Source organism: Dermacoccus nishinomiyaensis (assembly GCF_900447535.1).
Taxonomy (GTDB): Bacteria; Actinomycetota; Actinomycetes; order Actinomycetales; family Dermatophilaceae; genus Dermacoccus; species Dermacoccus nishinomiyaensis.
In genome coordinates, this window is record NZ_UFXX01000001.1 from 2445828 (window position 1) to 2503498 (window position 57671).

Genomic DNA, 57671 nt, shown 5'->3' on the forward strand with positions numbered 1-57671 from the left:
CGGGTCGCAGGGGCCACCCTGCGCGTCATCCACACCCCGGGGCATGCGCCGGGCGCGTGTTGTCTGTACCTCGAGGCGCTCGACGTCGTGTTCACGGGCGACACGTTGTTCCAGGGCGGCCCCGGTGCGACCGGTCGGTCGTACTCGGACGAGGACACGCTGCTCGCCTCGATCCGCGCGTCGTTGTTCACGCTGCCGGGCCACACCACCGTCCTGACGGGCCACGGTGAAGCGACGAGCATCGCGGCCGAGGGCGCCACGATCGGAGCTGGGTCCGAGCAGTGAGCATCCGAGGGTGACCCGCGTGTTCCTGCGCGGTGGTTCGACGGACGTGGCGCAGACTGGGAGGATGCGTCGCCCATCGAGCCTGCCCCTCGCCCACACCCGCCCCGATCGTCGCCTCGTGCACACCGGGGCGATCCTGGTCGGCGTCATCACGCTGGGGGCCGTCGGCGCCGGATGCTCCTCGGACGCGAATCACTCGGCGCCCGCGGCGAACGTGTCGTCGGGCGCTGGGGGTTCGGCGTCGGGAACGCACTCGGGCGCTGAATCGCCCGGGTCGTCGACGAGTTCGTCGAGTGCCGCGCCTGCGGCGACCATCACCATCGCCTCGAACGTCGCCCAGGGCTCGCCCCTGGGGTTGTCGCAGCCGGTGACGGTGAGTGCGAAGGGCGCCGATTCGAGCCCGGCACAGGTCACGGACGTCACCGTCACCGACGCGGCGGGCAAGAGCGTCGAGGGCAACTACGACGCGAGCGCGGGCACCTGGACGCCGGCCGGCCTGTTGACCAAGAGCGGCTCGTACACCGTAACGGCCACGGCCGAGACCTCGGACGGGCAGAGCGCGACGAACTCGCGGACCCTCCTCGCCGCCGCAAACGGTGCGAGCACGACCGGCCTCTACGCCGTCACGCCGTTCAAGCGCTCGAACGTCGGCAACGCTCAGCCGGTCGTGCTGACGTTCAGCCAGGCCGTGCCGCAGGCGCAGCGCGCCGAGGTCGCCAAGCGGTTCACCGTGAAGGACACGGCGAATGTGGAGGGCGCGTGGCGTTGGGTCAGCCCGACGCGCCTCGACTACCGCCCGAAGAACAAGTGGCCGGTCGGCGACAGCGTCACTGTCACCGGCTCGATCCAGGGCATGCCGATCGGCCAGACCTGGGGCGCGGGCACGCTCGGTGACGTCGGCTTCGACGTCACCTCCGACCTCGAGGCGGTGTACGACCCCGCGACGCACGAGGTCACCGTCAGCGAGGGTGGCAAGGTCACCCGCGTCATGAAGTCGGGTGGTGGCAAGAAGGGCTTCGAGAGCCTCAACGGCAAGATGGTCGTGACGGGCAAGGAGCGGACGGTACGCATGACGTCGTGCAGCGTCGGCATCTCCTGCACGCCCGGCGAGGCGAACTACTACGACGAGCAGATCAACAACGCCGTTCAGGTCTCCGAATCGGGCACCTACCTGCACGCCGCACCCTGGGACGACCTCATCGGCAAGGCGGACACATCGCACGGATGCTTCCACCTGTCGGCCGCCGACGCGAAGTGGTTCTACGACAAGGTGCTGCCCGGCAACCTGTTCGTCTCCAAGGGCACGAACAACCCCGTCTCCGTGACGAACGGCGAGGGCGACTGGAACCTCACCTGGCAGCAGTGGATCTCCTGAGCCACTGATCGACGCTGCGCCGCTCGATGGTGGGCAGGCGCTCGGGCGGGGCGTCAGGGCTGCGCGTCGCCGATAGACTGTGCGGCGTGAGCCTGCAGATCTTCGACACCGCCACGCGCGAACTGCGCGACTTCGAACCAGTTGAGCCCGGCAAGGTCGGCATCTACATCTGTGGGCTGACGACGCAGGGTTCGCCGCACATCGGTCACCTGCGCTTCGCCGTCGCGTTCGACGTGCTGCGCAACTGGCTGACGCGCGGTCACGGCTACGACGTCACGCTCGTGCGCAACGTCACCGACATCGACGACAAGATCCTGCGCAAGTCCGCGGAGGCGGGGGAGCCCTGGTTCGCGTGGAGCTACCTTCACGAACGTGAGACGAGCGACGCGCTCGACATCCTCGGCGTTCAGCGACCGACGTACGAGCCGCGCGCGACAGGGCACGTCACCGACATGGTCGAACTCATGGAACTGCTCATCGAACGCGGCCATGCCTACCCGGCAGCCGACGATTCGGGCGACGTCTACTTCGACGTCAAGAGCTTCGACGAGTACGGCGCGCTGACGCGGCAGAAGCTCGACGACATGGAAGACGCCGCTGACGCCGACCCGCGTGCGAAGCGCGACCCCCGCGACTTCGCGCTGTGGAAGGGCCGCAAGGCCGACGAGCCGGCGTCCGCGAACTGGCCGACGCCGTGGGGTGAGGGGCGCCCCGGCTGGCACCTCGAGTGCTCCGCGATGGCGCGTCGTTGGCTCGGTGACACGTTCGACATCCACGGCGGCGGCATCGACCTGCGCTTCCCGCACCACGAGAACGAGCAGGCGCAGTCACGCGCCGCAGGTCTCGGTTTCGCGCGCTACTGGATGCACAACGGCTGGGTGACGCTGAGCGGCGAGAAGATGAGCAAATCGCTCGGCAACACGCTGTCCGTCACGGAGCTGACGAAGACGGTGCGTCCGCTCGTGCTGCGCTACTACCTCGGCTCGGTGCACTACCGTTCGACGATCGAGTACACGTCCGATTCGCTGGCGGAAGCGAATGCCGCCGTCGAGCGCATCGAGGGCTTCCTGCGTCGCGCCCTCGGCGAGGACGCCGTCCTGACGAGCGCCGACCTCGCCGACGTCGAACTGCCCGAGGCGTTCGTCGCGACGATGGACGACGACCTCAACGTCTCCGGCGCGCTCGCAGCGTGCTTCGACGCCATCCGCGAGGGCAACACCGCCATCGACGAGGCCGATGTGCGGCGCGTCGAAGAGCTCGCGCTGCAGGTCGCCGCGATGACCGACGTCCTCGGCGTCAACCCGCTCGACCCGAAGTGGTCGGGCAACGGATCGGCCGGCGGTGACGAGACGAAGCGTGCGCTCGGCGCGCTCGTCGACGCTCTCGTCGAGCAACGCAAGACCGCACGTGCGGCGAAGGACTTCGCGACAGCAGACATCATCCGCGACCAGCTGGCCGACGCCGGCGTCGTGGTCGAAGACACCCCCGACGGCGCCCGCTGGAGCGTGGCGCGTACGGGTCGAAAGGACAACTACTGATGCCAGGCAACTCATCGCGCCGCGGTGCGATCCGCAAGGGAGCGTCGAAGAAGGGCGCGACGACCGGCAGCGGCGGTCAGCGCCGACGCGGGCTCGAGGGCAAGGGCCCGACGCCGCGCGCGGAGGAGCGCCCGAACCACAAGGCGTACAAGTCGGCGCAGCGCTCCGGCGCCGCCAAGAACGCGCCCAACGCGCGACGTTCGAGCGGTGCGCGCCGCGACCGGACGTCGAGCGAGATCATCGCCGGGCGCAACTCGGTGCTCGAGGCGTTGCGTGTCGGCGTGCCTGCCGCGACGCTGTACGTCGCGAGCCGCATCGACTCCGATGACCGCGTGCGCGAGACGCTCAAGATCGCGCAGGAGCAGGGCGTCGCGATGCTCGAGACGCCGCGCGGTGAACTTGATCGGCTCACGGACGGCGCGGTGCACCAGGGCCTCGCGCTGCAGGTGCCGCCGTACGAGTACGCGCATCCGAGCGACCTCATCGACCCCGAACTGCCCGGCACGCCGCTCGTCGTCGCGCTCGACGGCATCACCGATCCCCGCAACCTCGGCGCCATCGTGCGTTCGACGGCGGCGTTCGGCGGCCACGGCGTCGTCATCCCGCAGCGTCGCAGCGCGGGCATGACCGCGTCGGCGTGGAAGACATCGGCGGGCGCCGCGGCACGCATCCCCGTCGCGCAGGCGAGCAACCTGACGGCCGCGCTCAAGGAGTTCAAGAAGGCGGGCTTCTTCGTCATCGGCCTCGACATGGACGGTGACGTTGACCTGCCCGGCCTCGAGCTCGCCGACCGGCCGCTCGTCGTCGTCGTCGGCTCCGAGGGCAAGGGCCTGTCGCGTCTCGTCAGCGAGACGTGCGACCAGATCGTCTCTGTGCCGATGAGCTCCGCGGTCGAGTCGCTCAACGCCGGCATCGCGACGTCCGTGACGCTGTATCAGGTGGCCGTCAACCGCGGGCTGGGCTCGACGCGCTGAGCCCCGGAGGTCGGATGCGGGAGGCTCCCAGCCCCGTATCGTGGTACGTCCAGGCACCATGATGAACGAGAGGGAGACCTTCACGATGTCGAACCACGACTCCTACGACGGATACCAGCCCGGCGACGGCCAGAACCCCGGTCACTACGGTCAGCCGCACCAGTACGACCAGACCGGTGACCAGGGGCAGTACGGGCAGTACGGTCAGCCGCACCAGAGCCAGTCGAACCAGTACGGCGCCCACACGTCCTACGACCAGACGCAGGCCAACCCCACGGCCGGCGCCCAGGCGTACGGGCAGCAGGTGCCCGCTGATCAGTCCTTGTCGGGCGCCGGGTTCTTCAAGGCGCTGTTTGACTTCTCGTTCTCGACGTTCATCACGCCGAAGATCGTCAAGTTCGCCTACGCCATCTCCGTCGGCGCTCTGGGGCTGTTGTGGGTCTTCATGGTGATCGGCGGCTTCGCGGACAACGCGGCGTCGGGTTTGCTCGCTCTCATCATCGGCCCCGTCCTCATCTTGCTGTACCTCGTCTTCATCCGGATGACGCTCGAGTTCTACGTCGCGATCGTTCGCATGAGCGAGGACATCCACCAGCGTCTGCGCTGACGCGTTCCCTGACGCGAAACGGCCCGGTTCCCTCGGAGAGGGGAACCGGGCCGTTTCACGTCGGGCGAGCTCGAGGCTCGCTCGCGGTGGGCGGGCGTCAGTCGCCGCGCACCACGATCGTGTGGACAATCTTGTCGTGCAGCGTCTGCTTGGTGTCATCCCACAGCGGCCACAGCAGGTCGACGATGAGCAGGAGTCCGCCGCTGATACCGCCGGCGACGGCTTCGAGCAGGTAACGCCCGAAGCCGACACCGGCGCCCGTCGGCTGACCCGTGCGCTCGTCGACGACCTTGAGGTGCAGCATCTTCTTGCCGAGGCTCTGGCCAGTCCTGCCCTGACGGATGGCGCGGTTCCAGAGGTTGAACAGCAACGCGACGAGCGGACCGAGCAGCGCCAACGCGACACCGCCGCCGGAGACGTTGTGCAGCGTCGAGTTGCCGTTGATGTCTTCCACCGAGTAGCTGTCCTTGAACGCCAGCCACAATCCGAGACCGGAGATGACGATCATCGGGACGGCCGACAGCAGGCTGTCGATGAGGTAGGCGCCCACGCGCGACCCCCATGAACCGTAGGGCGCGGACCCCGCCCGTCGAGCGGGCGCACCGTACTGCTGCCCCTGATATGGCTGGTTCTGGTACGGCTGGCCGGGCTGCGGCGCACCCTGGTAGCCCTGCGGTTGGTACGGCTGGCCCTGGTACTGCTGGTACTGGGGGCCCGGCTGCGACTGCGCGCCGCTGCCGTACCCCTGGGCGCCACCGTGCTCGGGCGGCGGAACGTAGGGGTCGTATCCGTTGCTCATGTCCGTTCCTTCTCGTCAGGCGTCGTTGGCGGGTGGGCCGCTCAGGCCGTGCGGACGACGAGCGAGTGGACGGCCTTGTCGTGCCACGTCTGGTTCTTGTCGTCCCACAGCGGCCACAGGTAGTTGAGCAGGGGGATGAAGAACAGCAGCGGGATCAGCTGCGACGGCAGCGAGATCAGGATGTCGACGGCGAGGCGGCCGAGACCACGGCCGACACCCAGGTACTGGCCGGTCCGCTCGTTGATGACGCCGATCTTGAGCACCTTCTTGCCAATGCTCTGGCCTCGCTTGCCCTGCAGGTATCCCTCGTTCCAGAGACGGAACAGCAGACCGAGCAGCGTGCCCGCGCCCATGAACGCCCAGGCCCGGTCCGTGAAGGGATCGGTGGGGTCGGCGCCCGGCGCGTCCCAGCCGTCCTTGAGGAAATCTCCGGTGCCGAGCGCGATGCCGACGCAGATGATGGTCGGCAGGATCGTGATGAACCAGTCCAGCAACGCCGCACCGACACGCGAACCCCAGCTCGCGAGGATCGGCATGTTCGGTGCGCCCTGACCGTACTGCTGGGCGTAGCCCGGTGCGCCGTAGGCGTCCGGCCGGCCGTAGCCGCCGCCGTACTGCTGGCCCGCGTCACCGTACTGCTGGGCAGGCTGGCCGTAGCTCTGTTCCTGGTATTCCTGCTGGCCGTAACCCTGCTGGTCATGGCTCGGCTGTCCGTAAGCAGGCTGGCCCTGCGGCGCGCCGCCGTACTGGCCCGGCTGCGCGGCGGGGTCGTGCGGATTCTGACCGTACGGCTGGCTGCCGTATCCATTCGTGTTGTTGCTCATGATGATTCCCTCCTGTGCTCCTTCGCACACGAGGTTACCGGGGCGCCGCGCTCAGCGCGCGGTCATCTGCAGGGGCGTTGCGTCGGGGGCGATGACGTTCTGCTCGTCCGGTTTCGTTGGCAGGATGTTCTCGACGTAGTCGGCGACGGCTTCCTCGATCGTCACGCCACGCTGCAGACGCTCCGACATGTACCAGCGGTGCTCGAGCACCTCGTGGAACATCTCGGCTGGTTCGAGCTTCTGACGCAACTGCGGCGGTACCGTGCGGGTGATCGGTTCGTAGATCGTCGCGAGCCAGTCATGCGCGACGGCGCGTTCGTCGTCGCTCTGGCGGTTCTTGCTCGCCGTGAAGCTGACGAGGTCGTTGAGCAGTCGTCGCGCCTGGTTCTCGCCGACCTCGAGACCGGTGAGGTGACGCAGGCGGCGCGTGTGGTAGCCGGCCTCGACGATCTGGGGCTTGATCGACATCGTCGTGCCGTCGATGTCGGTCGTGATGTCGAGCTCGCCGACGTCGAATCCGAGGTCGTTCAGCGAGCGGATGCGCTGTTCGACGCGCCACGCGTCCGAGGCGTCGAAACGCTCGGCCTGCGTGAGTGCCTCCCACAGCTCGTGATAGCGCTCGACGATCGTGTTGCTCACCTCGATGGGGTCCATGTCGTCGGGCACCATGCCGCCAGCCTGCAGATCCATCAGCTCCCCGGCGATGTTGACCTGCGCGATGTCGAGGTCGTGCTCGCGCTGGCCCTTCGACAGCTTCTCGCGCAGCTCACCGGTCTCCGCGTCGACGAGGTAGGCGGCGAACTCGCCCGCGTCACGACGGAACAGGGCGTTCGACAGTGACACATCACCCCACCAGAAACCGACGAGGTGCACCTTGACGAGCAGGACCGCGAGGGCGTCGATGAGGCGGGTCGCCGCGTCCGGGCGCAGCGTCTGGCTGATCATCGCGCGGTACGGCAGCGAGAACTGCAGGTGCCGCGTCAGCAGGCACGCGTCGAGCGGTTCGCCGTGCACGTCGGTGCGTCCGGTGACGACGGCGATCGCCTCGACGCACGGTAGGTGCAGGCGCCGCAGCTGCTTGAGCATCGCGTACTCGCGCAGCGCGATGTCGGCCTTGATCTCCTTGACGGCGAGGATGCGGCCGTCGACCTTCGCGAAGCGGACGATGTGACGCGAGATGCCGCGCGGCAGTGCCGCGAGTTGATCCTCTGGCCACTGCTCGAGGGGCACGCTCCACGGCAGTGCGAACAGCGCGGGGTAGGGGCGTGCTGCCTTGATGTCGAGTGCCACCTCGTCATCCTCCCACCGCGCGGGGGCGGCTGCCTGCATCCGCGTGACGGTGTGTTTCACCCGAAACGGTGCGTCGGCCACCCGTCGATACGTCGAGCGGACGATGGCCGCTCGCCATCGTCCGCTCGATCGTCATGTCAGCCCCTCGCGGGTGCGCGTTCAGTCGTTGATGCGCTCGCCGGTCTCGACGTCGAAGAGGTGGATGTGATCGGTCTTCGGCGCGAAGTACAGCGTGTCGCCCTTCATCGGGGGGCGGCGGCCGTCGACGCGGGCCATGACCTGCTGGTCCTCGCCCTCAACGGTCGTCTTGCCGTAGACGTACGCGTCGGCGCCGAGCTCCTCGACCATGACGACGTCGACCTCGAGACCCGCGTCGGACGGCGCGAGGTCCTCCGGGCGGATGCCGAGCGTGACACGGTTCGAACCGGGGCGGGCGTCCGCGGGCAGCGGAATCGACGCGGTACCGAGCAGCACCTTGTTGTCCTTGACCGGCACCTCGAACAGGTTCATCGCGGGGCTGCCGATGAAGCCCGCGACGAAGACGTTCTTCGGGTGGTCGTACATGTTGCGCGGCGTGTCGCACTGCTGCAGCAGACCGTCCTTGAGGACAGCGACGCGGTCACCCATCGTCATGGCCTCGACCTGATCGTGGGTGACGTAGACGGTCGTCACGCCGAGACGACGCTGCAGGTCGGCGATCTGCGTGCGCGTCTGCACGCGCAGCTTGGCGTCGAGGTTCGACAGTGGCTCGTCCATGAGGAACACCTGCGGCTGACGCACGATTGCGCGACCCATCGCGACGCGCTGACGCTGGCCACCCGACAGGTCCTTCGGCTTGCGCTCGAGGTACTGCGTGAGGTCGAGGATCTGCGCGGCCTCCTCGACGCGCTTGCGGATCTCGCCCTTGTCGACGCCGGCGATCTTGAGCGCGAAGCCCATGTTGTCAGCGACGCTCATGTGCGGGTAGAGCGCGTAGTTCTGGAACACCATCGCGACGTCGCGATCCTTCGGCGACAGCGCCGTGACGTCGCGTCCGTCGATGAGGATGCGGCCGCTCGTCACCTCTTCCAGGCCGGCGAGCATGCGCAGCGAGGTCGACTTGCCGCAGCCCGACGGGCCGACGAGGACGAGGAACTCGCCGTCGGCGATCTCGATGTTGAGGTCGCTGACGCTGGGACGATCGGCCCCGGGGTAGGTGAGGGTGACGTTGTCGTACGTGACGGTTGCCATGGGGTTTTCCTTAGCGCTCACCGGCAGGAACGTGCCGGACGATCCGTTGTGAACGGGCGGCGCACGGATGTGACGCCGCACACAGCATGCCTGATGGGAGTGGCTCTTGACCAGCCCTTCTGCACATTTGTTTCCGTAGCGCTCATCTGAGCGCCCCGTCTCGAGGGGTAGGTGGGTCGATCTGCATGCTCGCTCGGCCCTGCCTATCACCCGGTCAACGCTCCTTGATCAAATCGTGACCGTGGAAAACTTTGCAGACCCTGAGTACACGCTGCATGCTGTGAAGCAGGCCACACTCGAGGTGTGGCCCTGAACAATCGGAGCACTCATGACCAAGCGCAGTGTGGCTGTCGCATTCGCGGGCGTCCTCGCCCTCTCCGTCTCCGCGTGCGGCGGCGGCTCGTCCTCGTCCGACTCGTCGAAGAGCGACACCTCTGCGGCTTCGTCGAAGTCCGGCGACGCGAAGGCGTCGGGCAGTGCTGCCGCCGGCAGTGACGTCAACGCCAAGGACCCGAAGCGTGACGCCAACGCCGACCTCGTCATCTGGGCTGACGGCACCGCGGCCCCCGTCGTCTCCAAGCTCGCGAAGCAGTTCGCGGACGAGAACGACGTCAAGGTTTCCGTCCAGGTCTCGACGGACGTGCGCGGCAACTACGGCACGGCCTTCAAGGCGGGCCAGGCCCCCGACGTCATCGTCGGCGCTCACGACTGGATGGGTGAGCTCGTCTCCAACGGCTCCGTCGCGCCCGTGCAGATCCCCGCCAACGTCGCTTCCGGCTTCAACAAGGAGGCCATCGCCGCGACGAAGTACAACAACCAGTCCTACGGCGTGCCCTACGCCGTCGAGAACATGGCGCTCGTGCGCAACACCGACATGGTCAAGGACGCGCCGAAGACGATCGATGAGCTCGTCTCCACCGGTCAGAAGGTCGTCGACGAGAAGAAGGCGACGAACGTCCTCTCCCTCGAAATGGGCAAGCAGGGCGACGCCTACCACGGCATCCCGTTCCTCACCGGCTTCGGCGGCGGCATCTTCGGCACGAAGGCCAACGGCGACTACGACGCGAGCAAACTGCTCGTCAACTCGCCCGAGAGCCTCAAGGGCGCCAACCTGCTCGCCGAGCTCGGCAAGAAGAAGGTGCTGTCGACCAACGTCGACAAGACCAACGCTGATGCCCTGTTCGCCGACAAGAAGGCGCCGTACATCGTCACCGGCCCGTGGTCGCTGCCGACGTTCGACAAGGCCGGCATCAAGTACGAGGTCTCCTCGCTGCCCACCGTCGCCGGTGGCGGAAAGATGACGCCGTTCCTCGGCGTGCAGATGTTCTACGTCAGCTCGAAGGCGAAGAATGCGACCGTCGCTCAGACGTTCACCGCGTCCTTCCTCACCACCGCGGCCGCGCAGAAGGCGCTGTTCGAGGTCGGCAAGCGTCCGCCGGCACTGACGGCGGCGTACGACGAGGTCATCAAGTCCAACCCCGACGTCGCGAAGTGGGCCGAGGCCGGCAAGGGCGCGAAGCTCATGCCGAACATCCCCGCGATGAATGCCGTCTGGGGCCCGATGGGTCAGGCGATGGCCGACGTCATCTCCGGCAAGGCAGCCCCCGACGCCCGCTTCAATGCGGCGCAGAAGGAGATCGAGGCCGCCATCAAGGCCGGCAGCTGACGATCCACCCACGTCGCACCCGTGAGCCGGTGACCACGTCGGTCGCCGGCTCACGGCGCGTCGAGCGTCGACGACGACGCCCATCACGACAGGCCTGACGGCGCCCGCGAGGCGCCTCACGCCCCAGGCTGGTGCGGTGAGCACCGGTGAACGAATTCCCCGAGCGATGGAGAAGGACATGGCGACCCTCGCCGCCCCCGAGCAGACGTCGGGTCTGCCGCCAGCCAAGAGCCCCGTGTGGGCGCCGATCCTCAAGTGGGCGCTCGTCGCGGCCGCCGTCATCCTCTGCATCTATCTCGCGACGCAGCTGGCCGACAAGGGGTACGGCCTCGCCGTCGTCGGTGTCGCGTTCGTCGCGATGGCCGTGCTCGTCGTGTACGGCACGCGCCGCAACGTGCCCGCGAAGTATCTGTTCCCGGGCCTGATCCTGCTGCTCGGGCTGCAGGTGTGGCCCATCGTGTACACGGCCGCGACGTCGTTCACGAACTACGGCCAGGGCCACCTCGTCTCCAAGGAGGAGGCGACGAAGCAGGACATCGCCTACTCCGTCCAGCAGGTCGCGGGGTCGCCGACGTACGGGCTGTCGATCGCCGTCAAGGACGGCCAGGATGTGACGTCCGCGCCGTTGCACTTCCTGCTGACCGACGAGAAGGGCAAGCACTTCGTCGGTGACGCCAAGGGGTTGCAGCCGCTCACGGGCAAGACGGAGATGGGCATCGGCCACCTCAAGTCGGCCGAGGGCTATCGCGTCCTCAAGCTCGGCGAGGCGAACAAGCGCAAGGACCTCGCCAACTTCGCGGTGCCGACGAGTGACGGCCACGGCATCAAGGCCAGTGGCGTCTCGCAGGCGTTCGAGGGCGCGCCGACGCTGAAGTGGGACAAGACGAAGAACACCCTCACCGACTCCGCCACGGGCACGGTATATGTCGAGAAGGATGCACGCTGGGTGCCGCAGTCCGGCTCCGCGAGCCCGCTGCCGGTCGGGTGGAAGCAGGGCGTCGGGTTCAAGAACTACACCGACCTCGTGACGAACGACACGATTCGCAAGGGGTTCTTCGGCATCTTCGCGTGGAACATGGCGTTCGCCATCCTGTCGGTGCTGTCGACCTTCGTGCTCGGCATGCTGCTCGCGCTGCTGCTCAACGACCCGCGCATCAAGGGCCGCGCCATCTACCGCAGCCTGCTCATCCTGCCGTACGCCGTGCCCGTGTTCGTCTCCGCGCTCGTGTGGGCGTCGATGTTCAACCAGGACTACGGCCTCATCAACAACCTGACCGGCCTCGACATCGACTGGTTCGGCGACCCGTGGGCCGCGCGCGCCGCCATCCTGCTGACCAACCTGTGGCTGGGCTTCCCCTACATGTTCGTCGTGTGCACAGGCGCGCTGCAGTCGATCCCGGGTGACGTCATGGAGGCCGCACGCATCGACGGTGCCGGCCCGATCCGGACGCTGCGCTCCATCACGATGCCGCTGCTGCTCGTCGCGGTGGGCCCCCTGCTCATCGCGTCGTTCGCGTTCAACTTCAACAACTTCGGCCTCATCTACCTGCTGACCAAGGGCGGGCCGTTCGTCGGCGACGGCGCCCAGATCGGTTCGACCGACCTGCTCATCACCTACGCGTACCGTCTCGCGATCGACGGGACGAACCCGAACTTCGGTCTCGCATCCGCGGTCGCCGTCGTCATCTTCATCATCGTCGCGCTCCTGAGCTTCCCCGGCTTCCTGCGCAGCAAGGCCCTCGAGGAGGTCAACTGATGTCTGCCATGAACACCCCTGCGGCCGGCCTGCCCGAACCGGGAGCCGTGACCGGCGTGCCCGAAGCTGCTCCCGGTGGCACGCATGCTCGTGCGCCGCGCCTCGGTGGCGGCGTGTGGTGGCGCCACCTGCTCGCGCTGTGCGCGCTCGCCTTCGCGCTGTTCCCGATCCTGTTCCTGCTCTCGGCGGCACTCAACAAGGCGGGGACGCTGAGTTCTTCGACGCTGCTGCCTACGAGCTTCTCGCTCAACAACTTCTCCGACCTGTTCAGCAACGAGGCGCGACCGTTCGTCACCTGGTACAAGAACGCGCTGCTCATCGCGCTCGTCGGTTCGGTGTTCAGCGTCTTCATCGGCGCGTGCTCCGCGTTCGCGTTCTCGCGCCTGCGCTTCCGAGGCCGCCGGGCGATGCTGCTCGCGCTGCTGCTGCTGCAGATGTTTCCGGCGCTGCTCGCGTTCGTCGGCCTCTACATCACCTTCTCGAAGATCGGTGAGGTGATGCCCGCGTTCGGCCTCAACACCACGTGGGGGCTCATCCTCGTCTATCTGGGCGGCGCGATGGGATCGAACGTGTGGCTTCTCAAGGGTTACTTCGACACCGTTCCGAAGGAACTCGACGAGGCCGCGTTCGTCGACGGCGCCTCGCATGCCCGCGTGTTCTTCAGCCTGACGCTGCCGCTCGTGCGCCCGATCCTCGTCACGGTGTTCATGGTGTCGTTCGTCAGCCTGTTCGGCGAGTTCATGCTCGCGAGCATCTTCCTCACCGACGTCGACAAGCAGACCCTCGGCGTCGGCCTCTACGGCATGACGGTCGGCAACGACCGCAACGCCCTGTTCGGCCAGTTCTCGGCTGGTGCGCTGCTCAGCTCGATCCCGATCATGGCGCTGTACCTGGCCTTCCAGAAGCAGCTCATCGGTGGTCTCACCACCGGCTCGGTGAAGTGAACTCCTACCGTCGCGGCGCGACGGGAGCGGGCGCGTGAGCGCCACCGAGGACGCGGCGCTCAGGCGCGGCGGCGACGAATCGCCGCCGCGCCTGCAGCAGATCGCTGCTGCTGCGGGGGTCTCGCAGGCGACCGTCTCGCGCGTGCTCAACAACAAGGCCGGCGTCGCCGAGGCCACGCGCCGCAGCGTCCTCACCGCCGTCGACGTCCTCGGCTACGAACGCCCCGCGAGTCTGCGCCGCGCGGGGGCTGGCGCCATCGGCCTCGTCGTGCCCGAACTCGACAACCCGATCTTCCCCGCGCTCGCACAGGCCGTCACGACGCGGCTCGCGGCAGCGGGGTACACCGCCGTCCTGTGCCCGACGAGCGCCGGTGGGGTGCAGGAGGATGAGTACTTGTCGATGTTGCTGGAACGCGGCATCGCCGGGCTCATCCACGTCTCGGGGCGCCACGCCGACACGACGGCGTCGATCGCGCGCCATCAGGAACTCGTCGCGCAGGGCCTGCCCGTCGTCCTCGTCAACGGCCACCGCGACGACCTCGCCGTCACGTCGTTGTCGACGGACGACCACGTCGCGGTGCGCCTCGCCGTCAGCCACCTGCTGAGTCTGGGGCACCGCCGGCTCGGTCTGGCCGTCGGGCCGGCACGCTACACCCCGTCGATCCGCAAGCTGACGGCGTTCCGCGACGCCGCGGCCGAGTTCGGGTTCGAGGCGCTCGTCGAACACACGTGGTTCAGCGTCGAGGGCGGCGAACTCGCGGGAACGCAGCTCACCGCGCGGGGCGCGAGCGGCATCATCTGCGGCTCGGACCTCATGGCGCTCGGCGTCATCCGCGGAGCGCGTCACGCGGGCTTGGACGTGCCGAGGGAGCTCTCCGTCGTCGGTTTCGACGGCTCGGCGATGACGGAGCACACCTCGCCGCCGCTGACGACGGTGCGCCAGAACGTCCCCGCGCTCGCCGACGGCGCCGTCGACACGCTGCTCGACCAGATCCGTGGGCTCGCAGCGGCCGCGCCGTGCGCCCGTGAGCTGGTGCTCGCGCCCGACCTCGTCGTGCGCGCCTCTACCGGCCCGCCTCCGGTGCGCTGACGGCGCCCTTACCGGCGTCGGCGTCGTCTCGGACGTCGGCGTCGTCTCGTGGCGCGTCGCGCCGCGCCTTCGTCAGCGCGCCGAGCAGAGCGTCGAGCAGCGGCGGGACGTCGGTGCAGCCGGGGACGCGGTGCGCTGCGGCGGTGTCGCCGTCGCCGACCTTGACGCCGATGTCGCTTCCCGCGCGCAGCGTCGTGAACACCGTCTCGTCGGTGACGTCGTCGCCCAGGTAGAACGTCGCACGCAGGTTGCGCTCGGCGGCGAGGGCCGCGAGTGCCGCGCCCTTCGACACGTCGAGCACCGACAGTTCGACGACGGCCTTGCCGCGCATCGCGTGGACGCCCGGGACATCCTGCGGGACGGCGAGCGCCGCGCAGGTCGCGCGCTCGGCCTCGTCCTCGTCCATGCCGCGGGTGTGCAGGACGACGCCGGCCGGCTTGTACTCGACGCGTGTCGCGGGCAGTCGTTCGGCGATCGTCTCGAGCGCGTGGGTGGCGCCGTCGAGGGCGGCGCGCTCGACGTCGCTCAGCGCGCTGCCGCCCGAGGCGGCGGAGCCGAGGGTGGTCGAGATCTCTGCGCCGTGGCTGCCGATGAGGACAATGGGGGAGGACTCGTCGATCCCCGTCAGCGCGCGCAGGGTGGCGAGGTCACGACCCGATGCGAGTGCGACGCTCACGCCCGGTAGCGCCGCCATCGCACTGAGTGCCTCGATCGTGCCCGGTTGCGGGCGGGCGCTCGCGGGGTCGAGGACGATCGGCGCGAGCACCCCGTCGAAGTCGGAGGCGACGAGCACGTCACCGCGGCGCGCGAAAGCACCCAGCTCCTCGCGTGACGGCGGCCGCAGCGGCGTCGCGGTCACGATGCGGCCTGCGTCGACGGCGCCTTCGGGGCGGCCTCGAGGCTCGCGAGGTAGTTCTTCGCCCACTGCTGCACCGAGTTCTCGCTCACGAGGGCACGCATCGAGTCCATCCGCTGACGACGCTGGGGCGCCGGCGCGTCGACGGCCTTCATGATCTGCTGCTTGAGACCCGCGATGTCGTGCGGGTTGCACAGGTAGGCGTCGCTCAGTTCCGTCGCGGCGCCGGTGAACTCGGACAGCACGAGCGCCCCGTCATCGGCGCAGCACGTCACGTACTCCTTCGCGACGAGATTCATGCCGTCGCGCAGCGGCGTGACGAGCATGATGTCGGCGGCCGCGAACATCGCCGCCATCTCCTCGCGGTCGAACGAGCGGTGCAGGTACGTGAGCGCCGTCGCGCCGATGCTCGAGAAGTCACCGTTGATACGCCCGACCGTCAGCTCGATCTGGTCACGCAGATCCATGTACGCCTTGACGCGCTCGCGGCTCGGCGTCGCGACCTGGATGAGTTTGTGCTTGCTCGGGTCGAGGCGCTCGTCGGCGAGCAGTTCGCCGAACGCCTTGAGGCGGTGACGGATGCCCTTCGTGTAGTCGAGGCGATCGACGCCCAGCAGGATCTTCTCCGGGTTGCCGAGCTGCTCGCGGATCTCACGCGCCCGCGCCTGCACCGAATCCGACTCGACGATCTCGCGCAGCCCCTCGACGTCGATCGAGATCGGCACCGCGGCTGCGCGCACCTGACGTTCGCCTAGGTCGACGACGTCGCCCGTCACGTCGAGGTCGAGGTACTGACGCACCGCGCGCAGGAAGTTGCCCGCGTCCTCGGTGCGCTGGAAACCCAGGAAGTCGGCGCCGAGCAGCCCCTCGAGGATCTCCTCGCGCCCGGGCAGCTGCGCGAACAGCTCGACGGCGGGGAAGGGGATGTGGTTGAACCAGCCGATGCGCAGGTCGGGGCGCATCTCGCGCAGCATCTCCGGCACGAGCTGCAGCTGATAGTCGTGCACCCACACCGTCGCGCCCTGCGCGGCGACCTCGGCGCAGGCGTTCGCGAAGCGACGGTTGACGCGGCGATACACCGAACGCCAGCTGCGACGGAACGTCGGCGTGATGATGACGTCGTGGTAGACGGGCCACAATGTGTCGTTGCTGTGGCCCTCGTAGTAGTCGGCGACCTCCTGCTCCGACAGCGCGACCGGGTGCAGGTGCATGCCGCCGTCGTCGAACGGTTCGGGCGCCTCACCCGGCTCGCCCGCCCAGCCGACCCAGGCGCCGTCACGCCCACGCATGACGGCGTCCATCGCGGTGACGAGGCCGCCGGGGGAGCGGCGCCACTGCGACTCGCCGTCCGGCGTCGTCACGCGGTCGACGGGCAGCCGGTTGGCCGCGACGACGAAGTCGTAGGTCTCGCTCATCGGAAAGTTCCTTCGCTCATCGGTGCGCGGGACGAACAGGTGCGGCGTGCGCTCGAATTCGGCGGGGCGCCGGGGCCGTTCGCGTCTTCGTCACGAGCCTATCGCGGGCGGCGGGGGCGTGCCGGGCCGCGTCGATCCAGCACTTTGTCATGTGCGCGGCCTACCGTGGAGCCATGACGTCCCCGGAGCCTCCTGAGCCGACACGCGCCGGACACCGTCTGCCGCGGCGCACCCACCCGACGCCGTCGCCGACGCCCGAGCGTCACGACGACGCGACACAGGTGGCGCCGCAGGGCACGCGGACACGGCAGGGCTCGGGCGCTCACGCGGCCACCCCGGCCGACGGTGGGGACGTCGTCGGCCACTTCCGCATCCTCGACAAGATCGGCGAGGGCGGCATGGGCGTCGTCTACCGCGCGCTCGACACCCGAAGCTCGGACGGGCGGGAGGTCGCCGTCAAGGTGCTGCGCCCGCACATCGCCTACGACCCCGACGCGCGCACCCGCCTCGCGCGGGAGGTCGCGACGCTGGAACGCGTCCACACACCCGGCGTCGCCGCCGTCATCGCCGCGGAGCCGTACGGCGAGCGCCCGTACATCGCCACCGAGTACGTGCCCGGCATCCCCCTCGACGAGGTCGTCAAGCGCCGCGGGCCGTTCGAGCCCGACGCGCTGGCGCGCCTCGGGCGCGACCTGGCCGTCGCCATCCAGGCCATCCATGACGCCGGCGTCGTCCACCGCGACCTCAAGCCGGGCAACGTGCTCATGGTCGACGGGCGCCCCGTCGTCATCGACTTCGGCATCGCCCACATCGCCGACGACGCGCGCCTGACGTCGACCGGCCTCGTCATGGGCACCCCCGGCTACCTCTCGCCCGAGCTCGTCGAGGGTGCGCCCGTGTCGACGTCGACCGACTGGTGGGGCTGGGCCGCGACGCTCGCCTTCGCCGCGCAGGGTGAGCCGCCGTTCGGGCGCGGCCCGATGCCGGCGGTGCTCGACCGCGTGACGCGTGGTCAGGCCAACCTCGGCGGCGTCGACGCGCGGCTGCGGCCGCTGCTCGCCGCCGCGCTCAGCCCGGTGCCGCAGGAGCGACCGTCGGCCCGGCAGGTCATCGAACAGATGGAGCGGTACGCGCGCGGCGAACCGACGACGTACGTCCCGGTGCGACGCGCGGCAGAGCCGCGCGTGACTCGCCCCGAATCGCAGCAACCCCGCCCCGACGCGACGGCTGTGCTCGGCCGCCCGGACGCCACGCGCGTCGCGCCGGTGACGTCGCCGCCGCCGCTGAGTGCGGGGCCAACGGACGCCGAACGCGCTCAGCAGGGGGCCCCGGTGCGTCAGGGCGCCCAGGGGTATGCCAACCCGAGCCCATACGGCTCCGCGCCCGTTCCGTTCGCGCCGAAACCGCAGTCGCGCCCGGGCGAGCACGACCCGCGCATCAACCTGCCGCATCGATCGGGAACGCTGCAGGCGATCTTCGTCCTGTGGTTGGGCGTGACGGCGCTCGTGCCCGTCGTCGGGCTCGTGCTGCTCGTCGTGTGGAACCTCGCCGCGCGCTTCAGCGACTCCACGATCACCCAGACCGTCCTGCGACGCTACGAGGCCGGACGACGACGCAGCGACGGCGCCGTCGCCGTCGCGAGTGCGCCGTGGCACGCCTTGCGCGCGACGCTGTCGACGCTGTTCGCCCTCATCCTGCCGACAGTCGTCTTCGCCTGCGTCGCGGCGCTCGTCGGCATCGGTTGGGTGGCCGTGCGCGGCGGCGTGCCGCGCGTGTGGTGGGCGCTGCCGCTCGTGCTCGGCGCGGGCGCCGCGCAACTGGCGCTGTGGCGAGGCGCCGGTTCGGTCGGCTACCGACGCGGTTCGCGCTCGCTCGTGCGCGGCCTCGTGCCGCAGAACGCGACGCGCATCGTCGCGGGCATCGCCGTCGGCCTCGGCTTGTTCATGCTGGTCGGCTCGTTCCTGCAGCAGGGCGACATCTCGTGGTTCCCGTTGACGGGCGGCATCGACGACCCGCTGGCGCGGTACGCGCCGAGCGTGCAGCGCTGAGTCGATGCACCACAGCGCGTCCACAGCGCGCGCCGAGGGATCGTCACGTTCGGCGTCCTAGGATCAGGGAATGGGTCAGTACGGACGAGAGCACGGCACGACGGGGCCCAACCCGATCTCGGAGAACACGCAGCCGGTCCTGGCGCCGCGGATGCGGTTCCTGCGCAGCGAACCGGTCACCGAGCCGCTGCCCATCGCCGATGCGCTGAAGAACACTCCCTACCGCGACCCGAACGTCCTCGCGGGAGTCAGCGACGACTCGGCCCAGTACAAGGCGCTCGACATCGCCGTGCGCGTGGGGGAGTTGTTGCTGCGCTGCGGGGCGAGCACGCGTGACGTCGAGTCGAGCGTCGTCGCCGTCGCCGCATCGGCGGGGCTGCGCCGCCTCGAGGTCGACATCACGAACCAGGCGCTGCTGCTGCAGACGCCGTCACCGCATCCGGGCCATCCGCCGCTGACGATGCTGCGCGTCGCCCGTTCGTCGACGCGTGACTTCTCCCGGCTGACGGCCGTGCACCAGTTCGTCGAGCGCCTCGTCGCGGGCGGCATGGATCTCGACGAGGCGACGAAGCAGTTGCGGCGCATCCAGCGGATGCCGCGGCTGTACCCGCGATGGCTCGTCTCGGTCGCGTTCGGTGGTCTCGCCGCGTCGGTCGCGACGATCCTCGGTGGTAGCTGGATGGCCGTCGCCGTCGCGTTCGTGTCGGCGATCATCGTCGACCGCATCGGGCGCGTGCTGAGCAACCTGGGGGTGCCGAGCTTCTACTCGGCAGCCGCCGGCGGACTCGCCTCGACGATGCTCGCGTGGCTCGCGTACATGTCGCACCAGAGTCATCTCGTCGGCGAGTTCGTCGCCACTCACCTGCCCGGCTCGATGACGATGGCCGACTTCGCGTACGCGATCTCGGGCGGCATCGTCGCGCTGCTGCCCGGTCGTCAGATGGCGTCCGCGGTCGAGGACGCCGTCACCGGCTATCCCGTCACCGCCTCCGGGCGCGTGTTGACGGTGATCCTCGCCTGCGCGGGCATCACGGTCGGCGTCGGTGCGGGGTTGTCCTTGACGCTGAGTCTCGACAACGCCCTCGACCTCGGGCTCCAGTCGCCCGGGGTGCTGCGTTACGACTCGCCGTCGACGACCTTTCTGCTCCAGGTTGCCTGCGGTGCGCTCGGCGCGGTCTGCTCGGCCGTGACGATGCGTTCGCGTGTCCGGATGCTCGTGCCGACGGCCGTCATGGGCGCCCTGGGCGTGGGCGGCGTGACGTTCCTCGTCAGCTCCATCGGCCTCGGCGCGACGACGGCGACCGCGGTGGCCGCGACGGCCGTAGGGTTCTGCGCGCGACTGCTCGCGCTGCGCCTGGGCGCCCCCGCGCTCGTGCTCGTCATGCCCGCGGTCTCGCCGATGCTGCCCGGCCTGCGCATCTTCCGCGGCATGTACGAGTCCGTGTCGGGTTCACTGCTCGGAGCGACGCGCGTGGCGCAGTCCGGGGTCGGGGTGACGACGATGCTCGGCGCCGTCGGGATCGCCCTCGCGCTGAGCACGGGGGCGCTTCTCGGGGACGTGCTGTCGGCGCCTTTCGACCGCCCGATCGTGCAGCGCCGCAGGGCTCGTCGCCGCTGACGGGCGGGGGGTTCTCGCGCGCGGCGACGGCGGGGGCCGCGGTGATTCACATTTTGTGACGTAGGTCGCGTAACGTTCTCCTCGCTGTGGCGATGTCGTGAGTGTCGCCCAAGCGGCTCACAACTCAACACACCAAGAATTCGCGGGCAGCGCCAACGCCAAACCTCGTCGGGCGCCGCTTCATTCGCACCGTGCGAACCGCAGACGAGGGTGGGGGACCCACTCGTGGCACTCGTTGAGTGCCTTGGGGTGAAGCCGGTCCCGAACCGGCCGAGCACCTGACCGCTCGAACCCGACAGCTCACCTCACCGGCGTCGTCAGGAAAGGAAACACCTCCATGGGTTACACCCCGAAGCACTCCGCTCCCTCCGACTCGACCATGGGTCGCAAGGCTGCGGGCGTCGCCCTCGTCGGTGCCGCCACCGTCGGCGCCGGCGTCACGAGCGCCACCACCGCCTCGGCCGCACCGGCCGGTTCGGTCTGGGACCGCGTCGCCGCCTGTGAAGCGGGCGGCAACTGGCACATCAACACGGGCAACGGCTTCTACGGCGGCCTGCAGTTCACGCAGCAGACGTGGGCCGGCTTCGGTGGCACGCAGTACGCCGCTCGCGCCGACCTCGCCACGCGCGAGCAGCAGATCGCGATCGCCCAGAAGACCCTCGCCGTCCAGGGCCCCGGCGCCTGGCCCGTGTGCTCCGTGCGCGGTGGCCTGACCCGCGCCAACGGTGGCAGCACCGCTGCGGCTCCTGCCGCTGCGGCCGCGAACACGCAGGTGTCGCGTTCCACCGCTCGTTCTGCCGTCAAGGCTCCCGCCGCGACGTCCGGCAAGCTCGCCGTCGACGGCATCCTCGGTCGCCAGACCGCTCGCTCGCTGCAGGCCTGGGTCGGCACGTACCGTGACGGCATCGTCGGCCCGCAGACGAAGATGGCCCTCCAGCGCACGGTCGGCACGACGCCCGACGGCATCATCGGCCCCCGCACGGTCGCCGCGCTGCAGTCGAAGCTCGGCATCTCCCAGGACGGCGCGACGTACCTCAACGCCCGCACCGTCCGCGCTCTGCAGGCGCACCTGAACAACCACTGATCGCGCGTCTGATCGCCTGATCGACGACGAGGGCCCCACCGCTTCGAAGCGGTGGGGCCCTCGTCGTGTGCCCTGGCCGGGCAGGCGGGCGGTGAGAGCTGGAGATGGGACTCGAACCCACAACCACCTGTTTACAAGACAGGTGCGCTACCGATTGCGCCACTCCAGCACACTGCCGGTATCGGCAGCCCTGTGATCTTATACGAGGCGGGTCGCGATGCCCGTCCCGTCGGGCGACGACCTACGATGAGGGCATGAATCTCAAGCCTGCAGCAGACGTCGAAACCGCACCCGTCGCCGCCCTCGGTCTCCTCGGCGGTTACCTCACCGCCCGTGAGACGGGTATCCGTCCGCTCGGGGGTGTCGTGCTCGCGCTCGCCGGCGGGTACGCGGGCCGCACGTGGCTCGCCAAGGGCGGCGCGGCCCAGACGGCGGCGCTGACCGCCGTGTACGTCGGCGGGTTCGGCGCCTCGCACCCGCTCGCGAAGAAGATCGGCGCGTGGCCGTCCGTCGTCGGGGTGGCGGCACTGTCGGCGGCGGCGTCGTACGTCCTGATCGACCGCCACTGAGCGGGCCCGCCCCCGAGGCTCGGCCTGCCCGAGTGCGCGGGGATACACTGACGTGTTTTGTTCGACGGCCGCGACGAGGTGAGGAGTGGCATGCCCGACTCCCTCACGCCTGCCGAGCGTTCGATGCGCGACCTGACGCCGTCGCGTGACGACTTCTCGCTGAGCACCACCGAGCCGCCGCCCCGCTTCGTCAGGGCGCTCGTGCGCCCGCTCGGTGGCCGCCCGGCGCTACTCATCGAGTTGTTCCTGTTCTGGATGTTCTTCCAGTACTTCACGTTCGCGCAGGAGCACATCCGCGGAGAGCACGACGAGTCGGTCCGGCATGCGCACCGCCTGTTCGACCTGGAGCAGTGGCTGCGCATCGACATCGAACGATGGCTCAACTCATCGCTCGCCGAGGTGCCCGTCCTCGCGCAGGGCGCCGGGTACTACTACGGCATGGTGCTCGCGACGGTGCCCATCGCGCTCGCGTGGGCCTGGTGGATGAACCCGGACGGGTTCCGGCGCCTCAGACGGTTGCTCATCGCGATGACGCTGCCCAGCCTGCTCGTGTTCTGGTTGCTGCCGATGGCCCCGCCCCGGTTTGCCGTCGACGGCATGATCGACATCAACGCCGTCTACAACATCATGGGCGGCCGCCTCGCGCGTGACCCGTCGCAATCGGCCAACCTGTACGCCGCGATGCCGAGCCTGCACTGCGCCTGGTCCACCTGGGTCGCCTACGTCGTGTACGACACGTGGAAGCGGCGCCGGCCCGTGTGGGCCCGCGCCGCCTGGCTCTACCCGCTCGTCACGTACTGGGACGTCATGGCGACGGGCAACCACTTCGTCCTCGACGTCGTCGGTGGCATCGCACTCTTCGGTTTCGGTCTTCTGTACGTCAACCTGCTGCGCGGGGCCGAAGTGAAGATCTGGGACGAGGACCCGGGGTTCACTTCGGCGGCATACGCAGCGCACCGTCGAGACGAATGACCTCACCGTTGAGCAGCGGGTTCGCGACGATGTGCTCGACGAGTGCCGCGTACTCGCTCGGGCGGCCGAGGCGCGAGGGGTGCGGCACGACCTTGCCGAGCGATTCGCGCGCCGCCTCCGGCAGCCCCGCGAGCATCGGCGTCTCCATCGTGCCGGGCGCGATCGTCATGACACGGATGTGGCTGTCGGCGAGGTCGCGGGCGGCGGGGAGCGTCAGCCCGACGATGCCGCCTTTGCTCGAGGCGTAGGCCGCCTGACCGATCTGGCCGTCGTAAGCGGCGGCGCTGGCCGTCATGACGATGACGCCGCGGTCACCGTGTGCGTCCGGCGCGCCGTCGTCGGTGGGGGAGGGCTCGTTCGCGACCATCGCCTCGGCGGCCAGACGCAGCACGTTGAAGGTGCCGACGAGGTTGATGTCGATGACGGTGCGGTACTTCTCGAGCGCGTGGACGCCGTTCTTGCCGAGCACGCGCCCCGGGGTGCCGACCCCGGCGCAGGCGACGGCGATGCGCAGCTCACCGAGTTCGGCGGCGGCGTTGACGCCCTGGCGCACCTGCTCCTCGTCGCGCACGTCGGTGGGGACGAACAGGGCGCGCTCGCCCAGGTCGTCGGCGACGGCCTGGCCGTTCGAACTCGGTAGGTCGGCGATGACGACGGCCGCGCCGTCGGCGTGCAGGCGGCGGGCGGTGGCCTCGCCGAGGCCCGAGCCGGCACCGGAGATGAGAGCGACGGTGTGCTGCGTGATCTTCATGTGACGCACTCTAACGAGCGGTGCGAATTAAATGTGGGGTGGGTCACCCTCGTTCCCGCGGCGCCTGGCTCGTCGTGTCGCTCCGACGACGCGGCGGCCCCGCCTCGGTGCGCCCAGATGCACCTGCGTGCAAGAGCACCCGGGTGCAACTGGGCGCAAGAGGGTCGGGCGAGGCCGTCGCGATGGTGCAGGAAGGCAGGAGGAGCTCGCGCGCTGGGGCTCAGCGGTACAGCGTGACGTCGGTGGCCTTGACGCTCGCTGCGACGTGCGAGCCGCGGTGCAGGCCGAGTTCGGTGACGGCCTCGAGCGTCACGTCGGCCACGAGATCGGCCGCGACGCCTGCGTCACCCCGCAGGTGCACGCGGGCCGACGTCCCGGTGTGCTCGATCTGCTGCACGACGAGCGGCCAGGTGTTGCGAGGCGATCCGGCGGGCACCTCGCGCCACAGCGAGACCGCGGTCGGCGCGAAGGCCGCGAACGCCCGCTCGCCCGACGGCGGCACGTCGGCGGCCATGATGCGGGCGCCACCCGGCGTCGTGATGGCGCGACCGTCGCTCGTCCCTCGCCACAGGTTGAGGCCGACGACGCGGGCGGCGAACGCCGTGCGCGGATAGCGCACGACCTCCTGCGGCGGGGCGAGCTGCGTCACGCGCCCGGCTTCGAGGAACAGCAGCCGGTCGGCGAGCGTCAGTGCCTCCAGCGGGTCGTGGGTGACGAGCAGGGTGACGGCGTCGGTGCGCGCGAGGCGCTCGCCGAGCAGCGCGCGCAACTCGTCGCGGCCGCTCTGGTCGATGGCCGAGAGCGGCTCGTCGAGCAGCAGCACCCGAGGGGCGAGGGCCAGTGCACGGGCCAGAGCGACGCGTTGTGCCTGGCCTGACGACAACTCGTGCGGACGGCGGCTCGCGAGGTCGGCGATGCCCACCTGCTCGAGCTCCTGCCGCGCACGACGGCGCGCGGCGGAGCGCGATACGCCCCGCGCCCGCAGCCCGAACGCGACGTTCTCGAGGGCGTCGAGATGGCCGAAGATGTCGCCCGCCGCGGTCATGAGACCCACCTGACGGCGGCCGGGGGGCACGGCGTGACCGCGCCCGTCGTCCCAACAGGCTTCCCCGACGCGCAGCTCACCGCTCGTGAGATGTTCGAGGCCGCTGATGCCGGCCACGAGCGTCGACTTGCCGCTGCCGTTGGGGCCGAGCACCCCGAGCACCTCGCCCGGAGCGCACGTGAACGCGGCCTCGAGCTCGAACGAGCCGCGCCGCATCGTGCCGGCGAAGCTCAACCCCTCCGGTTCGGGCGTCTCAGGCGGTTCGGGCGAGAAAGACGGGTTCATCGCACACCGCTCCAGCGTCCGCGCAGCAAGGCGAGCACGACGAGGCAGATGCCGAGCATGAGGGCCGCGAGGGCGGTGGCGGCGTCCTGACTGATGTCGAGCGCCTGATACACCGCGAGGGGGCCCGTCTGGGTCGTGCCGGGGAAGCTGCCGGCGAAGGTCATCGTCGCACCGAACTCACCGAGAGCGCGTGCCCAGGAGAGCGTCAACCCCGCGAGCAGGCCGGGCGCCGCCATCGGGATGAGGACGCGGCGCAGCGTGTACCAGCGGCTCGCGCCGAGCACGGTGGCGGTGCGCGCCCACCGAGCGTCGATGCCGCGGAACGCGCCTTCGGCGGCGACGACGAAGAACGGCATCGCGACGAACGTCTCGGCCAGCACGACGCGCACCCACGAGTAGGGCAGCGACGTGCCGAAGCTGTCCTGCAGCACCGTGCCGATGAGGCCGCCGCGCCCCCACGCGTCGAGCAGGGCGACACCGGCGACGACGGGCGGCAGCACGAGGGGGACCGTGACGAGCGCCCGCAGCCACGCGGCGGCACGCCCCCGCAGGCGTGAGAGCCACCAGGCGAGAGGGGTGCCGAACAGTGCGGACAGGGCTGCCGTCGTCGTCGTGGTGCGAAGCGACAGCAGGAGAGCTTCGCGTGTGCCGGCGGTCTGCAGGTCGGCGGCGAAGTGCGACCAGCGCACCTCCAGCAGCAGCGCAACGAGCGGGACGACGACGAACGCGACCGCGACCGCTGCGAACACCCCGAGCACCACACCGCCGGCATCGGGGGCGCGGCGGGTGGGGCTCGTTCTGCTGGCGCTGGGGGCGCTCACGTCAGCTCGGCGAGCCGAACCCGGCGTCGCTCAGCACCTTGCGGCCCTCGGCGCCGGTGATGAGCTGCACGAACTGCTTGGCGTACTCGTTGTTGCTCCACGTCGCGATCGGCAGCGTCGTCTTGACGTTCGAGCCGGACGCGATATCGACGCCCGTCACCTTGTCACCGGCGGCCTTGACGTCCGTGCGGTACACGACCGCGGCGTCCGCGTCACCGGAGGAGACCTTCGCGAGCGTCGACTTGACGTTCTGCTCGTAACTGACGACGTGCGCGTGGACGTTCGCCTTCGCCAGCGCCTTGTCGGCGGCGCGCCCGCACGGCACGGTCTTGGCGCACAGCACGGTGCTGACCTTCGCGAGGCTCGCGAGGTCGGTGACGTGGCCCGGGTTGCCCTTGGGCGTCGCGATCTCGAGTTCGTTCGTCGCGAAGTCGGTCCAGGTCTTGCCCTGCGTGATGTCGGCCGGCATCGTCTTGGGCGTCGTCGTGTCGGCCATGGCGACGACGTCGGCCGGTGCACCACCCTTGAGTTGGCGCACGATGTCCTGGCTGCCTGCGAAGCTCATCTTGATCTCGACGCCGGGGTGGTTCTTCTCGAAGTCCTCGGCGAGCTTGGTGAAGCTCTCGGTGAGCGAGGCCGCGGCGAGGACGGTGATGGTCTTGCTCGAGCTCGCCGTGGCCGAGGAGCTGCCGGCGGCGTTCGAGCCCGACGAGTTCGTGCTGCTCGACCCGCCGCAGCCGGACAGACCCAGCACGGCGGCGGATGCGGTGGCGGCGGTCGCCGTCGTGAGGGAACGATTCATCCTCGTGGCCTTCTGTCTCTCGGTCGGCTGATCGGATCGGTTCTCGGGGCGAGGACGCCGGGGTGGTCAGGCCCGTCGGAACAGCTCGGCGGCGACGCTCGGGTCGATCGGCATCGGGTGGGGGCGTTTCGCCTCACGCCCGTCACCCGAGCTCGTGCCGCGCAGGCGGCGTTCGATCCACGGGCCGAAGTATTCCTTCGACCACTCGGCGTTCTCCGCCAGGCGCTGACGGGCTGGCTTCGGTTCGAGCGGCGGGAGCAGGTCGAGCCAGTCGCCCTCGGTCGGCAGGCCCAGCGTCCACGCCGCCTGCTGCGCGACACGGCGGTGGCCCTCGGGGGACAGGTGCAGGCGGTCGGCACCCCACATGCGCATGTCCCGCAGTGCACGCATGCCCCACACGTCGAGCACGTAGCAGTCGTGTCGCTGCGCGATGCCCCACAGGTTCGCGATGTGCCAGCTGATGCGCGGTCGCAAGCGGGTCATGATCTTCGAACCCGTGGGGTTGACCATCGTCGCGAGCATGACGTCGGCTCCGGCGTCCTTGAGGCGGACGACGGCGGCCTCGAGCTGATCGGCAACGTCGTCGAGGTCGACGTTCGGGCGCATGATGTTGTTGCCGCCGCCGACCATGCTGACGAGGTCGGGCTGCATCGCGAGCGCGGCGTCGAGCTGCGGGCCGACGACGTCGGCGAGCAGCTTGCCCCGGATCGCGAGGTTCGCGTACTCAAATGCGTGCCCCGCGCCGTCGGCGACCTGAGCGAGGTCGACGGCGAGCCGGTCGGCCCAGCCGAGGTAGGCGTCGTCCTGACGCGGGTCGGGGTCGCTCATGCCCTCGGTGAAGGAGTCACCGATGGCGACGTAGCGCCGCCACGTCCGCTCGTGGCCGCTGCGGGCCGCGGGCGCCTCTTCGGCGGTACGGGTGTCGGGGGTCGTGTCTGTCACGGGATGCGCCAATCGATCGTGTGCGTGCCGAGTTCTTCGAGCAGGGCGTTGGTGCGGCTGAACGGCTTGCTGCCGAAGAAGCCGCCGCGGGCCGACAACGGTGAGGGGTGGGCCGACTCGACGGTCGGCGTGTCGCCGAGGTGCGGCGCGAGTGAGCGCGCGTCGCGCCCCCACAGGATGGCGACGAGGGGCTGCTCGCGCTCGACGAGCGCGTTGATCGCCGTCGCGGTGACGTGCTCCCAGCCCTTGCCGCGATGGCTCGCCGGCTTGCCGGGCTGCACCGTCAGGACGCGGTTGAGCAGCAGCACCCCCTGATCGGTCCACGCCGACAGGTCACCGTGCTCGGGTGGGGTGATACCGAGGTCGTCGTGCAGTTCGGTGTAGATGTTCGCGAGGCTGCGGGGGATGGGCCGCACGTCGGGTGCGACGGCGAAGCTCAGGCCGATCGGGTGCCCGGGCGTCGGGTACGGGTCCTGGCCGACGACGAGGACGCGCACCTCGTCGAACGGCTGCGTGAACGCGCGCAGCACGGCGTCGCCCGCAGGCAGGTAGCCGCGCCCCGCGGCCACCTCGTCACGCAGGAACGCCCCCGCGGCGGCGATGTGCTCGGCGGCGGGCGCGAGGGGTTCGACCCAGCTCGGGTGGACGAGTTCGTCGTACGGACGAGGCATGTGTCCAACCTATCGCGCGGGTCTGACAACCCGCCCCGAGCGCGGTTGGAACGGGCCGGGCGGCCTCGTATCCTGAGCGGATGGCCATGATCGAGACCCCCGCGGGTGCCCACGTGCCCGGTGACGCCGACGCGCCCGGGCTGAGCGAGCGCGACCGTGCGATGCTCGCCTTCGAACGCGAGTGGTGGAAGCTGCCCGGCGCCAAGGAAGCGGCGATCAAGGAGCGCTTCGGGCTGACGAGCACGCAGTACTACCAGCAGCTCAACAAGCTCGCCGACACCGAGGCGGCGCTCGCCGCGGATCCGTTGCTCGTGAAGCGGATCCAGCGACGCCGCGCGGGGCGTCGACGCACCGTCTGAACCGCGGCTCAGCGCGCCGCCACGTCCCCGCATGTCGCCGCTCTCGTGGCGCCGCAGCCCATCTTGGCAGCCGCACGACAGACGTCGGGGTGCCGCTATGAGCGAACAACACGCGGGTGCGTGCGCGGAGGGTTTGCACTCGGTGGGGGCGAGTGCTAATCATGGGGTTAGCACTCTGATCGTGAGAGTGACAAAAGCCTGACTGCAGCAGTGAGGGTTCGGGGCGCGCCGACATGACCGGCGCGTGATCGGGTCCGTCCGTCGCGGGCGCTGATGTGGTCGATCCGAACGTCACGTGGAGGAACCACAGCCATGGCCAAGACCATTGCTTTCGACGAGGAGGCCCGTCGCGGCCTCGAGCGCGGCATGAACACGCTCGCCGACGCCGTGAAGGTGACCCTCGGCCCCAAGGGCCGCAACGTCGTGCTGGAGAAGAAGTGGGGCGCCCCCACGATCACCAACGACGGTGTCTCGATCGCCAAGGAGATCGAGCTGGAGGACCCGTACGAGAAGATCGGCGCCGAGCTCGTCAAGGAAGTTGCGAAGAAGACCGACGACGTCGCCGGTGACGGCACGACGACGGCCACCGTCCTCGCCCAGGCGATGGTGCGCGAGGGTCTGCGCAACGTCGCGGCCGGCGCGAACCCGATGGCGCTGAAGCGCGGCATCCAGACGGCCGTCGACGCCGTCAGCAAGCAGCTGCTCGAGCACGCCCAGGAGATCGAGACGAAGGAGCAGATCGCTGCGACCGCGTCCATCTCCGCCGCTGACCCGCAGATCGGTGAGCTCATCGCCGAGGCGATGGACAAGGTCGGCAAGGAAGGCGTCATCACGGTCGAGGAGTCGAACACGTTCGGCCTCGACCTCGAGCTGACCGAGGGCATGCGCTTCGACAAGGGCTACATCTCGGGCTACTTCGTCACCGACACCGAGCGCATGGAGGCCGTCCTCGACGACCCGTACATCCTCATCGTCAACTCGAAGATCTCGAACATCAAGGACCTGCTGCCCGTCCTGGAGAAGGTCATGCAGTCCGGCAAGCCCCTCGCGATCATCGCCGAGGACGTCGAGGGCGAGGCCCTGTCGACGCTCGTCGTCAACAAGATCCGCGGCACGTTCAAGGCCGTCGCCGTCAAGGCTCCCGGCTTCGGCGACCGCCGCAAGGCGATGCTCGGTGACATCGCTATCCTCACGGGCGGCCAGGTCGTCTCCGAGGAGGTCGGCCTCAAGCTCGAGTCGACCGAGCTCGACATGCTCGGCCGCGCCCGCAAGATCGTCGTGACGAAGGATGAGACGACGATCGTCGAAGGTGCTGGCGACGACGAGCAGATCAAGGGCCGCGTGGCGCAGATCCGCGCCGAGATCGAGAACTCCGACTCCGACTACGACCGCGAGAAGCTGCAGGAGCGCCTCGCGAAGCTCGCCGGCGGCGTCGCCGTCATCAAGGCGGGTGCCGCGACGGAGGTCGAGCTCAAGGAGCGCAAGCACCGCATCGAGGACGCCGTGCGCAACGCGAAGGCAGCCGTCGAGGAGGGCATCGTCGCCGGTGGTGGCGTCGCGCTCATCCAGGCGACGAAGGACGCCGAGTCGGCCTTCTCCGCTCTCGAGGGCGACGAGGCGACGGGTGCGAACATCGTTCGCGTCGCTGCCGAGGCTCCGCTCAAGCAGATCTCGACGAACGCGGGCCTCGAGCCGGGCGTCATCGTCGAGAAGGTGCGCTCGCTTCCCGCCGGTCAGGGTCTGAACGCTGCGAGCGGTGAGTACGTCGACATGATCGCCTCGGGCATCATCGACCCGGCGAAGGTGACGCGTTCGGCGCTGGAGAACGCTGCGTCCATCGCGGCGCTGTTCCTCACGACCGAGGCCGTCATCGCTGACAAGCCGGAGAAGAACGCCGGCGCTGACGCTGCGGCGGGCATGGACGGTGGCATGGGCGGTATGGGCTTCTGAGAAAGCGCGCCTCCACGGGCTGACGCCCGCCTGAGTGAATGCTCGGGCGGGCGTCAGCCTTTTGTCGTCCAGGGAGCACTTCCTCTCGCGATGTTGCCCGGGTTTCGGGCGTGACGCGCCTCGAATCGCGGGCAACATCGAGGCGGTTGACATGCGCATCTGCGCATATGAAACTAAGTGCATGTCGTTGCAGCATGCGTTGCTCGTGTCCCTCGCCGAGCGCGAGGCGAGCGGGTATGACCTGACGCGGCGCTTCGACCGTTCGCTCGGGTTCTTCTGGAGCGCGACGCACCAGCAGATCTACCGCGTCCTCGCCAAGATGGCGGACGCAGGCCTCGTCGAGGTCCGCACCGAGGCGGGCGAGGGGCGCCCCGACCGTCGCGTCTACACGATCGCCCCGGCCGGTCGCGCGGAACTACTCGCGTGGACGCGCACACCCACCCCGAGCGAGACGCTGCGCTCCGAGTTCGCCGTCAAGGTGCGCGGCATGCGCTTCGGCGACGCGGACGCCGTCGTCGCCGACATCCGCCGTCATCGCGACGAGCACGCCGCCCAGCTCGCCTACTTCGAGGCCAACTGCGCGAGGCACTACCCCGATCCGTCATCCCTCAGCGACGAGGAGCGTCCGACCTACGCCGTCCTGCGCGGGGGCATCCGCACCGAACGCGCCATGCTCGAGTGGTGCGACGAGATGGTGGCGCTGCTGAGCGGCGAGACGCTGCCCACCTCCTGCGTGCAGGTGCACCCGGGTGCACTTGCGCGCAGGGGTGAAGACGGTGATGAGGACGGAAACCTGAACGTGGACGCCGACGGGAACCTCGCGGCGAGCGTCGACGTGGACGACAGACCGCACGACAACGAACGCACCCCACCACCCGGGAGAACACGATGAGTTATGAGCACCTGCTCAGCCCCCTCGACGTCGGCGGCATCACGCTGAAGAACCGCGTCATGATGGGCTCGATGCACACCGGTTTCGAGGACAAGGCGAAGGACTTCCCGCAGCTCGCGCGCTACTTCGCGGCACGCGCCGAGGGTGGCGTCGCGCTCATGGTGACGGGCGGTTTCGCGCCGAACATCACCGGCCAGCTCGGCCCGATGGGTTCGATGCTGACGGCGAAGCGGCAGCTCGGGCGGCACAAGCTCGTCACCGACGCCGTCCACGAGCACGACGGGCGCATCGTCATGCAGATCCTGCACGCGGGCCGCTACGGCTACACGCCCTGGAGCAAGAGCGCGTCGAACAAGAAGTCGCCGATCACGCCGTTCGGCACGCGCGCGATGAGCACGAAGGACGTCGAGAAGACGATCCGCGACTACGCGAACTCGGCGCGCCTCGCGAAGGACGCCGGCTACGACGGCGTCGAGATCATGGGCTCCGAGGGCTACCTCATCAACCAATTCCTCGCCGCCCGCACGAACGACCGCACCGACCGTTTCGGTGGCTCCGCCGAGAAGCGCATGACGCTGCCGCGCGAGATCGCGCGCGCCGTCCGCGACGCCGCCGGCGACGACTTCCTCGTCCTGTACCGCATCTCCGTGGCCGACCTCGTCGACCACTCCCAGACGTTCGAGGAGATCGCGACGCTTGCGCAGCACCTGCAGGGTGACGTGTCGATGTTCAACTCCGGCATCGGCTGGCACGAGGCGCGCATCCCGACGATCGTGACGTCGGTGCCGCGCGCCGCGTTCGCGTGGGCGACGGGCAAGCTGCGCGCCGAGGTCGACATCCCCGTCATCGCGAGCAACCGCATCAACACCCCCGAGGTGGGCGAGCAGATCATCGCGGACGGTCTCGCGGACATGGTCTCGATGGCGCGTCCGCTGCTCGCGGACCCCGACTTCGTCAAGAAGGCGCAGGCGGGCCGCGCCGACCTGATCAACACGTGCATCGCGTGCAACCAGGCGTGCCTCGACCACACGTTCAGCGGCAAGAAGGTGAGCTGCCTCGTCAACCCGCAGGCCGGACGCGAGGGCGAGCTCGTCCTGCTGCCCGTGCCGAAGCCGCGCGCCAAGCGCGTCGCCGTCGTCGGCGCGGGCCCCGCCGGGCTCGCCGCCGCGACGAACCTCGCCGAGCGCGGCCACGACGTCACCCTCTTCGAGGCACGCGACCACCTCGGCGGCCAGTTCCGTCTCGCGATGAACATCCCCGGCAAGGAGGAGTTCGCCGAGACGCTGCGCTACTTCATGACGCGGCTGGACGAGTTGAAGGTCGACGTCCGCCTCTCGACACGCGCCGACGCCGAAACGCTCGACGGTTACGACCACGTCGTCCTCGCCACGGGCGTGACGCCGCGTCGCCCCGCCATCGAGGGCATTGACCACGCGAAGGTCGTCATGTACGACGAGTTGCTGCGCGGTGAGAAGGTCGCCGGTGAGCGCGTCGCCGTCGTCGGTGCCGGTGGCATCGGCTTCGACGTCAGCGAGTACCTGCTGCACGAGCCGCACGAGAACCTCAAGCACTGGATGGAGCGCTGGGGCGTCACCGAGTCGGAGAACGTGCCCGGCAACATCGTCGAGAAGGTCACGGAGAAGCCGCGCCGCCAGGTCTACCTCGTGCAGCGCAAGCACACCGCGCTCGGCAAGGGCCTGGGCAAGACGAGCGGCTGGGTGCACCGCCAGACGCTCAAGGACTCGAAGGTCGAGTTCATCGGCGGCGCCACCTACGACAAGGTCGACGACGCCGGCCTGCACCTGACGATCACGCCCACGCCGCCGCGCGCCGTCGGGCCGCTGACGAAGGCGTCGAAGAAGACGGGCCTGCCCCTGACGATGGTGCCGCAGCTCAAGGCCCTCGACGCGAAGTACGCGAGCGTCCCCGCCGAGGCGAAGGCGAAGTTCGAGGGCCAGGAGCCGACCAAGCGCGTGCTCGACGTCGACACCGTCGTCATCTGCGCGGGTCAGGAGTCGGTGGCCGACACGTTCGGTCTCGACCCGGCGAAGGTCACCGTCATCGGCGGTGCCGACGTCGCCGCAGAGCTCGACGCGAAGCGCGCCATCAAGCAGGCCACGGAGCTCGCCGCGGCGCTGTGACGAACCGTCGGGCCCGACACGTCGTCGGGCCCGACGGCCGGCAGGTGCCGCGCTCAGGCGGTGACCCAGCGGCGCACGTTGTTGTCCTCCGCCGTCGAGTACTCGCTGCTCGTGAGGTGCAGCGTCGAGCTGATCGTGTCGAGCGTCGACTTCAGCTTGTTCATGTCGGTGTTCCACGTCGTCATGAGCGAGGTGAAGTTCGTCTGCGCCGAACCCTTCCACTGCGTCTGCAGCGTCGTCAGCTTCGTGTTGAGGTTCGTCAGAGACGTCTCGAGGTCGGTGACGAGCGTCGCGGTGTCGGTGCCGTGAGCGGAGATCGCGTCGGAGTCGACGGTGTACTGCGATGCCATGATGTGCCTTTCGTGGGGCGCGCGGGCTGCTCCCGTGGCGCTTGCCTCCGACGGTAGGCCGACGGCGCCCACCCGTGCTTCGGGCCGTCCACAGGGCCGCGCAGCCGTCACAGCTGTGGATGAACGAGCCTGTCTCGCGGCCCGGGGGACGGTTGTCGGAGTGGACAGCTACCTTGGCATCATGACGAAGCGTGTGGTGGCAGCCGAGGCCGACGGCCTGACGATGGCCTACGGCGAGGATGACGCCCGGGTGCTCGCCCTCGACGGGGTGAGCCTCGAGCTGTTCGAAGGGGAGTTCACCGCCGTCATGGGCCCGAGCGGCTCGGGCAAGTCGACGCTCATGCACTGCCTCGCGGCGCTGGAGACGCCGACGTCGGGGCGGGTGTTCATCGGTGACGTCGAGGTCAGCTCCCTCGACGACAAGCGCCTCACGCGGCTGCGGCGCGACCACATCGGCTTCATCTTCCAATCGTTCAACCTCGTGCCGACGCTGACGGCGCGCGAGAACATCATGCTGCCCGCCTCGATCGCGGGCAGAAAGGTCGATCAAGAGCTGTTCGACGACGTCATCGATGCCGTCGGCCTGCGCGAACGGCTCGGGCACCGTCCGAGCCAGCTGTCCGGCGGCCAGCAGCAGCGCGTCGCGTGCGCCCGGGCGCTCGTCACGCAGCCCGACATCATCTTCGCGGACGAACCGACCGGCAACCTCGACTCCCGCTCGGGCGAAGAGGTGCTGTCGTTCCTGCGCCGCAGCGTCGACCGACTCGGCCAGACCATCGTCATGGTGACGCACGACCCCGTCGCCGCGGGCTTCACCGACCGCGTCGTCTTCCTCGCGGACGGACGCGTCGTCGACGAGATGCGTGAGCCGACGTCCGAGCGCGTCCTCGATCGCATGAAGGCGTTCGACGCCGCCGCGAGGCGCTGACGTGCTCACCACCTCGCTCAAGGCCGTCTGGGCGCGCAAGCTGCGCCTGCTCATGAGCACGTTCGCGATCGTGCTCGGCGTCGCGTTCGTCGCCGGCTCGCTCATGTTCACCGACTCCCTCAACCGCGCGTTCAGCGGCATCATGAACGGCACCGTCGGCGACGCCACCGTGCGTGCCACCCAGGACGCCTCGCAGCACTCGCGCGGCGGCGACACGCGCACGATCGGCCCCGACGTCCTCGCCAAGGCGCGCTCGGCCAAGGGCGTCGCGCAGCTCGACGGCGTCGTCTCGTCGATGAGCGCCACCGTCCTCGCGAAGAACGGCAAGGTCATCGGCGGCCAGGGGGCGCCCGCGTTCGGGGTGAACTACCACGACGCACGCGCCGCCGACGGCGTGCCCGGGCTGCACATCACGCAGGGGCGGGCACCGACGTCGGCGAGGGAGATCGCGCTCGATGCGAAGACAGCCGAACGCGGCGGCTACCACCTGGGCGACACCGTCAGCATCCTGACTTCGGGCCAGACGCCGCGCTGGTCCGGCCGGCTCGTCGGGTACGCGAGCTACGCGAACGGCTCGATGGTGGGCTCGACGCTCGCGGTCGTCGACACGAAGACTGCGCAGCAGTTGTTCCTCGACGGCAAGGACGCCTACACCTCGTTGTGGGTCCAGGCGCGCCCCGGGGTGTCGCAGAGCACCGTCGTCGAGCAGATCAAACCGTTCGTGCCGAAGGGTTTCGAGGCGGTCACCGGCAAGCAGGCCTCCGACGAGGCCGCGAGCGGCATCAAGAAGGCGCTGTCGTTCATCACGACGTTCCTGCTCGTGTTCGCGGGCGTCGCGCTGCTCGTCGGCTCGTTCCTCATCGTCAACACCTTCGGCATCCTCGTCGCGCAACGCAGCCGCGAACTCGCGCTCCTGCGGGCACTCGGCGCGTCGTCACGCCAGGTCCTCGCCAGCGTGCTCGTCGAAGCGCTCGTCGTCGGCCTCGTGGGTTCACTCGTCGGCATCGGGGTCGGCGTGCTGCTTGCGAAGGGCATCTCGGCGCTGCTCTCAGCGCTGGGCGCCGACATCGACACCGGTGGGCTCGTCCTCGAACCGCGCACAGTGGCGGTGTCGCTGCTCGTCGGGCTCGGCGTGACGGCGCTCGCCGCCTGGCTGCCGGCGCGGCGAGCCTCGCGCATCTCACCGATCGCGGCGATGCGCGACGACCAGGTCGAACCCGAGCAGACGGTGCGCCGCCGCGCCGTCGTCGGCGCCCTCGTCTTCGTCGTCGGTGCAGCCCTGGCCGCCTGGAAGCTCGCGGCCGACACCTCGATCTGGGTGTTCGTCGCAGGCATGGTGCTCATGCTGTTCGGCACGATCTCGGCGACGCCGGTGCTCGCGCGTCCCGTCGTGCGTGCGATCGCCGCCGTGGCGCGCCCGCGCTCGGGAATCGTCGCACAGCTCGCGGCCGAGAACAGCCTGCGCAACCCGCGCCGCACCGCGGCGACCGCGTCGGCCCTCATGATCGGCATGGCGCTCGTGTCGATGATGACGGTGTTCGGCGCGTCCGCCTCGGGCAGCGTGGATGCCCTCATCGCGAAGAACTTCCGCGGAGACTACGTCGTCAGCGGGCAGTTCTCCGAGCCGATCTCCGCCTCCATCGCGACGCGGATGCGCAGCGTCGACGGCGTACAGACCGTCTCGCGCCTGCGTCTCGGTGACGGCACGTTCAACGATGCGCCCGCGACGATCGAAGGCGTCGACGCCGCCACGTTCCGTCAGGTCGCACCCGTCGAACTCGACTCCGGCAAGGACGCCCTCGACGATCGCTCCGTGCTCATCTCGTCGGAGAAGGCGAAGGCGTACGGCATCACGGTCGGAGACGTGACGCGCCTGACGATCGGCAGAGCGAACGTCAAGCGCCTCACCGTCATCGGCATCTTCGACCGTGACGCGAGCCCGCGCGCGGCGGACTACGTCGTCAGCATGCCGACGTTCGAGGCGGTGGGCGGCTCGACGAAGGACAACACCCTCTACGTGCTGCGCCGACCCGGCGCGGATGCGGCGAACGTCAAGAAGGGGCTCGACTCGGTCGTCGCCGATCTGCCGACCGTCACGGTCAAGGATCAGGCCGGCTACGCCGCCGAGCAGCGAGCCCCGATCGACACGATGCTGGTGCTCATCTACGGCCTGCTCGGTCTCGCCATCGTCATCGCGGTGCTCGGCATCATCAACACGCTCGCGTTGTCCGTCATCGAACGCACCCGCGAGATCGGCCTGCTGCGCGCCGTCGGCCTCGCCCGCTCGCAGTTGCGCTCCATGGTGCGCCTCGAGGCGGTGACGATCTCGCTCGTCGGCGCCGTCATCGGTGTCGTGCTCGGCACGATCTTCGGGGTGTTGTTCCAGCGCACGCAGGCGAACTCGGGCGTCGACGTGCTCGTCATCCCGTGGCTGCGGCTCGCGCTCTTCCTCCTGCTCGCTGCCCTCGTCGGCGTCCTCGCCGCCTGGTGGCCGGCACGGCGCGCCGCGAAACTCAACGTTCTCGCCGCGATCAGCGCGCCGTGATCGGGTGCGCTCTCACGACGTCAGCGGCGCCGGGATCGGGCGCGCGTGGACGACATTCAGGGCGCTGACGGCGCGCGTCAGCACGACGTAGAGACGCCGCAGGCCTGTCGCCTCATCGGGTTCGGCGTCCGCGATGTCGGCGGGTTCGACGACGATGACGCGGTCGAACTCGAGGCCCTTGGCGACCTGCGCGGGCACGAGCTCGACCTGATGGTCGGCGTCGTCACCGTGATCCGCGCCGAGGCGCCCGAAGCCGATGCCGGCGTGCGTCAGCGCCTCCGCGATGTCGTCGAGCGCGCCGGGGACGGCGATGACGCCGACCGACCCGGGCGTCGTCGTCGCATGGCGCACCGCATCCGTGACGGCGGCCGCGAGCGCGTCGGGGCCAGTCTCGACGAGGTCGAGTTCGCCGCGGTTGCTGCGCACCGACTGCGGTGCGGCGAGGCCGGGCGCGATGACGGGCAGCAGCTGCGCGGCGTATTCGATGACGGCAGCGGGCACGCGAAAGCCCTGCAGCAGCTCCTCGAGGTGGAAGTCGCTCTTGCCGAGGTGTGACATCGTCGCAGTCCATGACCCCGGTGCCCACGGCGTCGTCGCCTGCGCGACGTCACCGAGCACCGTCGCCGAGCCCGTCGAGCAGCGGCGCCCGACGCCGCGCAGCTGCATCGCCGACAGGTCCTGCGCCTCGTCGACGATGACGTGCCCGAGGCTGGTCGTGCGTTCGATGCAGTCGGCGGCCTCGTCGAGCAGCGCGAGGTCGGCCGGCGACCACTTGGCGGACCCCTTGGTGCGCGGCGGCTTCTCCCACACCGCGCTCGCTTCCTCGTGCGGGTCGAGGTCGCCGTCGGCGCACTCGTGCAGGAAGTCGGCGTCCGACAGGAGGCGGTGGACGACGCCGGCGGCGTCGAGCTGCGGCCACAGGGCCTTGACGTACGCCTTCACCGGCGCGCTGCGGGCGATGGAATCCTGGACGCGATCGTCGGGGGAGTCGCCCGCGGCCTCGAGCTGCAGCATGACGCTGTGCGCGAGGCGCTGCGCCATCATCGCCCGCGCGGCCTCGTATCGCACGCCGCGCGAACGGAGTTCGGCGACGATCTCGGCCACCTCGTACGCGGGCACCCGCCAGCGTCGCGCGCCACGGGGGACGACGAGCGCCTCGTCGGGGTGCCCGACGTGGGCCCACACCGCGCGGTGGATGATGCCGGCCCACCGCGCATCGCCCTTGAGGACGGCGACCTGCGCCTCGTCCGCGCCGCGCACGAGCCAGCGTCGGTTCTTCGGGGTGTCGTCGCGGTAGCTGCCGTCGAGGAGCGTCTCGATCGTCGCGTGCGCGACGCGCGCCTCGCCGAGCGACGGCAGCACCGCGGAGATGTGGTCGAGGAACGCCGCGTTGGGGCCGACGACGAGGACGCCGGCGCGATCGAGGCGGGCACGGAACGAGTACAGCAGCCACGCCGCGCGGTGCAGGCCGACAGCGGTCTTGCCGGTGCCGGGCGCGCCCTGGATGCAGACGGTGGTCGCGACGTCGGCGCGCACGAGCGCGTCCTGCTCGGGCTGGATCGTCGAGACGATGTCGCGCATCGGGCCCGAGCGGGGGCGTTCGATCTCGGCGGCGAGGATGTCGCTGCCCGCCCGGTCGTCGGCGCCCGCCTCGTCGGTGCCCCCAGGAGCATCGAGACACTCGTCCTCGTACGCCGTCAGCTCGCCGCGTTCGACGCCGAAGCGCCGCCGCAGCGACACGCCCATCGGTTCGGCAGGGGAGGCGCGGTAGAACGCCGTCGACACGGGCGCCCGCCAGTCGATGACGAGCGGGTCGCCTGCCTCGTCGGAGACGTGGCGGCGCCCGACGTAGAGCTCCTCGAGGCGCGCGGCGTCACCCGCGGCCGGGTCGCTCCAGTCGATGCGGCCGAAGAAGAGCGTCGTCGACGGGTCGTCGGTCAGCGCCGCGACGCGGCGGGCGAGCGTCGCCCCGAGCGCCTCGCCGCTGACGGCGTCGCTGGCCCGCGACGCGTCGAGCGAGGCGGCCGAATCGCGCATGCGCGCGAGTTGGGCGCGTGCGGCGGCGAGGTGCGCGCGTTCGTGGTCGAGGACGGGGTCGAGCGCAGGCTCGAGCACGGGAGCGGGCATGGCGAACCACCTTCGGGGGCAGTGGAGGCAGAATCCCTCACTCTACGCCTGGCACCCGTTGCGGGGAGCGCTCAATTCTTGACGTCGGACTGAGCTCCCAGCGTCACCGAGACCTCCTGCTGGCGACCGTCGCGGATGATCGTCAGCTTGACGGCGCTGCCGACGGTACGCGAGCGCACCTGACCGACGAGCGCGTTGGGCGAGGTGACGGGTTCGCCGTCGATCGCGGTGATCGCGTCGTCCTTGCGCAGCCCCGCCTTGGCGGCGCCGCTGCCGGGGGCGACGGACGCGACCTTCGCCGCCGTCAGCGTCGCGTTGCCGCTCTTGACCTCCGTCGGCGACGTGCCGATGCCGAGCAGCGCGTGCTCGGCCTTGCCCTTGGCGATGAGCTGGCCCGAGATGTTCTTCACGACGTTGCTCGGGATGGCGAAGCCGATGCCGATGTTGCCGCTCTGGCCGCCCGAGGCGCCGTTCGACAGCGACGCGATCGAGGAGTTGATGCCGATCAGCTTGCCGCTGCCGTTGACGAGCGCGCCACCCGAGTTGCCCGGGTTGATCGCGGCGCTCGTCTGGATCGCGTTCGTCACGACGGTCGAGGTCGACGTCGAGGAGCTGTCGGATTCGCTCTCGCTCGTCGTCACCGGCCGGTCGAGGGCAGAGACGATGCCCGTCGTCACGGTGCCGGCGAGGCCGAGGGGGTTGCCGACAGCCATGACGGGCTGGCCGACGACGAGCTTGCTGTCGTCGGCCATCTCGACGGGGTGCAGGTCCGGGACGTCCTTGATGCGGATGACGGCGAGGTCGGTGGACGGGTCGGTGCCGACGACGCTCGCTGGGTAGGTGCGGTTGTTGTTGAGCGTGACGGTGACGGTCGCGTTCGACCCGGCGCCGCTGACGACGTGGTTGTTCGTCACGATGTTGCCGCTCTTGTCGAGCACGACGCCAGAGCCCTCGCCGCCGCTGGAGCCGGAGCTGACGTCGATCGAGACGACGCTCGGGTTGACCTTCGCGGCCGTCGCCGACCAGTTGATCGCGCCGGCGTCGGCGAAGTCGGCCGGGTCGGCCTTGATGACCGTCGAGTTGCCGCCGCCCGAGACGGCGCCGGTGTCGTCGCGCTGGACGACGGCGTACGTCCCGGCTGATGCGAGGGCCGCCGCGAGGAGCGAGGCCGCACCGATCTGCGCGAGGCCGCGCCCGCCGCGTCCCGAACGCCCGCCACCGGCAGGCTGCGAGCCGACGCCGTACGCCGCTCCCGGCTGCTCGTATCCCGGCTGAGCCCACGGCTGCTGATACCCGGGCTGCGGCTGGTACCCGGGCTTCGGCTGGTACCCGGGCTGAGGCCCGGACGTCGGCGCGGGGGCGGACGCCGGCATCGCACCGGCGGGCGGGGCGTCGAGGCGGGCCGGTTCGGAGCGGATCACCTGCGTGTCGTCAGGGCGTGGAGCCTGGCCCGGCAGCTGGTGACGGCGGGCGCCGTCCGGTCGCTCGTCGGGGTTCGGGGCGCTGTCGGGCGTCTCGGTCATGGCACTGCTCCTGGTCTCGGATCGGCGCTGACGCGGGCTGCGTCGGTCGATGCGCTGAGGGGGCCTCTCGGGTCACGAGAGTAGTCAGTCGAGGCTATTCGACGTCATCAGTCTCGTCGGCAACGTGATGCGAGCTGTGCTGCGCCTGTGAATCCGGCGCGGCGAGCGGCAGACTGACGACGAACGTCGCGCCCCCGCCGGGGGTTTCGCGCACGCTCACCTCACCGTCGTGGGCGGCGACGATCGCGGCGACGATCGACAGGCCGAGGCCGGTGCTGCCGCTCGCGCGGTTGCGGGCGACGTCGGCACGGTAGAAGCGTTCGAAGATGCGGCCACGCATGTCGGCGGGGATGCCGGGGCCGTGGTCGGCGACCTCGACGACGGCGCGCCCGTCGACCGCACCGACGCCGACCTCGATGGGTTCGGTGCCCGGAGCGTAGCGTTCGGCGTTGCTCACGAGGTTCGTCATCACCTGGCGCAGGCGCTGCTCGTCTGCGCTGATGATGACGGGGCCCAGGCCGCCGCCGAGCCCGTGCAGTGCGAAGCGGCGCTCGCCGTCCCCGCGGGCCTCTGCGTCGCTCACGGCGTCCGCGGCGATGACGGTGAGGTCGACGTCGTGGTGGCGTCGCGGCGTGCCGGGCGCGGTGGCCCCGATCGTCGCGGCGCGCTGCTCCGTCTCGAGGCGAGAGAGCAGGAGCAGGTCATCGACCATGGCGCTCATGCGTTTCGCCTCGTCCTCGATGCGGCGGAAGGCGGCGGCGACGTCGTCGGGGTCGCTCACCGCGCCCTGACGGTACAGCTCGGCGTAGCCGCGGACGGTGGCGAGGGGAGTGCGCAGCTCGTGCGAGGCGTCTGCGACGAAGGAGCGCATGCTCTCCTCGCTGCGGTCCTTGATCTCCATCGAGCGTTCGACCTGGCTGAGCATGACGTTGAGCGAGCGCGCAAGGCTCTCCATCTCGTCGGCGGAGTCGGGGTTGGGGACGCGGCGTGTCAGGTCGCCCGCGGCGATGGCGGCGGCGGTGTCCTCGATGGCTCGTAGTGGTCGCATCGCCCGCCGCACCGCCCACAGCGCCGCGAGCGTCGCGAACAGCAGTGCGATTGCGCTGACGCCGATGGTGAGCACCTGCATGCGTCGCACGACGGTGTCGACGTTCGCCATGCTGACGGCGACGGCGTACGGCTCGCCGGTGGTCTCGTCGATGCCTTCGACGACGCGCCACGACACGGTGCTCTCGCCCTGCGAGTGGACGGTGTAGGGGTGCCCGCCGTGCGCGATGGCGCTGGCCTTCGTCACGTCGGGGAAGTCGGGGCGGGGCCCCGTGGCGGGGACGAAGTCGTTCGTCTCCTGCGCGCCGACGATGCGGACGGCATACACGTTGACGGGCACGGCGCTCGTCACGCGCGCGTGCTCGGCCTGTTGCTGGATCGTCGAGGCGACGAGGGTGGGCGCGGCGGCGACGAGGTCGGCGTCCTCGCGTTGGACGAGGTAGCTCTGCAGCTGCCAGGACCCGGCAGTGCCGACGACGAACATCGCTGCGCCGAGCAGGCCGGCGAGGACGGCGACGATGCGGGCGCGCAGCGGCCAGCGGTGGACGCCGCGCCGCAGTCGCAGGTACTGCTGGCGCAGCGTGTAGCCGTCGGGGGAGACCAGGGGGATCGCCTACGTCAGCGCGGTTCGCGCAACACGTATCCGACGCCGCGCTTGGTGTGGATGAGCGGTTCGAGACCGTCGACGTCGATCTTGCGGCGCAGGTAGGAGATGTACGACTCGACGATGCCGGCCTCACCGCGGAAGTCGTAGTCCCACACGTGGTCGAGGATCTGGGCCTTGCTCACGACGCGACCGGCGTTGAGCATGAGGTAGCGCAGCAGCTTGAACTCGGTGGGGGAGACGTCGATGACGCGGCCCGCGCGGCGCACCTCGTGGCTGTCGTCGTCGAGCTCGAGGTCGCCGACGGTGACGGTGGGGCCGTCCGAGTCGTCGGCCTTCGTGCGGCGAAGGACGGCGCGGATGCGCGCGACGACCTCTTCGAGGCTGAACGGCTTCGTGATGTAGTCGTCGCCGCCGACGGTGAGGCCCTTGACGGTGTCGTCGACGGAGTCGCGCGCGGTGAGGAAGACGATCGGCAGTTCGCGTCCGCCCTCGCGCAGGCGGCTCGTGACGGCGAAGCCGTCCATGTCGGGAAGCATGACGTCGAGCACGGCGAGGTCGAACTCCCGCGTCGCGGCCAGGGCGAGCCCTTCGCTGCCGGTGCCGGCGACGGAGACGTCGAAACCGGCGAACTTCATGCTCGTGGCGAGCAGTTCGCGGATGTTGGTGTCGTCCTCGACGATGAGGATGCGTGCTTCGGGCGTGCTCATGCCTGTCATTCTCGCCCGCCCGACTGGACGTTCGCTGGAAGTCGGCTGGAGAAGGTGGCCCCTACGATGGGACGGCATGCAGCGGCACGCACCCGATCCTGATGGAGAGAAGGCACGTCATGGGGCTCAAGTTCTACGCCGATCGCGGTTCGCGCCGCACCCGTCAGATCGTGGCCGACGTGGCCCTCGCGCTGTGGTGCGTCCTCGCGATCTGGGCGGGCACCGTCGTCCACGACCGGGCGCTCGTGGCGCAGAGCGGCGCGCAGAAGCTCGAGCACGGCAGCTCCAGCCTGGCGCTCGACATGACGGACGCGGCGAATGCCGTCGCGAAGGTCCCGTTCGTCGGTTCCGAGGTGCGCACCCCGTTCGACAAGGCCGCCGGCACTGCGACGGACATGGCCGGCTCGGGGCACGACCTTGCGACGGGGCTGGGCCGCTTCGCCGTCCTGCTCGGGGTCCTGACGGCGGCGCTGCCGATCGTCCTCGCGCTCGTGCCGTGGCTGCTGACGCGCCTGCGCTACGCCGTCACCGCGGGGCGCCTCGCCCGCCTGCGTTCCATGCCGGGCGGACGCCGGTTGCTCGCGCTCGAAGCGCTGACGAGCGCCTCGCCCCGTGCGCTCGCCGCCATCGACGACGACGTCGCCCGCGCCTGGCAGGACGACGACCCCGAGGCGACGCGCAAGCTCGCCGACCTCTCGCTCGCGACGTACGGGCTGCGGCTCAGGGACGACGTGCTCGAGGAGGACGTGCTCGACGGCCGCGCGACCGACGCCGAAGAATGATCGAAAAGGAATATTCCGGGCGGGGCAGGTGTTGACGAGGTTGCCGTCAGCCATGTCGTCCTGAGGAGTCACCACGAGCCCCACCTTCGCCTCGTTGTCCATCCGCAACTATCGCCTCTACGCGAGCGGCGCGCTCGTGTCGAACGTCGGCACGTGGATCGGGCGCGTGACGCAGGACTGGGTCGTCCTCACCGAACTGACGCACCACGACGCCGCCGCGCTCGGCGCGATCACCGCGACGCAGTTCGCGCCCGTTGTCCTTCTCGCCCCGTTCGCCGGATCCCTCGCGGACGCCTACCCCAAGCGGCGTCTGCTCATGCTGAGCCAGAGCGCGCTCGCGGTGACGTCGCTCGTGCTCGCGGGGCTGCTGCTGACGGGCTCGGCGACGCTCGCGAGCGTCTTCGGCATCGCCCTCGTGCAGGGCATCGCGACGGCCCTCGACAACCCGACGCGTCAGGCGTTCGTCTCCGAACTCGTGCCCGAGGGGCACCTGACGAACGCCGTCGGTCTCAACTCGGCGTCGTTCAATGCGGCGCGCCTGATCGGCCCCGGCGTCGCGGGTCTGCTCATCGCGGGCATCGGCACAGGCTGGGCGATGGTGCTCAACGCGGCGTCGTTCGTCGCCGTCCTCGCCGCGCTGCTCGCGATGAATCCGCGAGAACTACGGCCGGCGCCCCGACGGCGTGGCCGCGGCGGGGTGCGCGAAGGTTTCGCCTACGTGAGTCGGCGGCGCGACCTGCAGCTCATCATGGGTCTCGTGTTCGTGCTCGGCACGTTCGGCATGAACTTCCAGATCACGACGGCGCTCATGGCGACGAGCGTCTTCCACGCCGACGCGCGCGCCTACGGCATCATCTCGTCGGTGATGGCGGTGGGGTCGCTGGCCGCGGCGCTGCTCGCGGCCCGGCGCAAGTCGCCGTCACTGCGGCTGCTGCTCGCGGCGCTCGCCGGGTTCACGGTGTTCTCCGCACTCGCCGCGATGGCGCCGAACGTGTGGCTGTTCGGCGCGTTCCTCGTGCCCGTCGGGTTGTGTGCGCTGACGGCGTTGACGACGGCGAACGCGAGCGTCCAGCTCTCCGTCGACCCGCAGCTGCGCGGGCGCGTCATGGCGCTCTACATGGCGATCCTCATGGGCGGCACGCCCGTCGGCGCGCCGCTCATCGGGTGGATCGGCAACACCTTCGGCGCTCGCGCGACGATCGCCGTCGGCAGCGTCGCGGTCGGCGTCGCGACGCTCGTCGCCGGCCTCGCCCTGATGCGGGTGCGGCACTACGCGGCGCGCGACGTCATCGCGATGCGGCCCACCCATCTCGCGGTGAGAGAATCGGCGACATGACCCCGAAGACCCGCCGACTCATCGTCATCATCGCCCTCGCCGCGTTCGTGCTCGTGCCGCTCGTGGCGCAGCTCGCGAACTGAGGCCCGGCCCTTCGGGTATGTGGCTCAGGGGCGCGAGCCGTCGCTGACGGCCTGCGCGCGGCGGCGACGGTGCAGCTGGTCGACCTCCTCGGCGACGATCCGACGCAGTGCCCCCGGCGCGTCGGGATGCGAGGCGAGCCAGGCTTCTGCGGCGTCGGTGTCCGGCTGGGTGTCGAACAGGCCGCGCACGAGGCGTGAGGCGATGACCTGGCTGCGCTCGCGCCACCACGTCTCGAGGTGATCGAGGTAGCTGTCGGCGTACGCGCCGGCCAGCTCGACGCTCGCGGGGTGGGTGAACCCGGCGACGAGCGCGGCGACCTGCTCGTTCGTCAGCGACGCGTCGTCGACGCGCTGCCACGCGGCCTGCTTGGTGTCGTCGAGGCCGAGAGCTGCCGTCGCGCCGAGCGCCTGGGCTGCACCGCGCTGCGTCGTGTCGCGCGTGCGTTCATCTGCGAGGCGGGCGTCGACGTCGCGACGGGCGTCGTCGTCACGGGTGTGCGCCGCGAGTGAGGTGAGGACGCTCCAACGCTCGTCCTGGCCGGGCTCGAACGGGGTGTGCGCGTCGAGCAGGGCGCGCAGTTCATCGTCGACGCTCGGGGCGAGGGCCGCGACGAGGAGGGCCAGTCGGCGCCACACGCCCGGAAGATCGGTGCCCGTCGATGCGTCGGCCCGGTCGATCGCGACACGCCAGAACGCCTGCGCCCAGTCGGCGCGCGAGGCGGCGTCGGGCAGGTAGGACGTGATCGCGGCGATCGCGAACCGTCCCGCGCCGTCGACGATCGTCGCCGACGGTTCGTCCGCGAGCTGGGTCAGCCCGGCGCGCACGAACGTCTCGGCGGGCAGGCGCGCATCACGCGTGGCCTGCCACAGCTGCCCCCACGCCGTGGCGCGATGCGTCGCCGAGGCGAGGTGGCAGAGCTGCGTCGCGAACAGCTCGAGCGTCTCGGTGCTCGGCGCGATCTTCGCGTACGTCCAGTCCTCGTCGTCGACGAGGACGACCGCGCCACGCAGTTCGCCCGGCAGCTCGAGCGTGTCGCTCTCGCCTTCGAGGTCGAGCCACGCGTCGCCGGCGGCGTGCCAGGCGGCGGCTTCGGAGGCGTCGGGCGCCTCGACGTCGAATGCGGTGGCGTGGAAGCGGTGCGGGCGCGTGCGGTCGCCGCGGCGCGTGATGACGCCGCCGGCCACCTCGAGCGTGTCGGGGCCCGACGTCTGCAGCCAGGCCTGCGCCCACGCCGTCATGTCGCGTCCGCTCGCCTCGCCGAGGGCGTCGAGGAAGTCGTCGAGGGTCGCGTTCGTGAAGGCGTGACGTTCGAAGTACAGCGCCGCGCCCTCGTAGAACGCGTCCTCACCGGCGTACGCGACGAGCTGGCGCAGCACGGAGGCGCCCTTCGCGTAGGTGATGCCGTCGAAGTTGGCGCGCGCGGCTTCGACGTCGGGGATGTCGGCGACGATGGGGTGCGTCGTCGGCAGCTGGTCGGCGGAGTACGCCCACGCCTTGCGGCCCAGCCCGAACGTGGCCCACGCGTCGTCGAACTCGGTGACTTCGGACGCGGCCTGCGCGCCGATGAAGTCGGCGAACGATTCCTTGAGCCACAGGTCGTCCCACCACGGCATCGTGACGAGGTCGCCGAACCACATGTGCGCCATCTCGTGCAGCAGCGTCGTGGCGAGCGCTTCGCGTTCGCTGCGGGTCGCGTCGCCGCGCTTGAGGTAGTTCTCGTTGAACGTGACGAGGCCCGGGTTCTCCATCGCGCCGATGTTGTACTCGGGCACGAAGATCTGGTCGTAGGTGCCCCAGGGGTAGCTGCAGCCGAACTTGCGCTCGCACCACGGCAGCCCGGCCTTCGTCCAGCGCAGCATGTCCGCGCTGGGCAGGCTGGCGCGCATCGCCGGGCGGCACATGATCGACAGCGGCACGCGGCGTCCGTCGCTCAGCACCGCCTCGTCCTCGACCAGCGCGTATGGGCCCGCGATGACGCAGACGATGTACGTCGACTGCGGCATCGTCGGGGTGAACGTCGTGAGGGTGAGGTCGGTGGTGGTGTTGCCGTGCGTCTCGTCGCTCGCGGCGGCCGGTTCGGCGCTCTCGGGTGCGCCGTTGCTGCGCACGAGCCAGTGCGACGGGGCGGTGACGCTGATCGCGAAGTGTGTCTTGATGTCGGGCTGGTCGAAGCAGGCGAAGACGCGGCGGGCGTCGGTCGGTTCGAAGTGGGTGAACAGGTACGTCTCGCCGTCCTGCGGGTCGCGGAAGCGGTGCAGGCCTTCGCCGGTGTGGCTGTAGTGGCACTCGGCGATGACGGTGACGACGTGCTCGCGCCCCGGCGTCAGGCCGCGGACGGTGACGAGAGAATCCTCGAAGCTCGTGGCGTTCGCGTCGAGTTCGACGCCGTCGAGCAGAACGCATGGGGCGGCATCGGCGACGAGGTCGATCGACACCGCACCTTCGGTGCAGGTGAGGCGCAGTGTCGACGTCGAGGTGAACGTCGCGGCCTCCGTCGGCGCGCCCGTCAGATCCAGGTGAATGGATTGGTCGCTCAATGTCACTGTGCGAGAACGGTGCTGGGCGGTTTCGCGAGTGAGGTTGTGAGCGAGGGGCACGCGGTGGGCCTTTCGTTGGAGCGGTCTGAGGTGACGGTGGCGTCAGAGCCGTTCGATGACGTGGTCGATGCAGTGGGTGAGCGCCGCCACATCGGTGGGTTCCACGGCAGGGTACATGCCGACGCGCAGCTGATTGCGTCCCAGCTTCCGGTAGGGCTCGACGTCGACGATGCCGTTGGCGCGCAGCGTCGCCGCGATCGCCGCCGCGTCGATGGCGTCGTCGAAGTCGATCGTGCCGACGACGAGGGAGCGGTGCGCCGGGTCCGTGACGAACGGTGTCGCGTGGGGGTGCGCGTCCGCCCACGTGTAGAGGGCCTTCGATGAGGCGCGGGTGCGTTCGACGGCGAAGTCGAGGCCGCCGTTCGCGTTGAACCAGTCGAGTTGCGCCTTCATGAGGACGTACGTCGCGAGCGCCGGCGTGTTGTACGTCTGCGCCTGACGGCTGTTCGTGATGGCGGCGTCGAGGTCGAGGAACGGTGGGATCCAGCGGCCCGACGCCTTGATGCGCGCGACCCGCTCGATCGCGGCGGGGGACATGAACGCGAACCACAGGCCCCCGTCGCTCGCGAACGATTTCTGCGGCGCGAAGTAGTAGACGTCGCACTCGGTCAGGTCGACGGGCAGGCCGCCCGCGGCGGACGTGCCGTCGATGAGGACGAGCGCGTCGTCGTCGGTGTTTTCCGGGCGCGTGACGGGCGCCATCGCGCCTGTCGACGTCTCGTTGTGCGCCCACGCGTAGGTGTCGATGCCGGGCTTCGGCTGCGCCTCGGCGACGCTGCCCGCCGGGGCTTCGATGACGTCGGGGGCTTCGAGGAACGGCGCCGTCGCGGACGTCGCGAACTTGGCGGTGAACTCGCCGAAGACGAGGTTCTGCTGGCGGTGTTCGATCAGGCTGAACGCGGCCACGTCCCAGAACGCGTTCGACCCGCCGAGACCCATCACCGTCTCGTAGCCGTCGGGCAGGTCGTACATCTGCGCGAGGCCCTCTTGCACCTCGCGTACGAGGTTCTTCACCGGCGCCTGACGGTGTGACGTGCCGAGCAGCGGAGTTGCACCCTCACCTGCAGCGGCGAGCGCTGCGAGTGCGTCGGGGCGGATCTTGCTCGGGCCGGCACCGAAGCGTCCGTCGCTCGGCTTGAGGGCGTCGGGGATGACGATGGCGGGGCTCTTCGCGTCAGTCACGTTGTCGACTCTAGGACGGGCGCTGCAGCCCGCGCCGCCCGTTTCGCATGGCGGGTACCTTTTCCGCAGGGCGGATCGTGGGCTGGGCGCGGCCGAAATGGCGAGTCGACGGGGCCGTCCCGCGCGGGCCCGTCCCGCGCGGGCGCGGGGTTGCGCACCCGCTGGTGCTCGTCCTGACCAGACAGGCTGGCCGGGCGTGTTGATCATGACGGGCCAGTGCGCGACCGGTGGCGGCGCCCGTCGACGCGTCGGGAGGGTGTCAAAGGCGATACGCGCCCTCGTCCCGAGGTGCGCAGACCGAGCGCCCACGCTCCGACAGGTTGTGACCCGTCAGGTCATCACCTGCCCGACGTGCCCGGCAGAAAACGTCAGTGTGACCGCCAACCAAGCGCCAAGCCGTGCAGCCGCGAGAACCGTCACGGCGGAGGCGGCGAGAATCGTCGCTGAGTGCCTCCGGAACCGGGCCTGTCCGCTCGTCCCGACGCAGATTGCGCCCCGGCGCCCTGCGCAGCGGCCCGGGCGGGCAAGATGGGGGCATGACCGAGGTGCGCATGGATTACGACGGTGAAGGTCTCGACGAGTCGCAGTTGCCCGCGGCGCCGCTCGAGCTGATCGAGGCGTGGGTGCGCGAAGCACGCGAACGCCAGAATGCCCAAGGCGACGTGCCCGAGCCAGAGGCCATCAGCATCGCGACGGCCGACGCCGCCGGCGCGCCGCACGTGCGGACCGTCCTCATGCGCTACCTCGGGGCCGACGGCCCCGGTTTCTACACGAACCTCGAATCGGCCAAGGGCCGTGACATCGCCGAGAACGACCAGATCGCCGGGGCGCTCACGTGGCCGCTGATGTTTCGCGCGATCCGCTTCACCGGTAGCGCCGTCGAGCTGCCTCGTGACGTCGTGCGCGCCTACTTCGACTCGCGCCCGTATGGTTCGCGCGTCGGGGCGTGGGTGTCGAAGCAGTCGCGGCCGCTGACGAGCCGCGCCGAGCTCGAGACCGCCAACGCCGAGATGACGGCCCGTTACCCCGACACCGGCGGCGCCGACGACGTCCCCCTGCCCGACTTCTGGGGCGGCTACCGCATCAACTGCGACGAGATCGAGTTCTGGGCGGGGCGCCGTTCCCGGCTGCACGACCGCCTCGTCTACGTGCGCGTCGGCGACGGCGACCTCGACGACCCGTCAGCCTGGCGCATCGAACGTCGCTGGCCCTGAGCCGTCGACGTGTGCAAATCGCAGATGGGGACGCGATTCGCCGGGGTGGACGCCGTTCGCAGATGGGGCGAGATTCGCGAATGTGGACGAAAATCGCCGATGGATACGAGTGGGGCGTCGCCGGCATGGCGAGGCGGGGCGGCGACGCGTGGCAGTGATGCGTCTCGAGGCCGCCCGCGAATCTGCCGTCGCTGATTCGCCGGCCCGCAAAACCGGAGCGGACGGCGTCACCACCTAGCGTGGAGGTATGACTGACTCGTCCACGCCGACACCCCACGACCCGTCGACCGATCGTGCCCTGGCAGCACTCGACGCGCAGGACGAAGGAGCTACCGCGACGCTCGACTCCCAGGCTGACGCTGCCGCGATGACGTCGGCCGCGCGGGACGTGCAGGCTGATCGTGCTGCCACGTCCGGCGTCTCTCAGGTGGACGGGCGCGTCGAACCCTCGACGGCGACGCGGTTGTCGCGCGAGACGACGACGGCTCTCGACCGCATCGCCCTCGACGCTCAGCGCTCGGGTCGCGTGCCGGGCCTCGCCGCCGGGGTGGCGCGACGCGGGACGCTGCTGTGGCACAACGGTTTCGGGGCGGCGCACCTCGGCCAGAACGTCGGCGCGGAGCGCGTCGGGCAGACTGCGCCCGACGAGAACACGCGCTTCCAGATCGCGTCGAACACGAAGACGTTCGTGGCGGTGACGATCATGGCCCTGCGCGACGAGGGCAAGCTCGACATCGACGCTCCGGCCCGCGACATCATTGACACCATTACCGCCGATTCGCCGCTAGCGCGCATGACGCCGCGTCAGTTCATGTCGCACAGCTCCGGCATCCAGCGCGAGGCCGTCGGCGACGTGTTCGACACGCTCGTCATGCCGGGTCGCGACGAGTTCCTCGCGAGCCTCGCCCACAGCGAACGCGTCTTGCCCGCTCACACGCGTTTCCACTACTCGAACCTCGGGTACGCGCTGCTCGGCGAGATGATCAATCGTCTCGACGGTGGCGACTGGTTCGCTAGCGTGCAGCGTCGGCTCCTCGACCCACTCGGCATGACGTCGACAACTCTCGGCCACCCGGGCGGCGTCGACACCGATCCGCATGCTGCGGGCACCTATTTCGTGCCGCCGTACAGCGACGTCCCCGTCGACGAACCCGTCTTCGACTCGCGCGCCATCGCGCCGGCCGCGGGCATGGTCTCGAGTGTGCGCGACATGGCGCGTTGGGGAGGTTTCGTCGCGAACCCCGACCCCGCGATCCTCTCCGCCGACACGCTCGAGGAGATGTGTCAGCCGCAGATCGTCGCCGACGTCGATCGCTGGGGCGCCGCATGGGGTCTCGGGTTCATGCTGCTGCGCCGTGACGATCGCATCTGGGTCGGCCACACCGGCGGTTGGCCGGGCGCGATCACCGGCGTCTTCACGCACCGCGAGAGCGCGACGACGGGCGTCGCTCTCATGAACGCGACGCACACCCCCGATCCCGCGGCCCTCGCCACGGACCTCGCGAGCGCCGTCCAGGAGCGCGAACCCGAGCTGCCCGCAGCCTGGACGCCCGGGATCACCGTGCCCCCGGAGTTCGTCCCGCTGCTCGGGGTGTGGTTCTCGGAGGGGACGCAGTTCACGTTCGTCGTCGAGGGCGGCACGCTCAAGGCTCGCGTCGAGGGGTTGCCCGAGTGGAAGGCGCCGGCCGTCTTCGAGCGCGTCGACGAAGACCGCTACCGCACCGTCGCGGGTCGCGAGCGCGGCGAATGGCTCGTCATCACCCGCGACGCCGACGGTTCCGTCACCCAACTCAACTGGGCCACATACCGCTTCACGCGCGAGCCGGCCGCGTTCGGCGAATGGCTCTGACAGCGCGTTGCGAAGCTCACAGCATCTTCACAGCCCTGGCTTCCCGATTTAACTTTCAATGATGGGGGGAGCGGGTGTAGCGTCTCGTCACGAAGCGCGCCGCACTCCCTCCCCCCTGGCGGCTGCGCTTCACCCCGAGGCCGCAGCGCTCTTCGTGAGCGCGCGCCTCGGGTTCTTCTCTTTCGGCCCCCTTGCCTTCGCGGCTCGCCCGGCCTCACCCCTGCCGACGTCGCTCCCTTGACGAACATCGCTCTGACGAACACCTCCGAGGCACTGCCCGTCGCGCCTGCTCATTCCGGCGGTCCGCTCGAGGCGATCCGTTCGCGCGACTGATGCTCCGAGCCTCGCCCCACCGACGCCGGTATCGCGAGCACCCGTGCGCGGCGGCGCCGGAGGTGGCACTCTTGTCGTCGTGACTGACCTGATCGACACCACCGAGATGTATCTGCGCACCATCTATGACCTCGAAGAAGAGGGCATCCCCCCGTTGCGCGCCCGCATCGCGGAGCGCCTCGGCCACTCCGGGCCCACGGTGTCGCAGACGGTCGCGCGCATGGAGCGCGACGGTCTGCTCCACGTCGCGAACTCCCGGCGCATCGAACTGACACCCGAGGGGCGCCTGCTCGCGACTCGCGTCATGCGCAAGCATCGCCTCGCGGAGCGGTTGCTCGTCGACGTCATCGGCCTCGAGCTCGAGTACGTCCACGACGAGGCGTGCCGGTGGGAGCACGTCATGAGCGAGCGCGTCGAGCGCAAGATCCTCGAGCTCATCGTCGACAAGGGCCTGTCCCCGTACGGCAACCCGATTCCCGGGCTGGACGAGCTCGGCTGGGGCGAGGCGCCGGAGGGTTTCCGTGACGGCGTGCAGTCGCTCGTCGAGGTGGCCGGCAGCGAGTCGCTGCGCGTGGTGGTGCGCCGCATCGGCGAGCCCGCGCAAGCGGACGCCGAGTCTCTCGCGGTGCTGACGAGCGTCGGGCTGAGCCCCGGGGTGGCCCTCGACGTGCGTGCTGACGGCGACCGCGTCCACGCGGCCGTCGCCGATCGGCCTGACGACGCCGTGTCGCTGCCCGAGGACATCGCCTCGCACGTATTCGTGTCCGTGACGGGTCAGCAGGCCTGAGGTTGCATGTGATGTTCATCACGAGCACACTCTGTAACGGATTCTGAACCTCCGCTGGTGGCGCGACGAACGGGGCCTGAGACGGGTGCTCGATGCCGAAATGACGCCTATCTCGCCGGTTCCTGATTCACCGTCGTCGTGACTGATTCGTTACCGTCTTACCTGGTTCGACAACGAACACTCGCGTGCCGAACACGCCGAGCCCTGCCTGCGGCGCGCGAGTCATGTCAGCTACACCACCTGGCAGGGGTGGGGGACCCACTTCTTCGTTCCTGATCCGCGAAGCGCAGATCAAGAACTCGGGGTGAAGCTCGCGTCGCACGCACGAAGCGCCGAGAGCCGGGCCGAGCAACAGGTCCGAACCCGACAGCTCACCTCACAGGCGTTCGAGAGGTTGCACATTGTCCATCAAGAACACGCCGGGCCCGCTGCGTCCTGTGAAGCAGACGCGCACCCTGGCCATGCTCACCACGACCGTCGCCGTCTCCGGTGGTCTGGTCGCTGGTCTCGGCATCACGCAGAGCGCCGGTGCGGCCCCTGAGTCGGGCGCCGTTCACGAGGCCGCGGCTGCCGCCACGACACCCCTCGAGCTCAAGACCGTCACGCCGGCCAAGAAGCTCGTCGTCGCCCCGAAGGCCGCCCCGAAGCCCGCCGCCAAGGCCGCCCCGAAGCCCGCCGCCAAGGCCGCCGCGAAGCCCGCCGCCGCGAAGAAGTCGACGCGCGCGACGTCGCAGGCGCTGAAGCAGGTGTCGCGCTCGCAGGCCCGCAGTGCGCTGACGTCGGCCTCCGTGAAGCCCGTCAGGGCCGAGCGCAAGGCGAAGATCGCCGAGCCGGCGCAGCGTCGCTCGATCGTCGTCAAGAAGCGCACCGCGCCCGCCGCGTCGCAGTCGACGAACACCCACCGCGCCGCGTCGCAGTCGACGAACACCCACCGCGCCGCGTCGCAGTCGACGAACACCCACCGCGCCGCGTCGCAGTCGACGAACACCCACCGCGCCGCGTCGCAGTCGACGAACACCCACCGCGCCGCGTCGCAGTCGACGAACACCCACCGCGCCGCGTCGCAGTCGACGAACACCCACCGCGCCGCGTCGCAGTCGACGAACACCCACCGCGCCGCGTCGCAGTCGACGAACACCCACCGCGCCGCGTCGCAGTCGACGAACACCCACCGCGCCGCGTCGCAGTCGACGAACACCCAGCGCGCCACCGCGACGCACCAGCGCGTGCATCGCACGCACGCTCGCCAGGCGGTTTCGCAGCACACCCAGGCTCGCCCGGTCGCCCAGACGCCGCGTCACCAGCAGGCACCCGTGCACCGCGCGACGGTGCGTCACGCCACCACGACGCACTCGGCCACGCCGACCTACGCCTCGAGCGCGCAGAAGGCCACGAACACGGCTTCCGCCTCGCGTTCGAACTCCGGAGTCGTCTCCATCGCCGCGGGCCTGACGGGTATCCCCTACGTCTACGGCGGATCGTCGACCTCCGGTGCCGACTGCTCCGGTTACGTCGCGATGGTCTTCGCGAAGGCCGGCATCCAGCTGCCGCACCAGTCGGGCGCCATCAAGGCGATGACGACGCCCGTCAGCGACCCGCGCCCCGGCGACCTCGTCTTCCTGCCGGGCCACGTCGCGATCTACGCCGGCAACGGCATGGTCTACGAGGCGCGCCACCCGGGCACCGTCACCGGCCTGTACCCGGTGCTGTCGGGTTCGACCTACGGTCGCCTCTGATCGATGTGATCGGTCGGCCCGCGCGGCCACCTGAGAAGCGCCCTCCCCGTCATCGTGACGGGGAGGGCGCTTCTTCGTGTGGCGCGTGCTTCGAGCGGGGTCGTGGTGGTCTGCCGTGACGATCCTGCGTCAGTGGTAGTCGCGGCGAATGACGGTGACGGCGAGCGCCAGGCCGAGCAGTGCGAGGCCGACACCGCCGGCGACGAGCAGGGGGCTCGTCGAACTCGAGTCGGATTCGTCGGCTGATGCCGCGTCCGAGGGGGCGAGCGACGGGCTGGAGGTGCTGGTCGACGACGCCGAACTGGAACGACTCGACGACGAAGACGAAGACGACCCGGACGAAGACGAAGACGATTCGGGCGACGAGGTGGCGCTCGTCGAACTGCTGCGCGGTGTCGTCGGTGCCATCGGCGTCGTGGGGGCCAGGGGGGATGCGGGGCTCGATGCGCCCGTAGATGCGATCGTGGGCGCGAGCGTCGGCTCGTCGCTCGTCGGGGCGGGCGAGGTGCTCTGGCGCGGTGTCCGTGTCGGCTCAGCGGTCGCGAGCGACGTCGAAGATGTGGACGGTGCGTCACCGCAGCCGCTGAGGGGCAGCGAGCCAGCGGAGCCGCCGGAGGCCGTCGTCACGAAGATGGCACGGGCCTGCGAGGGTGTGCTGACGCGCACGGTGAGGCTCTGACCGGCGCCGACACTCGTCGCTGCCGGTGTCGCGCCGCCTCCGGCGCCGGTCGTGAATGAGAACGTCTGGGTTTCGGGGGCGGCGTTCGTCAGGGTGACGAGGGCCGAGTATCCGCCGGATGCGCTGCACGTGGCGCTCTGGAACACGGCGCTGCTCACGCCCGCGCCGGTGCTCGGCGAGCTCAACGGTGCGGTGGGGTCGGCGGTTGCCGCTGGCGCGCCGAGCACGATGGCTCCCGCGGCGAGCAGGGCGGCTGCGCCGGCACGAGAGCCGGCACGAAGGCCGGCGTGGGTGCTGGGGGTGAGGCGGTGCATCGTCGGGTGGCTCCCTGGTTCGCTCGTCGCAGGGTGCCTCCCCGCGTCATGTGGATTGTCTCCCATGGCGGGCGCTCGCGCGAGCGCCCTGGGCCCGAGCAGGAGTTCCCGGTCGAAAAAAAGTCTGCGGTGGGGTGCAACCGGCTCAGGATGTCGGGCGTCTGTATGAATGAACGGCGGTCAGCCGTGCGTCGCGCTCGATGCTCAGGGGTGTGCATGCTGGGCGATGCGCGGGCGGGGTCGGTGGAGTCTTGGGGGCTCGATCGGCCCCCGCGCCCGCTTCGTCGCCGCGGGCGCGGTCTGGTTGACTAGGCCCCGTGGTCATCGAGGCGAGCCCGTGGGCGTTCTGGCGCCGTCACGCCTGTGAGGTCGTGCTGTTCGCCGTCCTGGCGGCGCCCGTGCTCGCCATTCGCCCGTCGGTCGGCAACATCGTCGCGGTCGTCGTCTTCTTCGTCGCCTATTTCGGTTTCTCGTTCCTCAGTGACATGCGCACGCGCCTGCGCGTCGACGAGGACGGCGTCGAGTATCTCGCCGGTGGGCGTGATCAGGTCTTCATCGCGTGGAACGAGACCGCGCGCATCGTGCCGCGCCGCTTCCGGTGGTGGACGGCCGAGGACGCCATCGTCTTCCTCGACGGGGGCGATCGTCCGTTGCTCGTCGCGGGCATCTCGATGTTCGCGCCCGCCGACCTCGACGCGTTGGAGGGCGCCGCGCGGGCCTATGTTCCGGTCGATTCGCCCGTCATCCTGTCGCCGTTCACGGGCCGGGCCGACGGCGAGCGTCACCCCGAACTCGTGCCGCAGCGCACGTCGGAGCGGTTGCTCGCCTCGTCGATCAGCAGCTTCCTCATCGCCGCCGTCGTCGCGATCGTGCTCCTCACGGTCTTCGAGTGAATCGTCGTGTGAGCTGCGCCCGCAAGCCGTTCAGCCGTTCGCAAGCATCCGACGGTCGGCGATGACGACGATGGCGAGGCACAGCGCGGCCATGATCGCGCCGAACTCGAACATCGCGGGGTAGCTGAACCCGGCGTCCTGCGCGAGCGTCGCCATGATCGCGGGGACGGCGAAGCCGAGATAGGTGACGCCGTAGAACACGGCCGTCAGCCCGGCGAGGTCGCGGGGCCCGGCGATACGTTGGATCTCGAGCAGGCCGCTCACCATCGCGAGGCCGTAGCCGGCGCCCAGGCAGAAGCTGCCGAGGATCGCGGTGGCGATGTTGAGCTCGCGGCTCGCGAGCGCGCCGGCGAGCATGCCGACGACGAGGACGACGAGCCCCACGCGCACCGCTCGGGTGGTGCCGGGGGAGTCGATGCGGCGCCCGACAGACTGGACGAGGAAGCCGCACG

Annotated in this window: 48 protein-coding genes, 1 tRNA gene and 2 riboswitches (2 of these 51 cut by a window edge); of the genes, 28 read left to right on the forward strand and 21 right to left on the reverse strand. The window is 70.0% G+C overall.

The features are described 5' to 3' along the window. The 5 genes from DYE07_RS11435 to DYE07_RS11455 form a co-directional block, all read left to right on the forward strand. A protein-coding gene (locus DYE07_RS11435) for an MBL fold metallo-hydrolase (RefSeq protein ID WP_115297015.1) crosses the window boundary here: on the forward strand, positions 1-285 show its 3' end. It extends 375 nt beyond the left edge of the window; the window shows 285 of its 660 coding nt (coding positions 376-660); its start codon lies beyond the left edge, outside the window; the stop codon is at positions 283-285. Positions 286-295: 10 nt separating this feature from the next. Beyond that, a complete protein-coding gene (locus DYE07_RS11440) occupies positions 296-1660 on the forward strand; it encodes a L,D-transpeptidase (RefSeq protein ID WP_147286928.1) in 1365 nt (454 codons plus the stop codon). A gap of 86 nt (positions 1661-1746) precedes the next feature. After that, positions 1747-3198 (forward strand): cysteine--tRNA ligase, encoded by a 1452-nt coding sequence (gene cysS, locus DYE07_RS11445; protein ID WP_115297017.1) that lies wholly within the window; start codon positions 1747-1749, stop codon positions 3196-3198. After that, positions 3198-4172 carry a 23S rRNA (guanosine(2251)-2'-O)-methyltransferase RlmB gene (gene rlmB, locus DYE07_RS11450; protein WP_006946440.1) on the forward strand — a complete coding sequence of 325 codons (975 nt, stop codon included), beginning with the start codon at positions 3198-3200 and terminating at the stop codon, positions 4170-4172. Before cysS ends, rlmB begins: the two co-directional genes overlap by 1 nt. Before the next feature lie 85 nt (positions 4173-4257). Beyond that, positions 4258-4779, forward strand: a complete 522-nt coding sequence (locus DYE07_RS11455) for a DUF4282 domain-containing protein (protein ID WP_172462997.1) — start codon at positions 4258-4260, stop codon at positions 4777-4779. A 97-nt stretch (positions 4780-4876) separates the two neighbouring features. Here the strand turns inward: DYE07_RS11455 and DYE07_RS11460 are convergent, their stop codons facing one another. From DYE07_RS11460 to DYE07_RS11475, 4 genes are all read right to left on the reverse strand, one after another. Then, on the reverse strand, positions 4877-5578 hold the full coding sequence (locus tag DYE07_RS11460) for an RDD family protein (protein WP_115297019.1): 702 nt from the start codon (positions 5576-5578) through the stop codon (positions 4877-4879). A 41-nt stretch (positions 5579-5619) separates the two neighbouring features. After that, positions 5620-6402, reverse strand: coding sequence for an RDD family protein (locus tag DYE07_RS11465; protein WP_006946428.1), 783 nt, complete (start codon positions 6400-6402; stop codon positions 5620-5622). Positions 6403-6453: 51 nt separating this feature from the next. Beyond that, positions 6454-7731, reverse strand: a complete 1278-nt coding sequence (locus DYE07_RS11470; RefSeq protein WP_242600195.1) for a DUF4032 domain-containing protein — start codon at positions 7729-7731, stop codon at positions 6454-6456. Positions 7732-7851: 120 nt separating this feature from the next. Further along, positions 7852-8922, reverse strand: coding sequence for an ABC transporter ATP-binding protein (locus tag DYE07_RS11475; protein WP_006946417.1), 1071 nt, complete (start codon positions 8920-8922; stop codon positions 7852-7854). Positions 8923-9250: 328 nt separating this feature from the next. Here DYE07_RS11475 and DYE07_RS11480 point away from each other — a divergent pair, with 328 nt between their 5' ends. From DYE07_RS11480 to DYE07_RS11495, 4 genes are all read left to right on the forward strand, one after another. Next, on the forward strand, positions 9251-10588 hold the full coding sequence (locus DYE07_RS11480) for a sugar ABC transporter substrate-binding protein (protein WP_040014906.1): 1338 nt from the start codon (positions 9251-9253) through the stop codon (positions 10586-10588). A 178-nt stretch (positions 10589-10766) separates the two neighbouring features. Beyond that, positions 10767-12344: an ABC transporter permease subunit gene (locus DYE07_RS11485; RefSeq protein WP_237723771.1), complete on the forward strand. Its 1578-nt coding sequence runs from the start codon at positions 10767-10769 to the stop codon at positions 12342-12344. After that, entirely contained in the window at positions 12344-13288 is a 945-nt protein-coding gene (locus tag DYE07_RS11490) for a sugar ABC transporter permease (RefSeq protein WP_006946432.1), read from the forward strand. The genes DYE07_RS11485 and DYE07_RS11490 overlap by 1 nt, the downstream gene beginning before the upstream one ends. Before the next feature lie 34 nt (positions 13289-13322). After that, complete coding sequence (locus DYE07_RS11495) at positions 13323-14378, forward strand: LacI family DNA-binding transcriptional regulator (RefSeq protein WP_074040789.1); 1056 nt, start codon at positions 13323-13325, stop codon at positions 14376-14378. Here the strand turns inward: DYE07_RS11495 and otsB are convergent. Beyond that, the gene (gene otsB / locus DYE07_RS11500; protein WP_006943712.1) at positions 14353-15237 is read right to left on the reverse strand and encodes a trehalose-phosphatase; all 885 of its coding nucleotides are present in this window, start codon (positions 15235-15237) and stop codon (positions 14353-14355) included. The genes DYE07_RS11495 and otsB overlap by 26 nt on opposite strands. Further along, positions 15234-16649, reverse strand: coding sequence for an alpha,alpha-trehalose-phosphate synthase (UDP-forming) (locus DYE07_RS11505; protein ID WP_006943725.1), 1416 nt, complete (start codon positions 16647-16649; stop codon positions 15234-15236). The genes otsB and DYE07_RS11505 overlap by 4 nt, the downstream gene beginning before the upstream one ends. A 173-nt stretch (positions 16650-16822) precedes the next feature. Between DYE07_RS11505 and DYE07_RS11510 the strand changes: the two genes are divergently transcribed. From DYE07_RS11510 to DYE07_RS15295, 3 genes are all read left to right on the forward strand, one after another. After that, entirely contained in the window at positions 16823-18697 is a 1875-nt protein-coding gene (locus tag DYE07_RS11510) for a serine/threonine-protein kinase (protein ID WP_050786426.1), read from the forward strand. A gap of 70 nt (positions 18698-18767) precedes the next feature. After that, positions 18768-20315: a threonine/serine exporter family protein gene (locus DYE07_RS11515; RefSeq protein WP_006943709.1), complete on the forward strand. Its 1548-nt coding sequence runs from the start codon at positions 18768-18770 to the stop codon at positions 20313-20315. A gap of 182 nt (positions 20316-20497) precedes the next feature. Beyond that, a riboswitch (cyclic di-AMP (ydaO/yuaA leader) is annotated at positions 20498-20644 on the forward strand. Between the two features lie 8 nt (positions 20645-20652). Beyond that, positions 20653-21399 (forward strand): transglycosylase family protein, encoded by a 747-nt coding sequence (locus DYE07_RS15295; protein ID WP_006943724.1) that lies wholly within the window; start codon positions 20653-20655, stop codon positions 21397-21399. Positions 21400-21495: 96 nt separating this feature from the next. Here the strand turns inward: DYE07_RS15295 and DYE07_RS11525 are convergent. Then, positions 21496-21568 (reverse strand) — tRNA-Thr (locus DYE07_RS11525). A gap of 85 nt (positions 21569-21653) precedes the next feature. Here DYE07_RS11525 and DYE07_RS11530 point away from each other — a divergent pair. Beyond that, positions 21654-21968 carry a hypothetical protein gene (locus tag DYE07_RS11530; protein WP_006943710.1) on the forward strand — a complete coding sequence of 105 codons (315 nt, stop codon included), beginning with the start codon at positions 21654-21656 and terminating at the stop codon, positions 21966-21968. Between the two features lie 90 nt (positions 21969-22058). Continuing rightward, a complete protein-coding gene (locus tag DYE07_RS11535) occupies positions 22059-22940 on the forward strand; it encodes a phosphatase PAP2 family protein (RefSeq protein WP_074045660.1) in 882 nt (293 codons plus the stop codon). On the opposite strand, the gene DYE07_RS11540 is transcribed toward DYE07_RS11535, so the two are convergent. The 6 genes from DYE07_RS11540 to DYE07_RS11565 form a co-directional block, all read right to left on the reverse strand. Then, on the reverse strand, positions 22900-23691 hold the full coding sequence (locus DYE07_RS11540) for an SDR family NAD(P)-dependent oxidoreductase (RefSeq protein ID WP_074045659.1): 792 nt from the start codon (positions 23689-23691) through the stop codon (positions 22900-22902). The genes DYE07_RS11535 and DYE07_RS11540 overlap by 41 nt on opposite strands. A gap of 220 nt (positions 23692-23911) precedes the next feature. Further along, positions 23912-25021 carry an ABC transporter ATP-binding protein gene (locus DYE07_RS11545; protein ID WP_235006213.1) on the reverse strand — a complete coding sequence of 370 codons (1110 nt, stop codon included), beginning with the start codon at positions 25019-25021 and terminating at the stop codon, positions 23912-23914. Beyond that, complete coding sequence (gene modB, locus DYE07_RS11550; RefSeq protein ID WP_313956482.1) at positions 25018-25842, reverse strand: molybdate ABC transporter permease subunit; 825 nt, start codon at positions 25840-25842, stop codon at positions 25018-25020. Before modB ends, DYE07_RS11545 begins: the two co-directional genes overlap by 4 nt. A 1-nt stretch (position 25843) precedes the next feature. Beyond that, positions 25844-26644: a molybdate ABC transporter substrate-binding protein gene (gene modA, locus DYE07_RS11555; protein ID WP_006943714.1), complete on the reverse strand. Its 801-nt coding sequence runs from the start codon at positions 26642-26644 to the stop codon at positions 25844-25846. 66 nt (positions 26645-26710) lie between these two features. Then, positions 26711-27586, reverse strand: coding sequence for an SGNH/GDSL hydrolase family protein (locus tag DYE07_RS11560; RefSeq protein WP_006943716.1), 876 nt, complete (start codon positions 27584-27586; stop codon positions 26711-26713). Continuing rightward, complete coding sequence (locus DYE07_RS11565) at positions 27583-28257, reverse strand: uracil-DNA glycosylase (protein WP_115297022.1); 675 nt, start codon at positions 28255-28257, stop codon at positions 27583-27585. Before DYE07_RS11565 ends, DYE07_RS11560 begins: the two co-directional genes overlap by 4 nt. Positions 28258-28337: 80 nt before the next feature. Between DYE07_RS11565 and DYE07_RS11570 the strand changes: the two genes are divergently transcribed. From DYE07_RS11570 to DYE07_RS11585, 4 genes are all read left to right on the forward strand, one after another. Continuing rightward, positions 28338-28616 carry a DUF3263 domain-containing protein gene (locus DYE07_RS11570; RefSeq protein WP_006943707.1) on the forward strand — a complete coding sequence of 93 codons (279 nt, stop codon included), beginning with the start codon at positions 28338-28340 and terminating at the stop codon, positions 28614-28616. 312 nt (positions 28617-28928) lie between these two features. Further along, complete coding sequence (gene groL / locus DYE07_RS11575) at positions 28929-30566, forward strand: chaperonin GroEL (protein ID WP_006943711.1); 1638 nt, start codon at positions 28929-28931, stop codon at positions 30564-30566. 181 nt (positions 30567-30747) lie between these two features. Beyond that, entirely contained in the window at positions 30748-31458 is a 711-nt protein-coding gene (locus tag DYE07_RS11580; RefSeq protein ID WP_074045654.1) for a PadR family transcriptional regulator, read from the forward strand. Beyond that, positions 31455-33599, forward strand: coding sequence for an NADPH-dependent 2,4-dienoyl-CoA reductase (locus DYE07_RS11585; RefSeq protein ID WP_074045653.1), 2145 nt, complete (start codon positions 31455-31457; stop codon positions 33597-33599). The genes DYE07_RS11580 and DYE07_RS11585 overlap by 4 nt, the downstream gene beginning before the upstream one ends. A 53-nt stretch (positions 33600-33652) precedes the next feature. Here the strand turns inward: DYE07_RS11585 and DYE07_RS11590 are convergent, their stop codons facing one another. Beyond that, positions 33653-33949: a WXG100 family type VII secretion target gene (locus tag DYE07_RS11590; RefSeq protein ID WP_006943722.1), complete on the reverse strand. Its 297-nt coding sequence runs from the start codon at positions 33947-33949 to the stop codon at positions 33653-33655. Positions 33950-34130: 181 nt separating this feature from the next. Between DYE07_RS11590 and DYE07_RS11595 the strand changes: the two genes are divergently transcribed. Continuing rightward, a complete protein-coding gene (locus DYE07_RS11595; protein WP_170957280.1) occupies positions 34131-34877 on the forward strand; it encodes an ABC transporter ATP-binding protein in 747 nt (248 codons plus the stop codon). A gap of 1 nt (position 34878) precedes the next feature. Continuing rightward, positions 34879-37422 carry an ABC transporter permease gene (locus DYE07_RS11600; RefSeq protein ID WP_115297023.1) on the forward strand — a complete coding sequence of 848 codons (2544 nt, stop codon included), beginning with the start codon at positions 34879-34881 and terminating at the stop codon, positions 37420-37422. Between the two features lie 12 nt (positions 37423-37434). Here DYE07_RS11600 and DYE07_RS11605 read toward each other — a convergent pair whose 3' ends face one another. The 4 genes from DYE07_RS11605 to DYE07_RS11620 all read right to left on the reverse strand — a co-directional run bounded on the left by DYE07_RS11605 (position 37435) and on the right by DYE07_RS11620 (position 43442). Continuing rightward, positions 37435-39549: a HelD family protein gene (locus DYE07_RS11605; RefSeq protein ID WP_115297024.1), complete on the reverse strand. Its 2115-nt coding sequence runs from the start codon at positions 39547-39549 to the stop codon at positions 37435-37437. A gap of 71 nt (positions 39550-39620) precedes the next feature. Beyond that, positions 39621-41072 (reverse strand): S1C family serine protease, encoded by a 1452-nt coding sequence (locus tag DYE07_RS11610; protein WP_202775008.1) that lies wholly within the window; start codon positions 41070-41072, stop codon positions 39621-39623. A gap of 94 nt (positions 41073-41166) precedes the next feature. Next, complete coding sequence (locus tag DYE07_RS11615) at positions 41167-42603, reverse strand: sensor histidine kinase (RefSeq protein WP_006944998.1); 1437 nt, start codon at positions 42601-42603, stop codon at positions 41167-41169. Between the two features lie 134 nt (positions 42604-42737). Further along, complete coding sequence (locus DYE07_RS11620) at positions 42738-43442, reverse strand: response regulator transcription factor (RefSeq protein ID WP_038569284.1); 705 nt, start codon at positions 43440-43442, stop codon at positions 42738-42740. A 110-nt stretch (positions 43443-43552) separates the two neighbouring features. Here DYE07_RS11620 and DYE07_RS11625 point away from each other — a divergent pair, with 110 nt between their 5' ends. Continuing rightward, on the forward strand, positions 43553-44215 hold the full coding sequence (locus tag DYE07_RS11625; protein WP_062258775.1) for a hypothetical protein: 663 nt from the start codon (positions 43553-43555) through the stop codon (positions 44213-44215). Positions 44216-44309: 94 nt separating this feature from the next. Continuing rightward, a complete protein-coding gene (locus DYE07_RS11630) occupies positions 44310-45551 on the forward strand; it encodes an MFS transporter (RefSeq protein WP_074045648.1) in 1242 nt (413 codons plus the stop codon). A 107-nt stretch (positions 45552-45658) separates the two neighbouring features. Here DYE07_RS11630 and pepN read toward each other — a convergent pair whose 3' ends face one another. After that, positions 45659-48232, reverse strand: a complete 2574-nt coding sequence (pepN, locus tag DYE07_RS11635) for an aminopeptidase N (RefSeq protein ID WP_082740969.1) — start codon at positions 48230-48232, stop codon at positions 45659-45661. Between the two features lie 42 nt (positions 48233-48274). Beyond that, positions 48275-49414, reverse strand: coding sequence for a phosphoserine transaminase (gene serC, locus DYE07_RS11640; protein WP_038569270.1), 1140 nt, complete (start codon positions 49412-49414; stop codon positions 48275-48277). Between the two features lie 536 nt (positions 49415-49950). On the opposite strand from serC, the gene pdxH reads away from it, so the two are divergent. The 6 genes from pdxH (at position 49951) to DYE07_RS11670 (ending at position 57219) form a co-directional block, all read left to right on the forward strand. Continuing rightward, positions 49951-50628 carry a pyridoxamine 5'-phosphate oxidase gene (gene pdxH / locus DYE07_RS11645; protein ID WP_038571517.1) on the forward strand — a complete coding sequence of 226 codons (678 nt, stop codon included), beginning with the start codon at positions 49951-49953 and terminating at the stop codon, positions 50626-50628. A gap of 247 nt (positions 50629-50875) precedes the next feature. Then, entirely contained in the window at positions 50876-52477 is a 1602-nt protein-coding gene (locus DYE07_RS11650) for a serine hydrolase domain-containing protein (RefSeq protein WP_006944440.1), read from the forward strand. 412 nt (positions 52478-52889) lie between these two features. Further along, positions 52890-53597 (forward strand): iron-dependent transcriptional repressor DtxR, encoded by a 708-nt coding sequence (locus DYE07_RS11655; RefSeq protein ID WP_040014453.1) that lies wholly within the window; start codon positions 52890-52892, stop codon positions 53595-53597. Between the two features lie 219 nt (positions 53598-53816). Then, a riboswitch (cyclic di-AMP (ydaO/yuaA leader) is annotated at positions 53817-53997 on the forward strand. A gap of 1 nt (position 53998) precedes the next feature. Next, the gene (locus DYE07_RS11660) at positions 53999-55333 is read left to right on the forward strand and encodes a C40 family peptidase (protein ID WP_115297025.1); all 1335 of its coding nucleotides are present in this window, start codon (positions 53999-54001) and stop codon (positions 55331-55333) included. Between the two features lie 148 nt (positions 55334-55481). Further along, positions 55482-56012 (forward strand): hypothetical protein, encoded by a 531-nt coding sequence (locus tag DYE07_RS14815; RefSeq protein ID WP_040014145.1) that lies wholly within the window; start codon positions 55482-55484, stop codon positions 56010-56012. Between the two features lie 631 nt (positions 56013-56643). Beyond that, positions 56644-57219 (forward strand): hypothetical protein, encoded by a 576-nt coding sequence (locus tag DYE07_RS11670; protein WP_006943240.1) that lies wholly within the window; start codon positions 56644-56646, stop codon positions 57217-57219. A 30-nt stretch (positions 57220-57249) separates the two neighbouring features. On the opposite strand, the gene DYE07_RS11675 is transcribed toward DYE07_RS11670, so the two are convergent. Continuing rightward, a protein-coding gene (locus tag DYE07_RS11675) for an MFS transporter (RefSeq protein WP_074045646.1) crosses the window boundary here: on the reverse strand, positions 57250-57671 show its final stretch. 772 nt of this gene lie beyond the right edge of the window; the window shows 422 of its 1194 coding nt (coding positions 773-1194); its start codon lies beyond the right edge, outside the window; its stop codon occupies positions 57250-57252.

Bases quoted from the DNA above. Each gene is read 5' to 3' on its own strand.
- DYE07_RS11515 (WP_006943709.1), top strand. From the start codon at position 18,768: ATGGGTCAGTACGGACGAGAGCACGGCACGACGGGGCCCAACCCGATC.
- DYE07_RS11535 (WP_074045660.1), top strand. From the start codon at position 22,059: ATGCCCGACTCCCTCACGCCTGCCGAGCGTTCGATGCGCGACCTGACG.
- DYE07_RS11585 (WP_074045653.1), top strand. From the start codon at position 31,455: ATGAGTTATGAGCACCTGCTCAGCCCCCTCGACGTCGGCGGCATCACG.
- DYE07_RS11610 (WP_202775008.1), bottom strand. From the start codon at position 41,072: ATGACCGAGACGCCCGACAGCGCCCCGAACCCCGACGAGCGACCGGAC.
- DYE07_RS11455 (WP_172462997.1), top strand. From the start codon at position 4,258: ATGTCGAACCACGACTCCTACGACGGATACCAGCCCGGCGACGGCCAG.
- DYE07_RS11480 (WP_040014906.1), top strand. From the start codon at position 9,251: ATGACCAAGCGCAGTGTGGCTGTCGCATTCGCGGGCGTCCTCGCCCTC.
- DYE07_RS11465 (WP_006946428.1), bottom strand. From the start codon at position 6,402: ATGAGCAACAACACGAATGGATACGGCAGCCAGCCGTACGGTCAGAAT.
- DYE07_RS11650 (WP_006944440.1), top strand. From the start codon at position 50,876: ATGACTGACTCGTCCACGCCGACACCCCACGACCCGTCGACCGATCGT.
- DYE07_RS11615 (WP_006944998.1), bottom strand. From the start codon at position 42,603: ATGTTCGTCGTCGGCACTGCCGGGTCCTGGCAGCTGCAGAGCTACCTC.
- pdxH (WP_038571517.1), top strand. From the start codon at position 49,951: ATGACCGAGGTGCGCATGGATTACGACGGTGAAGGTCTCGACGAGTCG.
- DYE07_RS11475 (WP_006946417.1), bottom strand. From the start codon at position 8,922: ATGGCAACCGTCACGTACGACAACGTCACCCTCACCTACCCCGGGGCC.
- DYE07_RS11545 (WP_235006213.1), bottom strand. From the start codon at position 25,021: ATGAACCCGTCTTTCTCGCCCGAACCGCCTGAGACGCCCGAACCGGAG.
- DYE07_RS11565 (WP_115297022.1), bottom strand. From the start codon at position 28,257: ATGCCTCGTCCGTACGACGAACTCGTCCACCCGAGCTGGGTCGAACCC.
- DYE07_RS11605 (WP_115297024.1), bottom strand. From the start codon at position 39,549: ATGCCCGCTCCCGTGCTCGAGCCTGCGCTCGACCCCGTCCTCGACCAC.
- DYE07_RS11460 (WP_115297019.1), bottom strand. From the start codon at position 5,578: ATGAGCAACGGATACGACCCCTACGTTCCGCCGCCCGAGCACGGTGGC.
- DYE07_RS11570 (WP_006943707.1), top strand. From the start codon at position 28,338: ATGGCCATGATCGAGACCCCCGCGGGTGCCCACGTGCCCGGTGACGCC.
- DYE07_RS11485 (WP_237723771.1), top strand. From the start codon at position 10,767: ATGGCGACCCTCGCCGCCCCCGAGCAGACGTCGGGTCTGCCGCCAGCC.
- rlmB (WP_006946440.1), top strand. From the start codon at position 3,198: ATGCCAGGCAACTCATCGCGCCGCGGTGCGATCCGCAAGGGAGCGTCG.
- DYE07_RS14815 (WP_040014145.1), top strand. From the start codon at position 55,482: ATGACGGTGACGGCGAGCGCCAGGCCGAGCAGTGCGAGGCCGACACCG.
- DYE07_RS11580 (WP_074045654.1), top strand. From the start codon at position 30,748: ATGTCGTTGCAGCATGCGTTGCTCGTGTCCCTCGCCGAGCGCGAGGCG.
- DYE07_RS11625 (WP_062258775.1), top strand. From the start codon at position 43,553: ATGGGGCTCAAGTTCTACGCCGATCGCGGTTCGCGCCGCACCCGTCAG.
- DYE07_RS15295 (WP_006943724.1), top strand. From the start codon at position 20,653: ATGGGTTACACCCCGAAGCACTCCGCTCCCTCCGACTCGACCATGGGT.
- DYE07_RS11510 (WP_050786426.1), top strand. From the start codon at position 16,823: ATGACGTCCCCGGAGCCTCCTGAGCCGACACGCGCCGGACACCGTCTG.
- DYE07_RS11530 (WP_006943710.1), top strand. From the start codon at position 21,654: ATGAATCTCAAGCCTGCAGCAGACGTCGAAACCGCACCCGTCGCCGCC.
- DYE07_RS11595 (WP_170957280.1), top strand. From the start codon at position 34,131: ATGACGAAGCGTGTGGTGGCAGCCGAGGCCGACGGCCTGACGATGGCC.
- DYE07_RS11490 (WP_006946432.1), top strand. From the start codon at position 12,344: ATGTCTGCCATGAACACCCCTGCGGCCGGCCTGCCCGAACCGGGAGCC.
- DYE07_RS11540 (WP_074045659.1), bottom strand. From the start codon at position 23,691: ATGAAGATCACGCAGCACACCGTCGCTCTCATCTCCGGTGCCGGCTCG.
- DYE07_RS11620 (WP_038569284.1), bottom strand. From the start codon at position 43,442: ATGACAGGCATGAGCACGCCCGAAGCACGCATCCTCATCGTCGAGGAC.
- DYE07_RS11505 (WP_006943725.1), bottom strand. From the start codon at position 16,649: ATGAGCGAGACCTACGACTTCGTCGTCGCGGCCAACCGGCTGCCCGTC.
- groL (WP_006943711.1), top strand. From the start codon at position 28,929: ATGGCCAAGACCATTGCTTTCGACGAGGAGGCCCGTCGCGGCCTCGAG.
- DYE07_RS11590 (WP_006943722.1), bottom strand. From the start codon at position 33,949: ATGGCATCGCAGTACACCGTCGACTCCGACGCGATCTCCGCTCACGGC.
- DYE07_RS11470 (WP_242600195.1), bottom strand. From the start codon at position 7,731: ATGCAGGCAGCCGCCCCCGCGCGGTGGGAGGATGACGAGGTGGCACTC.
- modA (WP_006943714.1), bottom strand. From the start codon at position 26,644: ATGAATCGTTCCCTCACGACGGCGACCGCCGCCACCGCATCCGCCGCC.